At 30.3% G+C, this 57,671-nt stretch carries 50 protein-coding genes and 1 riboswitch (2 of these 51 only partly in view); of the genes, 27 read left to right on the top strand and 23 right to left on the bottom strand.

Features of this window, described 5'->3' with window-relative positions:
- On the bottom strand, window positions 1–652 hold the 5' portion of the coding sequence (gene hisG, locus H0I28_RS05760) for an ATP phosphoribosyltransferase (RefSeq protein ID WP_218760912.1). Its footprint begins 206 nt before the window's first position; 652 of the gene's 858 nt are visible here — the first part of the coding sequence; it begins with the start codon at window positions 650–652; its stop codon lies beyond the left edge, outside the window.
- Between the two features lie 557 nt (window positions 653–1,209).
- Here hisG and H0I28_RS05765 point away from each other — a divergent pair.
- Complete coding sequence (locus tag H0I28_RS05765) at window positions 1,210–2,319, top strand: MBL fold metallo-hydrolase (RefSeq protein WP_218760914.1); 1,110 nt, start codon at window positions 1,210–1,212, stop codon at window positions 2,317–2,319.
- Window positions 2,320–2,658: 339 nt separating this feature from the next.
- Here H0I28_RS05765 and H0I28_RS05770 read toward each other — a convergent pair whose 3' ends face one another.
- Window positions 2,659–4,971 carry a T9SS type A sorting domain-containing protein gene (locus H0I28_RS05770; protein ID WP_218760916.1) on the bottom strand — a complete coding sequence of 771 codons (2,313 nt, stop codon included), beginning with the start codon at window positions 4,969–4,971 and terminating at the stop codon, window positions 2,659–2,661.
- Between the two features lie 780 nt (window positions 4,972–5,751).
- Between H0I28_RS05770 and H0I28_RS05775 the strand changes: the two genes are divergently transcribed.
- From H0I28_RS05775 to ttcA, 5 genes are all read left to right on the top strand, one after another.
- Complete coding sequence (locus H0I28_RS05775) at window positions 5,752–7,350, top strand: T9SS type A sorting domain-containing protein (RefSeq protein ID WP_218760918.1); 1,599 nt, start codon at window positions 5,752–5,754, stop codon at window positions 7,348–7,350.
- 483 nt (window positions 7,351–7,833) lie between these two features.
- Window positions 7,834–8,559: a hypothetical protein gene (locus H0I28_RS05780; RefSeq protein ID WP_218760919.1), complete on the top strand. Its 726-nt coding sequence runs from the start codon at window positions 7,834–7,836 to the stop codon at window positions 8,557–8,559.
- A 171-nt stretch (window positions 8,560–8,730) separates the two neighbouring features.
- Entirely contained in the window at window positions 8,731–9,753 is a 1,023-nt protein-coding gene (locus H0I28_RS05785; RefSeq protein ID WP_218760921.1) for a serine hydrolase, read from the top strand.
- The gene (locus tag H0I28_RS05790; RefSeq protein WP_218760923.1) at window positions 9,725–10,141 is read left to right on the top strand and encodes an energy transducer TonB; all 417 of its coding nucleotides are present in this window, start codon (window positions 9,725–9,727) and stop codon (window positions 10,139–10,141) included. The genes H0I28_RS05785 and H0I28_RS05790 overlap by 29 nt, the downstream gene beginning before the upstream one ends.
- A 221-nt stretch (window positions 10,142–10,362) precedes the next feature.
- On the top strand, window positions 10,363–11,160 hold the full coding sequence (gene ttcA, locus H0I28_RS05795) for a tRNA 2-thiocytidine(32) synthetase TtcA (protein ID WP_218760925.1): 798 nt from the start codon (window positions 10,363–10,365) through the stop codon (window positions 11,158–11,160).
- Between the two features lie 55 nt (window positions 11,161–11,215).
- Here the strand turns inward: ttcA and H0I28_RS05800 are convergent, their stop codons facing one another.
- The 3 genes from H0I28_RS05800 to H0I28_RS05810 all read right to left on the bottom strand — a co-directional run bounded on the left by H0I28_RS05800 (window position 11,216) and on the right by H0I28_RS05810 (window position 15,959).
- Window positions 11,216–12,286, bottom strand: a complete 1,071-nt coding sequence (locus H0I28_RS05800; RefSeq protein ID WP_218760927.1) for a LacI family DNA-binding transcriptional regulator — start codon at window positions 12,284–12,286, stop codon at window positions 11,216–11,218.
- A gap of 135 nt (window positions 12,287–12,421) precedes the next feature.
- On the bottom strand, window positions 12,422–14,443 hold the full coding sequence (locus tag H0I28_RS05805; RefSeq protein WP_218760929.1) for a glycoside hydrolase family 97 protein: 2,022 nt from the start codon (window positions 14,441–14,443) through the stop codon (window positions 12,422–12,424).
- Between the two features lie 49 nt (window positions 14,444–14,492).
- The gene (locus tag H0I28_RS05810; protein WP_218760930.1) at window positions 14,493–15,959 is read right to left on the bottom strand and encodes a carbohydrate porin; all 1,467 of its coding nucleotides are present in this window, start codon (window positions 15,957–15,959) and stop codon (window positions 14,493–14,495) included.
- Window positions 15,960–16,229: 270 nt separating this feature from the next.
- On the opposite strand from H0I28_RS05810, the gene H0I28_RS05815 reads away from it, so the two are divergent.
- The 8 genes from H0I28_RS05815 to H0I28_RS05850 all read left to right on the top strand — a co-directional run bounded on the left by H0I28_RS05815 (window position 16,230) and on the right by H0I28_RS05850 (window position 21,725).
- A complete protein-coding gene (locus tag H0I28_RS05815; RefSeq protein WP_218730611.1) occupies window positions 16,230–16,793 on the top strand; it encodes a TetR/AcrR family transcriptional regulator in 564 nt (187 codons plus the stop codon).
- Window positions 16,794–16,870: 77 nt separating this feature from the next.
- Window positions 16,871–17,422, top strand: a complete 552-nt coding sequence (locus tag H0I28_RS05820; protein WP_218730612.1) for a carboxymuconolactone decarboxylase family protein — start codon at window positions 16,871–16,873, stop codon at window positions 17,420–17,422.
- Between the two features lie 86 nt (window positions 17,423–17,508).
- Window positions 17,509–17,823 (top strand): EthD family reductase, encoded by a 315-nt coding sequence (locus H0I28_RS05825; RefSeq protein WP_218730613.1) that lies wholly within the window; start codon window positions 17,509–17,511, stop codon window positions 17,821–17,823.
- Window positions 17,824–17,825: 2 nt separating this feature from the next.
- Window positions 17,826–18,521 carry a haloacid dehalogenase type II gene (locus H0I28_RS05830; protein WP_218760932.1) on the top strand — a complete coding sequence of 232 codons (696 nt, stop codon included), beginning with the start codon at window positions 17,826–17,828 and terminating at the stop codon, window positions 18,519–18,521.
- Between the two features lie 18 nt (window positions 18,522–18,539).
- Window positions 18,540–19,208 (top strand): hypothetical protein, encoded by a 669-nt coding sequence (locus H0I28_RS05835; RefSeq protein WP_218760933.1) that lies wholly within the window; start codon window positions 18,540–18,542, stop codon window positions 19,206–19,208.
- Window positions 19,209–19,258: 50 nt separating this feature from the next.
- Window positions 19,259–19,909, top strand: a complete 651-nt coding sequence (locus H0I28_RS05840) for a DsbA family protein (protein WP_218730616.1) — start codon at window positions 19,259–19,261, stop codon at window positions 19,907–19,909.
- 188 nt (window positions 19,910–20,097) lie between these two features.
- Window positions 20,098–20,763: a peroxiredoxin-like family protein gene (locus tag H0I28_RS05845; RefSeq protein WP_218760934.1), complete on the top strand. Its 666-nt coding sequence runs from the start codon at window positions 20,098–20,100 to the stop codon at window positions 20,761–20,763.
- Window positions 20,764–20,891: 128 nt separating this feature from the next.
- Entirely contained in the window at window positions 20,892–21,725 is an 834-nt protein-coding gene (locus H0I28_RS05850; protein WP_218760935.1) for a DUF6503 family protein, read from the top strand.
- Window positions 21,726–21,861: 136 nt separating this feature from the next.
- Here the strand turns inward: H0I28_RS05850 and H0I28_RS05855 are convergent, their stop codons facing one another.
- Window positions 21,862–22,308, bottom strand: a complete 447-nt coding sequence (locus tag H0I28_RS05855) for a peptidylprolyl isomerase (RefSeq protein ID WP_218730619.1) — start codon at window positions 22,306–22,308, stop codon at window positions 21,862–21,864.
- Window positions 22,309–22,895: 587 nt separating this feature from the next.
- On the opposite strand from H0I28_RS05855, the gene H0I28_RS05860 reads away from it, so the two are divergent.
- From H0I28_RS05860 to H0I28_RS05890, 7 genes are all read left to right on the top strand, one after another.
- Entirely contained in the window at window positions 22,896–23,240 is a 345-nt protein-coding gene (locus H0I28_RS05860; protein ID WP_218760936.1) for a DUF3024 domain-containing protein, read from the top strand.
- A gap of 167 nt (window positions 23,241–23,407) precedes the next feature.
- Entirely contained in the window at window positions 23,408–23,824 is a 417-nt protein-coding gene (locus H0I28_RS05865) for a UPF0158 family protein (protein ID WP_218760937.1), read from the top strand.
- Between the two features lie 499 nt (window positions 23,825–24,323).
- On the top strand, window positions 24,324–25,316 hold the full coding sequence (locus H0I28_RS05870; protein WP_218760938.1) for a YHYH protein: 993 nt from the start codon (window positions 24,324–24,326) through the stop codon (window positions 25,314–25,316).
- A 4-nt stretch (window positions 25,317–25,320) separates the two neighbouring features.
- A complete protein-coding gene (locus H0I28_RS05875; protein ID WP_218760939.1) occupies window positions 25,321–25,938 on the top strand; it encodes a hypothetical protein in 618 nt (205 codons plus the stop codon).
- 44 nt (window positions 25,939–25,982) lie between these two features.
- Complete coding sequence (locus H0I28_RS05880; RefSeq protein WP_254712844.1) at window positions 25,983–27,041, top strand: YHYH protein; 1,059 nt, start codon at window positions 25,983–25,985, stop codon at window positions 27,039–27,041.
- Window positions 27,042–27,319: 278 nt separating this feature from the next.
- Window positions 27,320–28,522 carry an exonuclease SbcCD subunit D C-terminal domain-containing protein gene (locus H0I28_RS05885; RefSeq protein WP_218760940.1) on the top strand — a complete coding sequence of 401 codons (1,203 nt, stop codon included), beginning with the start codon at window positions 27,320–27,322 and terminating at the stop codon, window positions 28,520–28,522.
- Between the two features lie 12 nt (window positions 28,523–28,534).
- Window positions 28,535–32,188: an AAA family ATPase gene (locus H0I28_RS05890; RefSeq protein ID WP_218760941.1), complete on the top strand. Its 3,654-nt coding sequence runs from the start codon at window positions 28,535–28,537 to the stop codon at window positions 32,186–32,188.
- Between the two features lie 135 nt (window positions 32,189–32,323).
- On the opposite strand, the gene H0I28_RS05895 is transcribed toward H0I28_RS05890, so the two are convergent.
- From H0I28_RS05895 to H0I28_RS05960, 14 genes are all read right to left on the bottom strand, one after another.
- On the bottom strand, window positions 32,324–33,115 hold the full coding sequence (locus H0I28_RS05895) for an SHOCT domain-containing protein (protein ID WP_218760942.1): 792 nt from the start codon (window positions 33,113–33,115) through the stop codon (window positions 32,324–32,326).
- A gap of 424 nt (window positions 33,116–33,539) precedes the next feature.
- Window positions 33,540–33,917, bottom strand: a complete 378-nt coding sequence (locus H0I28_RS05900; RefSeq protein ID WP_218753441.1) for a hypothetical protein — start codon at window positions 33,915–33,917, stop codon at window positions 33,540–33,542.
- A 38-nt stretch (window positions 33,918–33,955) separates the two neighbouring features.
- Window positions 33,956–34,732, bottom strand: a complete 777-nt coding sequence (locus H0I28_RS05905; RefSeq protein ID WP_218730630.1) for a zinc-dependent peptidase — start codon at window positions 34,730–34,732, stop codon at window positions 33,956–33,958.
- Window positions 34,733–34,912: 180 nt separating this feature from the next.
- A complete protein-coding gene (typA, locus tag H0I28_RS05910) occupies window positions 34,913–36,685 on the bottom strand; it encodes a translational GTPase TypA (RefSeq protein ID WP_218730631.1) in 1,773 nt (590 codons plus the stop codon).
- Between the two features lie 123 nt (window positions 36,686–36,808).
- The gene (moeB, locus tag H0I28_RS05915; protein WP_368384467.1) at window positions 36,809–37,858 is read right to left on the bottom strand and encodes a molybdopterin-synthase adenylyltransferase MoeB; all 1,050 of its coding nucleotides are present in this window, start codon (window positions 37,856–37,858) and stop codon (window positions 36,809–36,811) included.
- 43 nt (window positions 37,859–37,901) lie between these two features.
- A complete protein-coding gene (gene thiH / locus H0I28_RS05920; protein ID WP_218753447.1) occupies window positions 37,902–39,011 on the bottom strand; it encodes a 2-iminoacetate synthase ThiH in 1,110 nt (369 codons plus the stop codon).
- A 4-nt stretch (window positions 39,012–39,015) separates the two neighbouring features.
- Window positions 39,016–39,786: a thiazole synthase gene (locus H0I28_RS05925; RefSeq protein WP_218760943.1), complete on the bottom strand. Its 771-nt coding sequence runs from the start codon at window positions 39,784–39,786 to the stop codon at window positions 39,016–39,018.
- Between the two features lie 104 nt (window positions 39,787–39,890).
- Entirely contained in the window at window positions 39,891–40,496 is a 606-nt protein-coding gene (gene thiE, locus H0I28_RS05930; RefSeq protein ID WP_218760945.1) for a thiamine phosphate synthase, read from the bottom strand.
- Window positions 40,493–41,257, bottom strand: coding sequence for a hydroxymethylpyrimidine/phosphomethylpyrimidine kinase (locus H0I28_RS05935; protein ID WP_218760947.1), 765 nt, complete (start codon window positions 41,255–41,257; stop codon window positions 40,493–40,495). Before H0I28_RS05935 ends, thiE begins: the two co-directional genes overlap by 4 nt.
- Window positions 41,258–41,591: 334 nt before the next feature.
- Window positions 41,592–42,188: a thiamine phosphate synthase gene (locus H0I28_RS05940; protein ID WP_218760949.1), complete on the bottom strand. Its 597-nt coding sequence runs from the start codon at window positions 42,186–42,188 to the stop codon at window positions 41,592–41,594.
- A gap of 200 nt (window positions 42,189–42,388) precedes the next feature.
- The gene (gene thiC / locus H0I28_RS05945; protein WP_218760951.1) at window positions 42,389–44,248 is read right to left on the bottom strand and encodes a phosphomethylpyrimidine synthase ThiC; all 1,860 of its coding nucleotides are present in this window, start codon (window positions 44,246–44,248) and stop codon (window positions 42,389–42,391) included.
- Between the two features lie 49 nt (window positions 44,249–44,297).
- Window positions 44,298–44,501: a sulfur carrier protein ThiS gene (gene thiS / locus H0I28_RS05950; protein WP_100945111.1), complete on the bottom strand. Its 204-nt coding sequence runs from the start codon at window positions 44,499–44,501 to the stop codon at window positions 44,298–44,300.
- Between the two features lie 49 nt (window positions 44,502–44,550).
- A riboswitch (TPP riboswitch) is annotated at window positions 44,551–44,645 on the bottom strand.
- 78 nt (window positions 44,646–44,723) lie between these two features.
- Window positions 44,724–45,026: an LETM1 domain-containing protein gene (locus H0I28_RS05955; protein ID WP_218760953.1), complete on the bottom strand. Its 303-nt coding sequence runs from the start codon at window positions 45,024–45,026 to the stop codon at window positions 44,724–44,726.
- The gene (locus H0I28_RS05960; RefSeq protein ID WP_218760954.1) at window positions 45,026–46,189 is read right to left on the bottom strand and encodes a proline dehydrogenase family protein; all 1,164 of its coding nucleotides are present in this window, start codon (window positions 46,187–46,189) and stop codon (window positions 45,026–45,028) included. The genes H0I28_RS05955 and H0I28_RS05960 overlap by 1 nt, the downstream gene beginning before the upstream one ends.
- An 88-nt stretch (window positions 46,190–46,277) precedes the next feature.
- Between H0I28_RS05960 and aroB the strand changes: the two genes are divergently transcribed.
- Window positions 46,278–47,336: a 3-dehydroquinate synthase gene (gene aroB, locus H0I28_RS05965; RefSeq protein WP_218760955.1), complete on the top strand. Its 1,059-nt coding sequence runs from the start codon at window positions 46,278–46,280 to the stop codon at window positions 47,334–47,336.
- Between the two features lie 91 nt (window positions 47,337–47,427).
- On the opposite strand, the gene H0I28_RS05970 is transcribed toward aroB, so the two are convergent.
- The 3 genes from H0I28_RS05970 to H0I28_RS05980 all read right to left on the bottom strand — a co-directional run bounded on the left by H0I28_RS05970 (window position 47,428) and on the right by H0I28_RS05980 (window position 51,482).
- Window positions 47,428–49,941: an outer membrane beta-barrel protein gene (locus H0I28_RS05970; protein ID WP_218760956.1), complete on the bottom strand. Its 2,514-nt coding sequence runs from the start codon at window positions 49,939–49,941 to the stop codon at window positions 47,428–47,430.
- Window positions 49,942–50,125: 184 nt separating this feature from the next.
- Window positions 50,126–50,941, bottom strand: a complete 816-nt coding sequence (locus tag H0I28_RS05975) for a helix-turn-helix domain-containing protein (RefSeq protein WP_218753463.1) — start codon at window positions 50,939–50,941, stop codon at window positions 50,126–50,128.
- 88 nt (window positions 50,942–51,029) lie between these two features.
- Window positions 51,030–51,482 (bottom strand): cold-shock protein, encoded by a 453-nt coding sequence (locus H0I28_RS05980; RefSeq protein WP_068449806.1) that lies wholly within the window; start codon window positions 51,480–51,482, stop codon window positions 51,030–51,032.
- A gap of 276 nt (window positions 51,483–51,758) precedes the next feature.
- Between H0I28_RS05980 and H0I28_RS05985 the strand changes: the two genes are divergently transcribed.
- From H0I28_RS05985 to H0I28_RS06005, 5 genes are all read left to right on the top strand, one after another.
- Window positions 51,759–52,787 (top strand): hypothetical protein, encoded by a 1,029-nt coding sequence (locus H0I28_RS05985; protein WP_218753465.1) that lies wholly within the window; start codon window positions 51,759–51,761, stop codon window positions 52,785–52,787.
- Window positions 52,788–52,961: 174 nt separating this feature from the next.
- Window positions 52,962–53,633, top strand: coding sequence for a TetR/AcrR family transcriptional regulator (locus H0I28_RS05990; protein WP_218760957.1), 672 nt, complete (start codon window positions 52,962–52,964; stop codon window positions 53,631–53,633).
- Between the two features lie 2 nt (window positions 53,634–53,635).
- Complete coding sequence (locus H0I28_RS05995) at window positions 53,636–55,300, top strand: peptidase domain-containing ABC transporter (RefSeq protein WP_218730645.1); 1,665 nt, start codon at window positions 53,636–53,638, stop codon at window positions 55,298–55,300.
- 6 nt (window positions 55,301–55,306) lie between these two features.
- Complete coding sequence (locus H0I28_RS06000; protein ID WP_218760959.1) at window positions 55,307–56,659, top strand: HlyD family secretion protein; 1,353 nt, start codon at window positions 55,307–55,309, stop codon at window positions 56,657–56,659.
- A gap of 27 nt (window positions 56,660–56,686) precedes the next feature.
- Window positions 56,687–57,671, top strand: the 5' portion of a protein-coding gene (locus tag H0I28_RS06005) for a TolC family protein (protein ID WP_218760961.1). 416 nt of this gene lie beyond the right edge of the window; only the first 985 of its 1,401 coding nucleotides appear in the window; it begins with the start codon at window positions 56,687–56,689; the stop codon falls past the right edge of the window.

Below are 57,671 nucleotides of genomic sequence, written 5' to 3' on the forward strand. Positions count from 1 at the left end.
ACAACACATATTTAGAATTTTGTCCTTTTAAAACGGATTGAATTCTAAACTGAATTTTCTCTAAGATAGCTCTTCTTTCTGGTGATATTTTAGAAGAAACAGCTAAAACAGCTTCCGATTTCAATAAAACTTCAATCTCTTTTAAACCGTTCTTAAATAAAGTAGAACCACTAGAAACGATATCACAAATACCATCTGCTAAACCAATATTTGGTGCAATTTCTACAGAACCGTTAATAATGTGTATATCTGCTTTGATATTTTGTTCATCTAAAAACTTTTTAACAGTTTCTGGATAAGAAGTCGCAATTCTTTTTCCGTCTAAATCTTTTAACGAATTCGCCTCAGATTCTTTTGGCACTGCAATAGAAACTTTACACTTAGAAAAACCTAAGCGTTCTACAAACTCAATATCTGCTCCTTTTTCAATTAAAACATTCTCTCCAATAATGGCAGCATCTACTACACCATCTTTTAAATACTGAGGAATATCTCCGTTTCTTAAATAGAAAACTTCTACAGGAAAATCTCTCGCTGCTGCTTTTAATTGATCTTTTCCATTATCTATAGAAATACCAATATCCTTTAAGATTCTCATTGAATCTTCATTTAATCTTCCTGATTTCTGTACTGCAATTCTTAAATTACTCATTTTTGTTTTTGTTTGATGCCTGAGCAAATACGGTTTAAAATTAAAAAAACCCGTTTGATTCGCTCAAACGGGTTTATAAATATCTTGATTTTATTCAATACACTTTTAAATCGCTTGACTGCAATTGTAAAAATGATGATGATGGTTTTGAATAAAAGTCATGTCTTGTTTATTTCTATGCAAATATCAAAATTTTATTTTTAATATTACGAACTATTCACCTAAAAATTAGTTTTTATGATAATATTTATCATTTTTTGATTTTTTGTTTGATTTTACAACTTTCAGTTTTTGGTTTTTTAATAGATTTCAATAAAAATATTACATTCTGTAATTAAATTCCCCAATCAACAAACTCATATTTAAACATTACCTAGAATCCTATCAATTTTAAACAAGACGCTACTGCACAATCGCTTCAAAAACATCTTTTGAACTCAAAAATCTACCGCTAATAGTATTTATAATACGGATACATACTTTAGAAGCACTATTTTTGATAAAAATTGTAATGCATCCATTTAAATAAAATGATTAAAAAGATATTAAAACACATAATGATCACAACTCTTACTATCATAGGCATATTAGTAATCGCTTACTTCTTATTCACAAATTATTACCCAAGTTTTGGTGGAGATGTTTCTAAAGAGGAACAAGAAACCTACAAAACATCTCAACAATTTAAAAACGGTAAGTTTAACAACACCAATCCGGTGCCTATAGAATTAAGTTTTAACGAGAATTTAAAAATAGCTTATACATTTTTTACTAAAAAAGTACCAAACCCAAGACCTAAAGAAGATTTAAAACCCATTACTATAGATTCTTTAAATATTGCTAATTACAAAGGAAAAGCTAGATTGATTTGGTTTGGGCATTCGTCTTTTTTACTACAAATAGACGGGAAAACAATTTTACTAGATCCTATGTTTGGTAAAGTGCCTGCTCCTCATCCGCTGTTAGGCGCAAATCGTTTTAATGAACAGTTTCCGATAGAAATAGCCAAATTACCAAAAATTGATGCCGTCATTTTTTCTCACGATCATTACGATCATTTAGATTATGAATCTATTTTAAAGATTAAAGACAAAACCAATCATTTTTATGTTCCCTTAGGTGTGGGTGCGCATTTAAAAGCTTGGAACATTCCTTCTGATAAAATAACAGAACTAGATTGGTGGCAAAATGTACCGTTAGATAATTTGAACTTGGTGTGTACACCTGCGCAACATTTTTCTGGTAGAAAATTAAACAACGGACAAAGTACTTTATGGAGTTCTTGGGTTATTCAGTCTAAAAATGAAAACATTTATTTTAGTGGTGATAGTGGCTACGCAAATCACTTTAAAGAAATTGGTGAAAAATATGGCCCTTTCGATTTAGCTTTGATGGAATGTGGGCAATACAACGAAATGTGGACTGATATACACATGATGCCAGAAGAAACTGCCCAAGCAGGAATTGATGTGCAAGCAGAAAAAATAATTCCGATTCATTGGGGAGGTTTTAAATTGGCTATGCATGAATGGACAGATCCCATTGAGCGTGTAACTATAAAAGCGAAAGAACTAAACCTAAAAGTAATTACACCTAAAATTGGCGAAGAAATTATGGTGAAAGATTCTCTACAGACTTATACCAATAACTGGTGGAAAGATTTGTAAGTATCCTTTTACACTGAAAGAGTTATCAACTTTAAAAGTTGACAATAATTGTTAAGTTGATTGTAAATATATCATTTATATGATTTGAATACTCTAAATTTGAAACAGATTAATGAAAAAATAAAATTGCTAGACGTTTTCAAAATCTTTAAGTATTAATAATTCCTGATAGAACAACTAGATTTGGTTGTTTTATTTGGGATATAGTAAGTTTATATTACCTTATAATAAGTTGGCTTTAATGCGAGAGCTAGTTTAAGGAATTGAAGTTCTGAAAAGGAAAAAACTGAACTTAATCTAACTCAAAATTGATAAGCATTTGTGACAAGTCAGAAAAAATTAATCTTTAATAATTTTCTTTACATAAACACCTCTAACAAATAGAATTTTAAGAATATAAGTTCCTTTACTCAAACTATTTATGTCTATAGAGTTTATTTTTGTTGTAGTTAAAACAGCCCTTCCATTCATATCAAATAACTCTATTTTTTTTGGAATAATATCACCATAATTTAAATTAATATAGTCTTTAGTAGGATTAGGAAAAACATTTATATCTCTTTTTATATTTTCATTAATACTTAAAGTTTCACAGCTTGTTTTAACTTCTTCTTTATTATTACAACCATCTTTGTTATTACCTATACCAATGTTCTTGATATTATTTTCTAAAAAATCACAAACAATATTAATATTACATACTTTTAAATTTGAATTTCCATAAATTCGAATAATCCGTCCAACACTATTTATGTTATTTAAAGAATTAATGTTAGTTAAGCCATTATTAAAGTTTATATCTATATCTAATCCAACTGATGTTAATAAATCAAATCCTTTTAATTCTTTTAAGGTATTATTAAAGGTAAAACTCAAATTGAAAGCTATAGAAGATAATTTTTTAAAGCTCTCAAAACTACCAATATTAGTATCATAAATTTTAAAGTTCCCTTTAATTTGTTCTAAATTATTGAATCCATTAAAATTAGTTATACTGCTGGTGTTTATATTTAAAGAATTAAAATTCAACAACTTATTAAATCCACTTAAATTAGACACACTAAACTTATACATATTTAAATCTGAACCGATTGATTCAAGTTCATTAAAATTGTTTAATTCTACTATTCCACCATTTTCATTAAAACTTAAATAACCTCCAATAGTTTTTAAATTATTAAATCCACTGAAATCACTAATTGAGTTTTTACTAAAACGAACATTAGATTCAATAGTTTCTAATAAGTTGAACCCACTTATTTCATCTAAATTAGGATTACTTTCTATAGATAAACCATCATCTATCTGTTTTAGTTTGTTAAATCCTGTAATTTTTGTTAGTGAATTGTTATTTTCAATTCCAAGTCCTCCTGTTAATTCTTCAATTTGATTAAAACCTTCAATAGTTTCCAACTGATTACTATGTTGAATTGTAATATTGCTTACAGATCCGGTTAAAGAATTAAAACCGTTAATTGACTTTAATGAACTTTGCCATATAGTAAAGCTTCCTTTAATATTTTCTAAACTTGGAAATTCACTTAAGGTCGCTAATTTAGGATTAGAACTGAATCCTAAATCGCCTTCAATACTTATTAAATTATCAAAACCGACAACTGTAGTTAATTCATCATTTCGTAACACAGAAAAAAAGGAGCCTCCAATAGTTTCAAGGTCGTTAAAACCATTTATAGTAATTAAGCTATAATTTTCATAAAAATTCAAAATATCAGCTATAGTTTTAAGTTTATTAAAACCAGATATAGTCTCTGTTCTATTATACCTAAATTCTAAATCACCTCCTATATTAACTAACTCTTCAAACCCTTCAATAATGTTAGTGTAATTATACCAAAATTTAACATCACCAGTAACTATTTGTAAAGTATCAAAAGCATCTAAAGATGTGAAATCATTACTAAATCTAAAGGTTAAATTTCCATTAATTATATTCAGTTTTTCAAACCCACTAAATAGAATATCACTCTCATTACTTTCTATTAAAAAATCACCATTAATAGATTCTAGAAGATTAAATCCATTAATGTCTATAAGTGCATTATTACGTTCTAATAAAATTCCATTGCTAATAGATATTAGCTTTTTAAAGCCATTAATATGTAAACTTGTATTTTGTTCGAAAATCAAAGTACCTCCAATAGAGGTTAATTCTTTAAATCCTGCAATTGTTTGAGCACTATTATTAGAGAATTCTAAATTTCCGTTAATATTTTTTAGTGCTTCAAAATCATTTAGGCCAGTTAAATCATTATTATTATTTAATTTAAAATTACCACTAATTGAAGTCAGATTTTTTAAACTCTTTAAATTGTCAATAGAATTATTTGAAATGGTAAAAACTCCATCAATTGAAGTCAGACTTTCTAATCCATTAATATTTATTGATTGATTAAGTCCTGCAATTGAAAAATCGCCCTTAATTGAAGTAATATTTGATAATCCATCTAAATTTTGGATTTCATTTGAATAATTATTAATACTTATATTTACGCCTACATCTGTACAGTTAGGAAAATTAACTTTAAATGAATCTATGTCAGATTGAGTATAAAAATTTAAACTGTTTGAAGGACATTGGGAATAACCAATATAGATAATAAAAACGAGTAAAAAAGTAAAAGTATTTTTCATATTTTTATTGTAAAAATAAATAAATTTTATCAAGACTAAAATATTTCAACCTCTTTCTTTAATTCAAAAAACGGGAATTAATACTCGTTTTAAACAATTAATTCTAAACAAAAATGCACTAAAAGATAACACCGTGTATAATTTATTGCTGGTTTTAGCTTATTTGGGAAAATCCTACGGATTTTCTAAAATCTGTGTTCTATTTACTAACTTTACTGCTTAAACCACGCAACAAACCATACACACAAACGTTCTACGCAATTAAAAAAAATCTAAATTGTAACATATTAATATTTTAATCTACTAATACCCTGAACAATAACATACAAGAAATGAAAAAAAATATTGTAACGACCTTTATGGTAATAGGATTGATGTTTACAACTCTTGGTTTAACAATTTTGAACGAACACAAAATTTAACAATATAGCGCTCTAACTTTTGGAGTTGCATTAACAATATATAGTGTATTTGTATCTGACAAATGGAAGAAAAACCAAAAAAATGGAAAATTAAAATTTAGCAAATTAATAAAAGAAATAAATTAAAACGATTGAATAAAATACTCTGAGTCGGAACAAAATGCCGTATTTAATCTTGCGGAATTATTACTCAAACGAAATTTATAAATGTTGCATAAAAATGCACTAAGAAACTAAATTTACGCTTCCGAAATTTAACTAGTTTGTAAAATTGAAAGCTGAAAGAAAAATTAAGCGGAATAAAAAACAGCGTAGAACACCGTGTGTAATTACCTAAATAAAAATTAAAAGCAACCATATGAAAAAACCTTTACTTTTTTTAGTCTCATTATTAATTTGCTGTAACATAAATGCTCAAATACAGGTTTCTAATTTCACTTACAATAATCTTCAAAATTCGCATCCTATAGGATTACAGGAATTTAATGGAAAGATTTTTTTTTCAGCTGTAAATGATGGTTCTGGCAGAGAGTTATGGTCAAGTAATGGCACATCTTCAAAGACCAATTTAGTAATAGATATTAAACCTGGTGAAACTGACGGATTAACCAATTTAAACTCAACAACACTTAATAATGAATTGTACTTTGTTGCAAATGATGACTACAGCTATTCAGGTGGAGAAATTTGGAAAACAAGTGGAGAAACAATAGGTTCTTCTCTAGTAACAAAATACACTGGGAAATTATTTGGATTAACAACTGTTGGAAGTCTAATTTATATAACAATAAAAACTGATGATACTACTTTACAAATTTGGAAATCTGACGGGACTGATTTAGGAACAGTATTAGTAAAAGATAATATCGCCATATGGGGTGTGCCTACATTTCAAGGTAGTGTAAATAACATTTTCATTTACACCATCCAAGTACCATCAACTAATAACTCTAGAGTATGGAGGAGCGACGGAACTGATTCAGGAACTTATGAACTTACTGAAGAATTAGATGGTAATGGATCTACAGGCAGTACTTCTAATTTTAGTCAGTATATAAAATACAACAACAAATTATATTTTATTACTCGTTATTCTTTATATGAAACAGATGGTACTATTAATGGAACGAACAATATTACAAGTGTATGGAATGCTCAGAATGATATAGTGAGTTTTGGTGATGTAATTGAGTTAAATGGCAAAATGTTTTTTTCCTTTTTTTCTAAAAATTTGAATAAATTATCTATTTATAAATCTGATGGCACATTTAATGGCACTTCAGAAATTTACACAGTAACCAATAGCCAATATTTTTACCCTTCATATTTAAATACATCTGGCGATAATTTAATTTTTTCTTCTGTGAATACTAATAACGGTACTTCACTATTCTATTTAGACAGTAATACTAATTTAGTTACAGAAATCATTGAAATAGACCAAGCATCACAAGAACCAATTATCTTTAAACCTTCTCATTCAGCATTATCTTTAGATAATATAAATGGCAATCTTTATTTTGTTAGCTCACCTAAAAATTCTACAAGTAAAAAAGGGTGGATTTTAGATAAAAGTTCTACAACTTTAAGTCCTGTTGAAGAATTAGACAACCTATTTCATGGCATTGGGCAAAAAATCATCTATAAAAACGGTTTGTACTATTCTAAAGATTATCAACTATGGAAATTTAATACTAATAGCCTTAGTATAAATACATTTAAAAATAATCAAGAATTGCAAGTCTTTCCAAATCCTACATCAGATTTTATTTACTTTAATAGACCAGATGATATTTCTCAAATTAAAGTCTATGATTTAAATGGAAAGCTAATTTTTAAAGAAAATAATTTCACAAATAACAAAATACACCTGGGCAACATAAAATCAGGATCCTACATTATTAAAATTATTAATAAGAATCATAGTATTACGAACAGAAAACTATTAAAAAAATAACTTTTGTAAACACCCAGTGTAATTCACCCCTTAAACAACGCAACGTATCCTTTTCACATTGAAAGACTTATCAACATTAAAAAGTTGACAATAGTTGTTAAGTTGATTGTAAATATCTCATTTATATGATTTGAATACTCTAAATTTGAAACAGATTGATGAAAAAATAAAATTGCTAGACGTTTTCTAAATCTTTATGTATTAATAATTCCTGAAAGAATAATTAGATTTGGTTGTTTTCTTTGGGATATAGCAAGGTATTATTACCTTATAATAAGTTAGCTACAATTTACGCGCACACCTGAAAAAATGAATAGAATTTTAATAACATTACTTTTTTGCATTTATTTATCAAATATATTTGCTTCAAGTCCGCAAGTTCCTGACTACCTTATCTATAAAAATGACACAATCGCTACCTACAATTTACTAGTTGAAAAATATCTACAAACAATAAAGGACGACAAAGGCAGATTGTTTGATATGAGTTTCCGAAACTCAATCACCGGAATAGAAGGAACATCTTTGAATTGCTGGAGAGGTTATCAAGCAATTTACAAGATTGAAAATGACAGTTTGTTTGTGAATGCAATACTAGATTGCCATTCCCTCGAATACAAAGAAGAAATTCCAAAAAATTACATCGAAAAAGTATTTGGAGATAAGATTAAAAATGGAAAAGTATTTGTCGATTGGTATAGCGGAAATATCTCTTTTCCGACAAAAAGAAATGACAATAAAGAAATTCGTTGGGATGGAGTGTTTGAAAGAACTTTTATTTATGAAACAGCTATAAAAGTTGAGAACGGAATAATAACCCAAATCAGTAACGAAAAGAATTATATCGATTTAAAAAACGGAATCAATAGATTGAAAAGAGATTCAATAAGCGATATTCTATTCAACTCAATTAAAGATTACAAATGGGCTAAACTGGATAAATTCGACTGTGGAGAAAGATATACGGTCGAAATTGGAAGAAACGGAAAAGTAACTGATGTAATAATGACTGATTATCAAACTGCAGATGAAATTGAATATTATTGGGACACGAAAAAAGAATATAATTATTGCTTAAAATCTATTAAAAAAGCGCTTTCTAAATTACAATTTGACATTCTGAAACGGAAAGGAGAGCCGATTTACGAAAAAGTATATATCGAAATTTGGTTCAACGAAGATGGAACGATTGAAAATTGGACTGATTAAAAACTGTAGCTAACACCGTGTATAATTAATTGCTTTGTTCTAGCCTACTTGCGAAAATTCCTGCGGAATTTTCACGGGTTCGTAAAAGTTTGCTAAATTAGTTGCTTAACCACGCAACTAACCATAACACAACAACGTTAGACACAAGCTGAAAAAACCATTCCGAATACAATGAACAAACGAAAAATAGTTTTAGGAATAATTATAATTCTACTTTCCTATTTGTTCTATTGGGCTTTTGAGCCTTATAGTTTAATTCCATTTTCAGACAAGCCAATTTCACTATCAGAAAGTCAAAATCATCTGAATTGCGACAACTTAAATAGTTTTAGCTTCAAAGCTGATAGTATTATTAATTCCGGAATAAATAAAAATGAGTTTTTAGCAACTTCAACAGCTGTTTATTCAGAAAAATGTGGAAATTGGTTATCTACAGCAGGATTTTTAAATAAAGGAAATCAAGAAAAACCGTCTAAAAATAGTCAGTTCAGAATTGCATCTGTGAGCAAACCAATGACAGCTATTGCTATTCTTCAACTTTACGAAAAAGGAAAAATAAATTTAGATTTACCAATCCAAAACTATTTACCTGAATTTCCAAAAAAGAAAAAAGGAGAAATTACAATTCGTCAATTATTAAATCATACATCTGGAATTCCTCATTACAAATCTGATTTAGGAATTTTCAACTTTACTCACTATGACAATTGCGAAAAAGCTCTTGAAAAATTTGAGAATAGAGAACTAGTTTTTAAACCAGATACTGAATTTTTATATTCATCATTTGGTTACACACTACTTGGTGCAATTTTAGAGAAAGTTTCAGGAAAATCATATCAAACTTATATGCACGAAAATATTTGGAAACCAGCAAATATGACTAACACTAATTTAGAACAGACTAAAACAAATGTTTACATAAAACTCGGAAATCATTTTTACAGAAGTCCAAAAAATGATTTGAGTTACACATATTCTGGTGGAGGAATACAGTCAACAGCAGAAGACCTTCTAAAATTTGGAAAAGGTGTCTTAAATTATAAGTTTTTAAATCCTTCGACAACAAAACTAATGATTCAGTTGACTAATAACAGTAAGGAAATGGAATATACTTTCGGATGGGATAATTGGAAAAGTCCTAAATTTGGAAAAGTCATTGAACATAATGGAACACAAGTTGGGTCAAGTAGTTAGCTATTGGAAAAACGGGGAATTAAAGAGAAAAGAATTATTTAAAAAAGGTAAACTTAAAAGCGGAAAGTGTTTTGACAAAAGTGGAAAAGAAATAGAATACTATAATTTTGAAATTCAGCCGGAATTTCCTGGTGGCAAAATAGCTTTTAAGAGTTTTATTAAAAAACATCTGACTTCTAACAGCTCTAACACAAGAGGAAAGTTAATTTTTAAATTCACAATTGAATCAAATGGAAAAACTTCTAATGTAAAAATACTCAAAGACACGAATCCAAGTTTAAAAAATGAAGTTAATAATATGTTCAATTTTATGCCAATTTGGAAACCAGCAAAACAAGATGGAAACCCAGTAAAAGTAAAGAGAACGATACCTATTAATTTTGGATAAAAACTAACCCAAACAAAGAACCGAGCTAAAAACAACTCTTTTCTTCATTAAATTTACACACTATTACTCTAGGCTCATAATGCTATCAATTAGTATTATGAGCTTTTATTTTTTATATAATTATTATTTATTTAATAATAACAGCTATAAAACTGAATGAAATTGAATGAAACGCAAAAAACTCATTGAATAGCAATGATTTTAGTACTATTTTTGCGCCCATGGAAAATCTAAAACAAGTAACAAAGAAATTACAGCGTGGCGTTGCAGAAGCTATTCAGCAATTTACAATGATAGCCGAAGGAGATAAAATTATGGTTTGTCTCTCTGGCGGAAAAGACAGTTACGCAATGTTAAACATGTTATTGTATTTCCAAAAAGTAGCGCCTATTTCTTTTGATCTTGTAGCTGTAAATTTAGATCAAAAACAACCTGGTTTTCCGGTAGAAGTATTACCTACTTATTTAAGCAACTTAAAAGTTGATTATAAAATTATAGAGAAAAACACCTATAAGATTGTGATGGACAAAACGCCTGAAGGTAAAACAACCTGTAGCTTATGTTCACGTCTGCGTAGAGGAACTTTATATGAAGCAGCCAAAGATTTAGGTTGTAATAAATTGGCTTTAGGACATCATAAAAACGACATTATAGAAACCTTTTTCTTAAACTTATTCTTTGCAGGGAAAATAGAAACAATGCCACCAAAATTTAAAAATGATGCTGGTGATATTATTGTTTTAAGACCTTTGGCTTTCTGTAATGAAAGTGATATTGAAACGTATGCCAATTTTATGGACTTCCCTATTATACCATGTAACTTATGTGGTTCTCAAGAAAACTTACAACGTAAAAAGGTAAAACAAATGATTACCGATTGGGAAACCGAGTTCCCGAATAGAAATGCCATTATGATGAACGCTTTACAAAACGTATTTCCTTCTCATTTATTAGATAAAAATTTATATGATTTTGATAATCTAGAATCTAAAATATCAGAACCTATAGCTACCATTTAGAGAAGTTAGAATTATTTTAAATGAATAAGATTTTAAAACAAAAAGCCATATAAACTTAACTATTCGGTAAAAGTGTTTGTATTTTTTGAAGTAAATCTTTAATTTCTTTTACAGAATTTAAATTTTCTTTTACAGGCATCGTACTTTGTCTCTCGATTAACTGAACAGGAATCACCATTTTAGAAATATTATTTTCATTTTTTAACTGTATTAATATTTGCTTTACAGCTTGTTTCCCTATTTCTAAAAAATTTTGATGAACGGTTGTTAATGGCGGATTGTAATATGCACTATTTACAGTATCATCAAAACCCGTTACCGCAATTTGATCTGGTACGGCATATTTTTGCTCTGCACAAGCTCTTAAAGCTCCCAGTGCCATTTGATCATTCCCTACTAATAAAGTATCTATATTTTGTGGTTGCAAGAGTAGTTTTGTGGTTTCATAATACCCACTTTTAGCACTCCAATCTCCTGTTTCTACCGTTACAATTTCGGCATCAGAGGGTTTTAAAACATCTAACCAAGCTTGTTTTCTCAAATTTGCAGCGTGCGAATGTGCAGGTCCATTTAAAAGCGCAAACCTTTTTCTACCATGCTTCAACATTAACTCGGCAATTAACACAGCTCCTTTATAATGGTCTGCAGCAACCTGACTCACATTTGCTTCAGGAGAAACATCAATAAATAAAAAAGGTAAATGCTTATGTTTTGCTACTAAATTTTCTGCCAACTCTTTTTGTACGGGTAAATTTATAAACACAACATCTACTTGCTGTGACTTTAACTCCCGTATCGCATTTTCTAAGTTTTCCTCTTCAGAATTTGAAACAGCAATAGATATAGCATACCCTGCTTTTTCACTTTCTAAGCGAATTCCATTGACAATACTAGAAGCACCTTCCATGGTCATCTCTAATGTTATGACACCAAAAACCTTTGCTTTTTTACGTACTAAAAGCTGAGCTCCTTTATTTGGCACATACCCTAATTGATCAATTGCCTCCTGAACTTTTTTTAAGGTATTCGCATTTACTCCTCCCCCTCCATTAGTTACTCTAGAAACCGTCTGTGTAGAAACCCCTGCTAATTCTGCAACTTCCTTAAATGTTACCTTTTTATTCATAAACAAACCTTAATTACAACAAATATAATTGTTTAAAAATTACAATGTCTTATTCATAGAAAAATCTATACCTGTATGGAATTACAACAAGTATAGATTTTACAACTATCGTGGGATTAAAAAAATTAAAACTTATTATATCTTCACTACAAAACCTCCACCTGGAGCCATACGTACTGTAAACGTATCTTTTATGTTTTCTGTTTTTTTCACAAAATCAACCCCATTCATATCTGCATTCGGCCCATCTTTAAACACAGTAGCACTTCCAGATTTCCCTGTAATCTCTTTTACATTGATGGTAATTTCACGAGCATCCCAGTTATTTAAACCACCAATATACCAGTCATCTCCTTTTCTACGAGCTGTAATAATGTACTCCCCTATTTTTCCATCTACAGTAATGGTTTCATCCCAAGTAGTAGGAATAGAAGCAATAAATTCTGTACTAACCGGATTCTTCTCATAATTAGTAGGGGTATCACAAAGCATATTTAAAGGAGAAAAGAAAATTACATATTCCGCAAATTGATGCGTACGAGTACCTTGACTCATCGGTTTTGAGAAGTTGGGAGCATATTGGGTTTCTACTTCATTGGTAATAGTATTTAAAGCCTTTACCGCATTATTCATAGCACCTTGCGTATAATCTACAGGTCCAGAAATCATTCTAATAAACGGAAACGTAACATCATACGTAACTTGATCACATTCTTTCGGCTGCCATTTCATTTGCTCTAAACCATGCACACCTTCAAAATTTAAAATATTTGGATATGTACGCTGTAAACCTGCCGGTTTATAAGTTCCATGAAGATCTACAATTAATTTATATTTTGCACACATTTGTGCAGAACGCTCATTAAAATATACCAATTCTTGATCATCGCCATTCATAAAATCGACCTTAAAACCTTTCACGCCCATTTCACTATAATGCTTACAAACCTCTTCCATATCTTTGTCAAAAGCATAATAACCCGCCCACAGAATAATATCTACATTGCGTTCTTTTGCATACTCAACCAGTTCTTTGATATCAATTTCAGGAACAACCTGCATTAAATCATATACCTTATTAACAGACCAACCTTCATCTAAAATTACATATTCAATGCCATTTTTTGAAGCAAAATCAATATAATATTTATACGTTCTATTATCAATACCTGCTTTAAAATCAACCCCCTCTAAATTCCAGTTATTCCACCAATCCCAAGCAACTTTTCCTGGTTTAATCCAACTTGTATCTCCAATAACATTTTTAGCAGCTAATTTGTAAGACATGGTTGTATTTGCCAACTCCACATCATTTCTTGTTACAATTGCCGCTCTCCAAGGAAAACTACGCGGTCCATTTACTTTGGCTATAAAAGGATATCTACTCTTTACAATCACCTGTAAATTATTGTACCCAGTATGTTCTTCTACCTCATCTCTTAAAGGAGCAAAAAAAGCATTCATTGTATTTTTACCAATACTTGTGGTTAAATACATTCCTGGATAATTTCTTAAATCACTTTCTGTAATGGTAATACGTTTTTGGTTTTTAGACTCGATGCTTAAAGGCAAAAACATTAACCTATTTTTATCTAAATCAGAAATTTTAGAACGTGTGTATTGATTTTCGAAAGATTGAAAAAGTTGATGCTCCATAGTTCCTGGAGAATACACATACGGTACTGTAGTTTCTACATCGTGCGCAAACTTGTATTGTGCTTGCTCACTCACTACTTCATAATTTCCTTTTTTTGTTGAAGCAAAACGATACGCAACGCCATCATTATAAGCTCTAAACTCTAAGCTCCAATAATCATTAAATGTTACCTTTACAGTATTATACTCATCTTTTACCGTTTTAGATTTGTAAAAATGAGCATTGATTATCGTATTTACTTTCGCTGTTTTAATGTTCTTTATTTTAGAGCCTAGTCCCCAGATAGTTCCATCAGACAAGGTCATAGAAAGTTTAGAAGGCTCTAATACTTGCACTCCGTCTTGTGAAATAGTGTAATATATAGATTTACCTACAGTTACTTCTGCCTGTGTTTTACCATCAGGAGATTTTACGATTATTTTTTTATCCGCTGCAGACATTGTTGTCGCTCCAAAAAGAATTAATAATGCTGCTGCCATTATTGAAAATGTATTTTTCATGATTATAAATTTTAAGTTAATTGTTGTTTATTCTATTTTTTAAATTGATTTACCACCAGATTTCAAATTGTAATCCATAGGTAAATCCGGAAGTATTATTACCAAAAGGAGCTCCATTAGGCGTATTACCAATCAGTCCTTTTAAATCATCGCTCCAAAAAGCGTAGGTAACAAACGGACGCAATACTGGGCGCGCGTAAAAACCTTTTTCTAAGGAAAGTTCTGGAGTAAACGTTATTTTATCAAGATTACCAGAAACATTTAATTGTTCGTTATTAATATATTCGTGCGTCAACTCTAAGTGTAATTTAAAATGATCACTCAAATAATACATTCCTCTTGCTCCTGCAGTTAACCAATACAGCATTTTGTCTCTCCCTTGCAAATAAGTTCTGTTAGTAGGGTTTGCACTATTGTATTCATAAGGCTTTGTTCCGTAATCTCTCATTACAGCAGACAGAATACCATTTACAGCAAAAGTTTCTTTATCATCATATAAAAAATTATTGTTGATTTCCAAGAAGTAAGAACTTGCAATATCATTTAAAACAATGTTATCATTTCCTGGATTTTCTTTTTCTGACATTCCAGACCAGTGATGTATTGGAATAGAAGCACCTTGTCTAAATATAAGAGCTGTTGTATTGGTGATGTACTTCTTCTCATAATCTAACCAAGAAATAACCGCAAAACCGTGTTTCGCATCATATTCCATGATTTCATTTTCTGCCCGATAACTATAATTTAAAGAGACATTCATTTTAAGCGTTTCACTAATCGGTAAATGCACATAACGCACATCTGCCGTGTATGCTCTTAAGTGATCTTTTGCACCATTTATAAAAGAAATATCCTTTCCTCTCTCTTGAAAAGCCCAAATACCAAATTTAATATCTTCATCAGTTCCTTTCTGAATCAGTTTCTCCATACCAACCCCCCAACCTCTTTGTCCAGGATTTACCCATTGTCTGTCTAACATATGTTCCGCTCTACGATCATAAAATCGTTTACCTGCCCAAATAACCTCTCCGTTTCCTAAAAAATTATTTGCACGCACATATAATTGTTCCGTTTTATTAAAACTCATTTGAGTATCCGTTCCAAAATCTTCATAAATAGAACTCATCCAAATAACATCTAGAGATTTTGATTTCTCTTTATCAAAATAATAAGAATAGTCAAATTCTAATTCACCATAAGTATCCGCTTGATTTCCCAAACTATATTTATTTTGAGCACCTGGCATTTGAAAATGAGCTTGCGTTTCTCCGCCTTCACTTTGCCCAACACCTGTCCTTAAATAACCAGAAGTTTTAAACGTATGATTTACTTTTTCAAAAATTGTTTGTGCTTTTACATTAAATGTTGTCGAAAACATAAATAACACAAAAAAAGATAACAAACCTCTTTCACCTATACGCCAAACAGATCCATTAAACTGCTCAACACATAATAAATCTATATTAAATAATAGAACTTTATTCTTTTTAAAGATATTTAAATTATAATTTTTCATTGCTGCTAGTTAATTGTTTTCGCAAACACACATATAATTGTATGATTTTCAATGTTTAGAATAAATTATTTCTAAAAAAATAACTCCTAAATTATTTCCATAACAATATTAAATTAAAATACAAACCATTTAAAACACCTCTTAATCCTCTTATTTTATTGGCTTCTCTCTATTTTAAATTGTTAAAACCGTCATAAAATTTAAAAGAAAGCATTTAAATATTTTTTTATTACTAACCGATTGTTTAGTTTTGTCCCGTACTTAGAAATAATGGCAAGAAAAAAAGAATATAATGAAGATGTAGTCATAGAAAAAGCAATGAAGCTTTTTTGGCTGAATGGTTACAAAACCACTTCTATGCAAATGCTAGAGAAAGAGATGGGAATTAACAAGTTCTCTATATATGCTAGTTTTGGAAATAAGCATAGTCTTTTTCTTGAAAGCTTAAAATGCTATAAGGTAAAAGTAAATGTGGTTTTAAATAAATTAAAAAATGCTTCCAACGGAGTTGAAGATATCAAACAATTTTTCTACGATTCTGTAAGTTCTAATTTTAAAGACGACAACATAAAAGGATGTTTAGTAACAAACACCTATAATGAGTTTTCAGATTCTGAGGATGCATTGATTAAAGAAGAAATGAGTACTTTTATGAATAACTTAAAAGAGTTAATTATAGAAAAGCTTAAATTAGATGAATCAAAAGATTTAGAAACCATAGAAAAACAAGCTAATTTTTTACTATTGGCAAAACATGGTTTAGCAGCAGCAGCAAGAGTAAATAGTAAAAAAGAAATTGAAGATTACATAGAAATGACCTTTATAAATATATAAACATTTTTTTTACCTAATAACTAAACGACAGTTTAGTTAAAATTAACATAAATAATAATAAATTAAAAATAGAAATTATGACAACATTAAAAGTTCAAAACATAGAAACAGCTCCAGAAGAAAGCAAAGGATTATTAGAAAAATCTCAAAAAGCTTACGGAATGATTCCTGGTTTACACGGAGTATTAGCTACCTCTCCTCAAGCTTTAGAAGCTTACCAAATATTACACGATTTATTTACAAAAACAGCTTTTAACGCAGATGAATTAACAGTAGTTTGGCAAACAATCAACGTAGAGCACGCATGTCATTATTGTGTACCTGCACATACAGGAATTGCAAAAATGATGAAAGTAGATGATGCTATTATAGAAGCATTACGTAACGAAACTCCGTTAGCAGATGAAAAACTAGAAGCTTTACGTACATTTACATTAATAATTACACGTAATAGAGGTCATGTGTCTCCAGAAGAATTAAGCACATTTTATGCAGCGGGTTATACAGAAAGAAGTGTTTTAGACATTATTTTAGGATTGTCTCAAAAAGTAATTAGTAATTACACAAATCATATTGCAAATACACCTGTAGATGCTGCTTTTCAACCATTTGCTTGGGAGAAAAAATAATTTATAAATAACAATATTATACCTACAAATCTTCCGTAATAAAGTGGGAAATTTGTAGGTATTTATATTTTTAAAAAAAACTTATTATGATAAAAGTATCTGTAATGTACCCAAACAGTAATAATGTACAGTTTGATGTAGATTATTATAAAAACAATCATTTACCTATGATTGTAAATGCATTGGGTTCTGCCTTAAAAGGTTTAGAGTTAGATTTAGGAATTGCAAGTAGAGTTCCTGGAGAACCCGCTCCCTTTATAGCTATTGCTCATTTATTATTTGATGATGTTGCTTCTTTTCAGGCTTCATTTGGTCCGCATGCAAAAGTATTTGCAGATGACGTAAAAAATTACAGTAATGTGCAAGGAGAACTTCAAATTAGTGAATTGATAAATTTATAAAGATGAAAAATAACCGTAACATAAAACCGAAAGTGCTTTTTTTTGATGTAAACGAAACTCTATTAGATCTTACCAAAATGAAAAAACAGGTAGGTGACGCTTTGGGTGGAAAAGACGAATTACTTCCCTTATGGTTTACAACAATGTTACAGTATTCATTAGTAACATCCGCAAGCGGAGATTATAAACCTTTTGGACAAATTGGTGCTGCAGCTTTGCAAATGGTGGCTGCTAATAATGGCATTACCATCTCAGAAGAAAATGCAAGAGAGGTAATTGTAAATGCCATGCAAAACTTACCTCCTCACCCAGAAGTAAAAAAAGCATTGCTTCAATTAAAACAAGCGGGTTACAAATTAGTGGCGTTTACAAACTCATCCACCGAAGGTTTAAAAAATCAATTTGAGAATGCTGGTTTAACCGATTTTTTTGATGAACAATTAAGTGTTGAAGAAACTGGGAAGTTTAAACCCTTTACAGAGACTTACCTTTGGGGAGCATCAAAAATGGATGTAAATCCAGAAGAGTGTATGTTAATTGCAGCACATGGATGGGATGTATATGGAGCAATGAGCGCCGGTTTAAGAGCTGCTTTTGTAGCGAGACCTGGTCAACAATTATTTCCATTAGCGCCTAAAACAGAAATTATAGAAAACGATTTAAAAAAAGTAGCAGATATTCTTGTAACTTATCAATAAAAAGGGGTTTAAGGTAACATGGAGGTAAAAGAAGTCAATATAAAAAAGATAGCAAAATATTGCCTAGAAAATGTCTTTAGAACAAATACGGATTTACCAGGCTTTGTGTACCTTGACTTTGGAGAAAATAGAACCTCACCCGAACTTAGAGCTATTATGGTTGCGCTAAAAAATGAATTATCCACTTTTACATTAAAGAAATTCAATAAAGAATTAAGTTATCATTGGTTGGTTCGTTTCGATCAACAAGTTAGCACACCTTTTCATCTAGATAATGCCGAAAATCAATCTTTTTTAATGCTAGGTTACCAACCAAGTGAAGTAGAAAGTGAATTGTATATAGCCGATTATCATAAGTATGCAAATGAGAATAAGGAGGCTTCAGAAGACTATCTTAAAAATTTTACGCCTGTATTTAAGGAAGATGAAACGATACTTAAACCCTATATTACCAAGCTAGCATCATTTGATAAACCTACTTATAAAATTGTTATAATTAATAATAGCAATCCAAAACAAAGCAGAGAAACCTTAGGTGTATTTCACAAAGCAAAAATTGTGAAACCCGATCTAAATAAAAGTAGAATAGTAAATTCAATGATTTTTAATATGTTATCAAAAGATAATAATATTGAAGACCAGAAAAAAGAACATGCTTTTTTAAATACTGATATTATAAGCAAATAGTAATTATAACTTTAAATATTGAATTTAAATAAGCCTGAAAAAAACATAAAATGACACAAAAATTAAAAATAGACATCGTTTCTGATGTTGTTTGTCCGTGGTGTACAATTGGATATAAACGTTTAGAAAAAGCAATTATAGAACTTGGTATTCAAGATAAAGTAGACATAGAATGGCAACCTTTTGAGTTGAACCCAAATATGCCCGCTGAAGGTCAGAATGTAAACGAACATATTACAGAAAAATATGGTTCTACAACCGAGCAACAAAACGAATCGAAGCAAATGATGACCGAAGCTGGTGCAGAATTAGGTTTTAAATTTGATTATTTTGACGAAATGCGCATGGTAAATACCTTTGATGCACATGTTTTATTAGAATACGCTAAGATTTTTAACAAACAAACTGAATTAAAAATGCGTTTAACAGCATCTTTTTTCGGCGAACGTAAAGACGTTTCTAAAAGAGATGTTTTAAAACAGGCTTTATTAGAAGTTGGTTTAAATGCAGAAGAAGGACTTGCTAAATTAGATATTGAATCTGCAAGAAGCGAAGTAAGAGCCAAACAAGATTATTGGAAAAATTTAGGAGTTAATTCTGTACCAACTATTGTTTTTAATAGAAAAAGTGCAGTAACAGGTGCACAGCCTGTAGACACTTTTAAACAAGTACTTACAGAATTAATGAAAGAACAAGAATAGTTTATAAAATTAACTATTGTCGTTCGAGCGCAGTAGAGAACTATTTAATTATTAAACAGTTCTCTACTTATGCTTGTCTTACGCAGAGTCTAAAGACCAAACAAGATATATTGCTTCTATTTAAACTAAAATAATCGATGCAATTAAGTATAATTTATTAGACAAAATAATATCTTAAAAATATACCTATGGAATCAAAAAAAAATAAAGGAGAATTAGATGCATTATTAGCGGCAAAACGTAAAGAAGGTGCAGCTAAATTCACCAAAGAAAAGAATAAAATTTATGCAGACGGAATTACAAGTGTAGCAAATTCTGGCATACTTGAAAAAGCTTTAAATGTAGGAGATAAAGCTCCTGATTTTAACCTGAGAAATGCTTTAAACGAATCTGTATCTCTATATGATGAATTAAAAAAAGGACCGGTAGTTTTAACATGGTACAGAGGTGGCTGGTGTCCGTATTGTAACATCACACTACATTCTTTACAAGAAAAGTTACCAAAATTTCAACAAGCAGGTGCAACACTTATAGCTTTAACGCCTGAGTTGCCAGATAATTCTTTAAGCACATCCGAAAAAAACAATTTAGAATTTAATGTTTTAAGTGATGTTGGTAATACCGTCGGAAAAGAATATGGTGTTGTTTTTAAACTAACTGATGAAGTTGCCGAAATTTATGAAGCTGGTTTTGGTTTAAGTGATTTTAATGGAGATAAAAATAACGAGTTGCCATTAGCTGCTACCTATGTTATTGATACCAACGGCGTAATTCAGTATGCATTTCTAGATGCTGACTATAGAGAAAGAGCAGAATCATCTGACATATTAAACGCGTTAAACCAATTAAAATAAGACCAAAAGTCTTATTTTTTTTATCAGTAAAAAAAGCTATTTCTTTTAAAATCTTAACAAAACTGTAGTACCGTTTACAATCGTATTTTATTAATTTTGAGGTTTATCAACAACCAAATAAAACATTTATGCATACAACCAAAATCATCTTAATTGCTTTTAGTTTCTTATTCTTTTCTTGTGGAAATAAAAAAACAAATTCAGAAGTAAAATCAGAAATAAGTACAGAAAAAGAAACTCCAATTACCTTTAAAAACAAAGGACACGAATTGGTCTATAACACCGTACAAAAAACGGGGAATTACCAAACACTTGCAGCTAAAAAAGATGTGGTTTACACCTACTCTTACCAAACTCCAGATGGGAAAACAGATATTTCTACAGAAAAATATATTTTTGATGGAGAACTTTCTTACGGAGCATATACAAAGCATGAAAGAACTTTAACAGACTTAAAAGGTAAAGTAGAACAAGGCTATGACGGAAATGAATATTGGTTAAAAAATAATGGAGAAATCATAACAGATTCGGCAGCCTTAAAAAAAGTTGCGTTTAACAGACCTACTAATTTTTACTGGTTCTGTATGATTCAAAAATTATTAGATCCTAGTGTACAATATCAATATATAAACGAGCAAACAATTGAAGGAACAGTTTATGATGTTGTTAAAATTACCTTTGATGGTAGTAATAACAAGCCAAAAGATATTTACCAAGTATACATCAATAAGGAAACTATAATGATAGATCAGTTTCTATTTACTGTGATGGATTTTGCAAAGTCAGATCCTCTTTTAATGCAACTGAAATATGAAAATATAGAAGGTATTTTAATCCCTACACAACGTAAATACAAAGCGTCTAATTGGGATGCAGAAGTTACAGATGCTCCTTGGATTCAAGTAAACTGGACCAATATTAAATTTAATAACGGTTTACAAAAAGAACTGTTTAAAAAATAAACCAACACACGAAAATCAATTTTACAAATAACCCCTTCAGATTTAAAAATTTGAAGGGGTTTTTCTTACGCTAAAAAAAAAGTCTTTGCTAAATTAGATTTAACAAAGACTCTTTAAAATATTGAAAAAAATTACGTTATGCTGTAATTTCAGTATCTTTAATTTCTACTACTTCAAGATCAAAAACAAGATCTCTACCTGCTAAAGGGTGATTACCATCAATAACAACGCTATTATCTTTAACTTCAACAATCATTAAATTCATTTCTTGTCCTTCTGGAGACTTAGAAACCAATCCCATACCAACTTTTGGCTCCATATCTTGTGGAAGATTAGCTCTATCAATTTCTTGAATCAATTGATCATTTACCTCACCATACGCTTCTTCTTTAGCGATAGTAATAGTTTTCTTTTCATTCACTTTCATATCAATTAAACCTTGTTCAAAACCAGGAATTAATTGTCCTTGTCCTAAAACAAATTCTATTGGTTCTTTTCCTTCAGACGTATCAAAAACTTGTCCATCAGATAATTTACCTGTATAATGTACTTTTACTGTGTTATTCGCTTTTACTTGACTCATACTATAATTAATTTGAAAAAATAGGCGTTGCATAATTCTTACACAAAAACTATTTTAATTTAAACTTACAAACCTTTCGCTGCCATAACCAAGCCAAAACCCAGAATTTTAATGCCATTTTCTTTAATTCGCTACATTTACAAACAAAAAATAAAGTGCTATCTCTCTTATAGTAGTAATCTACAAGCTTTCTGTTTTTTTATAAATAAAAAGGTTGTGTAATATTGAAACCGCAACTTTGTCAGTTTTTACTTAAAATTAAGATTATTTTATGACAGTTTTGTTATTGACAGGAAGCTTTAATTTTCAATAAAAAGGAGAAATCTCATAAATATTTTCAAGTTTATAGTATCATCCTGTTGGTTTTCTCCTTACGTCGGATGACAAATTGGAATGGTTATTTTTTAGGTTGATAAATAATCAACTACTTTTAATAAGTAAAAACCTTAAAACCTCATATCATTTTTGATTATTCACAAAAGTACTCTCAGAATTTTGTGGTTGGTAACAATTTACTAAATTAGTTACTTAAAACATGCAACAAACCATATACTAAACAAATTTAAAAGCCTAAACCACTAACCAAAATGCCAACAAAAATTATAGACATTAACGAAGCTACGATAAAAAGTTATGTAGAATCATTAAGGCCAGAAGATTTAGAGATTAGAAAACAAATAGATATTGGCTATGCTTATGATGGTAAATCGGTAATTCTGTTTCAAATAAGACCAAAATGGGACAACCCAAAAGAGAAATTACAAATTGATTTCGCTAAAATTACGCGTATAAAGTCAAAAAAAATATGGAAACTATATTGGATGCGTGCCAGTGGAAAATGGGAACTCTATGAACCTTTCTCTGAATCTACACATTTAAATGAAATTGTAGCAATTATTAAAAAAGATAAACACGGTTGCTTTTTTGGATAATAGAAGCTTTTTCTAAATTGTATATATTTAATTTTAGAATAAATAATATGTCCTATTAAGCTCAATCGAAACTTACTATAGTAATCAGTTAGTTATCTACTGAGCTAGAACAGACAACCAAGAATGTTTCAATTACTATAAAAAAATTATTTAAATTCGAACCACCATTGAATACTACAAAACAACAAATAATTAGAGAAATTGCACAAGAATTAGATTGTGGTAGTGATTGCTACTATAATTTAAAAACAAATGAAATTATTGCAATTCCAGATTTTTCACAAGCATTTAATGAAGAAGAATTTAAAGAGGCTTTTGGTGAAGCTCTAGAAAAGTTAGAGCAGTATAAAACAGATTTCATAAAAATTGAATCCTTAGAAAGCTTTGAGTCCTTTAAAATAATGGAAGACTTTGCAGCACAATTAAACGACCTAAATTTTAAGATAGAATTACAAGCTATTTTACAAAGGCAAAAACCCTTTCAGAATTTTAAACATCAAATAGATCAATCTAATTTTAGACAAAACTGGTTCGATTTTAAACAGCATGAGCTTGAGAAAATAGTTGCAAAAAGATTACATTAATCAAATGATGACTAAAGATTTTATAGAAACCTTAAATATAATTGGTTAAGATTATTCGGGGGTAATACTCAAAAGGGAAATATTCGCTTTAACAAAAGAATATATAGAAACACTTGTTTCTCTGATTATCAAGCTATAAAAAAAAAAAAAAAAATGAAGATCCTAAATTGGATGCCGTTTCCATCTTAGATTGGAAAACTATAGGTAAAAAAACTTCCGAAGAAAAAAAGAGAGATTTATATTACACAAATATAAACAACTGGGATTTGGCAGATAGCGTTACTCTATAGAAAAATTTTACATCGAAACCATAAAACATTTCTTAAACTTAAAATAAGGAAAAATTTATAGCAAAATCCTATAGACCTATCTAACCTTAAATTTTTAGATTATTGTTAATTCAAAAATTATAGCGAGTTCATCGCAAGTTTTTTAAATAGAAAGCATCTTAATACATAGTCCTTTTAATTAAAAAAGGATTTTCAATCAATGTTATTATATGAAATCCAACCAATTCAAAGCACTTGTTTTAAGCTCATTTTTTATCGTTTTAACTTCTTGTAGTGAAGATACTAATTCCGATTTAACCACTAGCGACGCGGTAACAATATCTGTAGAAAGTAGTAATTTTATAACAGAAGGATTAGCAACACCCATAATCATTGAAAGCAGAACATTATCTGATGGTTCTACAGCAGATTGTTATAAAATAGTAGTTACGGGTACACCTACAGATCATGAAATGGGACCTTGGTGTCCGAGTAATATTTCTGATGATGCTACTGCAGGTGGAATTTGGCTTGAAAACGGAGAAGTTTATGATGTAGATGGCGCTTTTGTTCAGAATTTAGCTACTTTTTACAATGATGATACTTGGATGTTATATAACGCTACCACAGGAGAAATTACAAAAACAAGCACAGAAACAGAATGTGAAGAAGCTGCAAACCCAAATGTTGGCGCAGAATATAAAAATTATTGCGTAGAGTGTTTACCTTCTTATGTAGAAGACCTAACGCACACTTATTATATACCTGTTACTCCTAAAATAGCAGACACTCCTTATGTATTTTCTACCGGACCTGATGGAGGCCCAGGAACAGCTATAAGTACCGTACCTTCTAATAGAGGCTTGGCATTTAATGGTGTTGTTTTTGATGCTCCGGCACCAACAGATAATATTTTAAGTGCCTATACTTTAGCTCCTTTTGATGATGCTGGCGGACATATTAATTTAGCTGCTGGTTATCATTATCATGCTGCAACCGGTCTTTCTACAAAAATAACACAAACAGATAATCATGCAGCTATGATTGGCTATGCTTTAGATGGATATGGTATCTTTGAAAACACGGATGAAAACGGAAATGAAGTTACAGACTTAGATGATTCTAGAGGACATTATGATGACACTAGAGGATATCATTATCATGTAGACAAAGCTGGTAATAATAATTTTATCAATGGTTTAAGAGGGGAATATGCACTATAAAAAAATGATTAAAAACTTTTCTATATTAATGATATTTCTGTTAATGAGCAATACTTTATTTGCACATCAACCAGATTTATCTAATATCGTAATTTCTAAAACCGATAATGGGCAAGTTATTTTACAAGTAAATAGTTCCTTAACTGCTTTTCAGCAGGAAGTCAACTTTGTAAATGGCGAAGGTTTTTATAAATCTCCAGAAGAATTTAGAAACTTAGTTATCAAACATTTTAACAGTCGTTTTTCTATGATTATTAACAAGAAGGACACCATCCAATTTAAGAATCCAAAGGTGTTTTTAGGTCATGAAACAAAACTAGTTGTAGAAATTATCGGTCTTCCAGAAACCATAAATTCCATTCAATTAAAAAATACCTTATTTAAAGATATTTATCATAGTCAATCTATAGTGATCTTTTTATTAGAACAATTTCCAACACAAAAATTCTCTTTAGATGTTGATAATAAATATCAAATAAATTTAGCGTTTAAAAAAGGTAATTGGGAAAATATCTTAGAAGAAAAAATGACTTCTAATTTTAAATATGTGGGCTATTTTACAATTTTATTAGTAATTTTAGCAGTATTTCTAGTTCTTAAAAGAAAAAAAACTGTAAAATAAAAAATATAATAACACTTACTATAAAAGATAAAATCATTACTAATATGAAAAAGTATAATTTAAAACTCTTAACACTTATTCTATTTCTTGTGGGACTTTATGCTTGTAAAAGTAATAGTGAAAGTAAGAAGAATATTACTCAAGACAAAGTAACCATAGCTGTGAATAGTAATTATTTCTTACCTGGTGGATTGGCAGAACCTATTACAATAGTAACAAGAACATTGTCTGACGGTTCTACCGCAGATTGTTATAAAATTATAGCAACAAGTACACCTACAGATCACACAATGGGACCTTGGTGTCCTACAAATATTTCTGATGATGCAAGCGCTGGTGGAATTTGGATGCAAGATGGAGAAATCTATGATGTAGATGGAGAGTTTGTAAAAAACTTAGCCACTTTTTATAAAGATGATACCTGGATGCTTTACAATAGCGAAACAGGAGAAATTACAAAAACAACTACTAAGGAAGAATGTGAAGAAGCTGCAAACCCAAATGTAGGAGAAGAATATAAAAACTATTGTGTAGAGTGTTTGCCTTCTTATGTTTCAGATGTAACTCATACCTATTACATTCCTGTTACTCCTAAAAAAGCAGCGACTCCTTATACTTTTTCTAGAGGTGGTAGAGGCGCTGGTGGTCCTCCTCCAGGAGGAAAAAGACCAGAAGGAAGTGAAAGACCTCCAAGACCAGAAAGACGTCCTGAAAATAGTTCTACAATGCCTTCTAGTAGAGGATTGGCTTTTAATAGTGTTGTTTTTGATGCTCCTGCCCCAACTGATAACATTTTAAGTGCTTATACTTTAGCTCCGTTTGATGATGCAGGCGGACATATTAATTTAGCGGCCGGATATCATTACCATGCTGCAACAGGTGTTTCTAAAAAAATTATACAAGCAGATAATCATGCCCCAATGATTGGCTATGCTTTTGACGGATACGGAATCTTTGCAAACACAGATGTTAACGGAAAAGAAGCTACGGACTTAGATGAATCCAGAGGTCATTATGATGAAACAAGAGGCTATCATTACCATGTAGATAAAGCAGGTAATAATAATTTTATCAATGGTTTACGAGGAGAATATGCTTTATAAAAATCTGATATAAAATATTTTATTCTTAATACTAAATTTTCAACAAGCCCAAGCCAACAACTTGGGCTTGTTTATTTTTAAAACAGACCTCCCTCCTATTATTCTAATAAGTCTTCTTAATAATTACAAAAAGGTCTTTTTGATTTCTACTTTTTCACTCAAAAAAGTTAATTTAGCTTTTAGGCGATTCATTTGTTATATCAAGAATAATTTTCGGTTTTAAAAGCGGATTTAATATTGATAAAACAGAATTTCTTAATTACAAATTGAAAAAGGAAATGAAAATACTACATACTGCCGATTGGCATTTAGGACATAGATTACACGAACAATCTCAGTTTGAAGAACAATCATTATTTTTAAGTTGGATTGAAACCTATATCATAGACCAAAAGATTGATGTGCTTTTAATTTCTGGTGATGTTTTTGACACTGGTTCTCCATCTAACCAAAGTTTAGAAATGTATTACAGTTTTTTAGTAAAACTAAACGGAACCACTTGTAAATCGATTATTATTACTGGCGGAAATCATGATTCTCCAGGGACTTTAAATGCACCAAAACATATCTTAGGTGCTTTGTCTATAAAAGTTGTTGGTAAAGCAACCGAAGACATTAAAGATGAAGTTTTCGAAATTGAAATAAACAACGAAAAAGTAATTATTGCTTCGGTTCCTTATTTGCGTGATGGTGATATTAGACGTGCAGTTGCAGGTGAAACTTTTGATGAATTAACAGATAAATATAAAACAGCATTAATTAACCATTATGTCTCTGCTGCAGACCAATGCAAACTTATAAACACCAACAATGCGCCTGTAATTGCCATGGGACATTTGTTTGCAACAGGCGGAACCATTTCTGATAGTGAACAGAATATTTATGTAGGAACTTTAGGACATATTGGTGCAGAAGATTTTCCTACCTATTTTGATTATATAGCCTTAGGGCATTTACACAGACCACAAATAATTGGCGGAAATGACAAAGTCCGTTATTCTGGATCTCCAAATATTTTAAGTTTTAGCGAAATTAATTATGACAAAAAAGTAATTATTTTATCGGTAGAAAACAATAAGATTACTGAAATAAAAGATGATGTAATTCCTAATTTTAGAGAGTTTTACAAACTCACAGGTAGTTTAGAAGAATGCATGTCTAAATTTTCTAGTTTGACTTCTAATTCTTATAAATTAACGCCTTGGGTAGAGATTGCTTTAAAGGAAGATCATACAGTTAACACAGACGATTTAAAGTCTGAAGCAGCACAATATCCATTCGAAATATTAAAAATAGGATTGAAAAATCAGCGGAAAGTTAAAGGTATTGAAGAGTTATTGGAGAACACAAAATCAATTAAAGAGTTATTACCCACAGAAGTTTTTAAATTAAAATGTGAAGAAATGGACTATGATTTAGAAAAAAGACCTGAAGTTTGGGATGCTTTTAATGAAATATTACAATCCGTTAAAAACCAATAAGGCAGCTTCTCTATGAAAATTTTAAAGATAGAATTACAAAACATAAATTCCTTAAAATCGGATACTCCTATTGTTATAGATTTTGAAAACGAACAATTTAGAGATGTCGGTTTGTATGCAATTACAGGATCTACAGGTGCAGGAAAAACTACTATTTTAGATGCTATTACCATTGCTTTGTATCATAACGTTCCTAGATTTAGCGGATCAAAAGGTACTTTGTTAGATGTTGTAAGTCATGGTGCACATGATGCTTTTAGTAGAATTACTTTTAAAAATAACAACCTTATTTACGAAGCAAGTTGGAGTATTCGTTTAGATTCTAGTACAGGAAAAAAGCTTTTAAATCCACAAGAAAAAGTAAGTTTAAAAAACTTGTCATCAGGTAAAATTTTAGCAGATCAGAAAAGAAATTTACTTGTTGAAGTTATTAAGGTTACACAATTAAATTACAATCAGTTTTTACGATCTGTAATGTTGGCGCAAGGTGAATTTGCTTCTTTTTTAACTGCCAAAGGACCAGAAAAAGGACGTTTATTAGAACAGATTACGGGCGAGCAGATTTATAAAAAAATTGGTCAAGGTATTTTAGATCGGAAATCTGAAGAAGAAAAAAAACTAAGAGAAATTGAAGCCAAAATTAATGCGGATGATATTTTAAATGAGGACGCTAAGGCGAATTTAATTACTGAAGATAAGAGGCTTGATGCTGATATTAAACTTACTGAAACAGCGATAAAATCTTCTCAAAAAGTTGTGGATTGGTATGTTAGCTTTCTAAAATTAACAAAAGAAGGGGAAGAACATGAAGAGAAATCTAAAAGTGTTCAGTCTTTTGTTGAGAAACACAAACTAGCATTAGATCAATTGGCTTTACATGAAAAAGCATTGCCTTTTAAAGAGTTGATAACAGATTTGAATAAAACAGCTAAAGAAACTGTTTTAAAAGAAAATCAACTTAAAGAAATTGAAAAAACACTAACAGAATTAAAACCTCAAATACTTCTTTTAGAAAAACAAACCAAAGCAGACACTAAAAATGTAGAAGTCGCAGAAAAAGATTTTGCGGAATGGTTGCCAAAGTTTGATACCATTACAAATTTAGACGCTGCTTTAAAAAACGAACTTACTGTAAAAGAAAAAGCTTCTGAGAGCCTAGCTAAACTTGAGTTAGAAATCAAAAAAGCATCCGAAGACAAGAGTAAATTAGTCAACAGTTTTAATGAGACTACAAATCAAATTAAAACAAAAGAAAGTTTTATAAAACAAAACGATTTTTTAAGATCTGTTGCCTTAGAAATAACCGATTGGAGATCTGATTTATCAACTTTAAAAACGCACAAAGAAGCCATTGTTAAAAGCAATTTATTAGTTGATCATAAGAAAAAAGAGATTACTAAAACTACTGAAAACTTAAAAGAAAACAAGAGTTCTCTTCAAGAAAAATCAGGTGCTATAAAAGTTATTGAAGAAAAAATTGCAGCACTAAACAAAGAGTTAGAGAAAAATACATTAAGTGATTTATTAGCGTTAAAAGAAAAATACAATCAGTCTGAAAATAACTGGAAACAGTTTAAAGTTTTTGCGGAACAACATCAAAAAATAGCAAAAAATAAAACTGATTTAGAAACGGATGAGAAAAAATACGTAACCGATTTAAAAGAAATTACTTATAAAATAATAGCTCTGCAAAAAGTCCTTGAAAATCAGGATAAATTAGTTATTGATGCTACTAAAATATTAGATTTAGAGCGAAGTGTTGCCAAATATAAAGAGGATAGAAATCGCCTTATAAAAGGAGAACCTTGTAGTTTATGTGGTTCAAAAGAACATCCATACACAGAGCATTTACCAACAATAAACGTATCGGAATCTGAAATAGAATTAATCAAAAGAAAGGAAGATTTAAAAAAGTTAAACGAAGAAAAATCACTTTTTAATACTAAAAAAACAACAATACAAACTCGTATAGAAAATTTTCAAGAACAGATTAAAGGAAAATCAACCGAATTATCTTCAATAAATTCTAAAGTAAATGAGTTATCAATTGTTTGTGAATTAACTGATTTTGCAAAAGTTGAAATTGAATTACTTTCCCTTAAAAATAAGTTAGCTGAAATTAACACTAGTTTAAAAAACGCTCAACAATTACAGATAGATAAAGACCTATTGTCTAAAGAGATTCAAAAACAGCAAGAAGCAATCAATCAATTAAAAACAACAATTGCAACATTAGAAGAAAAAAATAAAAATGCAAAAGAAGTAATTCTTCAAGAAGAAAAATCAATTCTAGAATTAAATGCAAATTGTACAATATTAGAGAATAGCTTAACAATAAAACTCTCTAAATATAAATATCAACTTCCTATTCTTTCGGAAATCAATCTATTTTTAAAAGAAATAGATGAAAATATTGCACTTTTTAACAAAGCTGAAAGAATTTTAGACGCATTAAAATCTGAAAGTAAGATTCTAAACACAAAAATAGAAAACCTTAAAGATCTGTTAGAAAATCATGCTAAAAACAAAGTGTTTTTTGCTGAAACAATTAAAGATGCAACAACAAAACAGCAGAAATTAACAACAGAAAGAATTGCTATTTTACCAATTGATATTTCGGTAGAAAGCAAAAGAAATCAGCTACAAAAAGCAAAAAGCACCTTTGTAGAAAAAGCAAAATTGAGTAATGAATCCTTACAAAACTTACTCAATACTAAAACAAAACAAGAAACTTTACAGGTAAATATTACAACTGATTTAAAATGTTTATCAATTAAAAAATCTGACTTTATTAAAATACTCAATGCTAAATTAAAAGACAGTGAATTTACATCAAAAGAAAACATTGAAACAGCATTACTAACCGAAGAAATCGCGAATGAGTATAAAAAGAATAAAGAACGCATTAAGGAAAATCAACTTAAAATAAAGACCTTAAAAGAAGAACATGCTAAGGATCTAAAGTTATTACAAGAAACCAAAAATTTTGAAACTTCTGAATCTGAAAGCAAACAAATTTTAGTCGATTTAAAGACTAAAAAAGATTCGTTGTTAACTGCTAAAGGTAAAATTGTAGAAGCTTTTAGAAAAGACAAAGAAATAAAAGATAGAAACCAAGAAACGTATAAAAAGATAGATGCTCAAGATAAAATTTGTAAAGTTTGGAAAGAACTTTTTAAAATTATAGGAAACTCTAAAGATGCATTTAACGTCTATGTACAGCGTTTAACGTTAAAACATTTATTAGATCTTGCCAATGTGCATTTGTATCAATTAAATAAGCGTTATTCTTTAAAAATGGAAGATTCTTACAAGCCAAAAGAAGAGCTTAATTTTAATTTGATAGATCATTATCAAACAGATCAAGGAAGATTGGTAGATACTTCTAGTGGTGGAGAAAAGTTTATTATTAGTTTGGCCTTGGCCTTAGGATTGTCTGATTTAGCCAGCAAAAATGTAAAAATAGATTCTCTTTTTATTGATGAAGGATTCGGAACTTTAGATAGCAATACCTTAGAAACCGTAATTTCTACTTTAGAAACCTTGCAATCTCAAGGAAAAATGATTGGAATTATATCTCACGTAGAAAACTTAAAAGAACGTATTCCTACTCAGATTCAAATTAGAAAGAAAAGTAACGGAGTTAGTAAAGTTGAAATAATATAGTTAAGCTTCTTTACTTGTAAAACTTTCTAATAATACAAAAGTATTCTAATTATGTAAAAAAGCTCACGTATATACGTGAGCTTTTATATATATTCAATAAAATTTATCCTCTCGAAGAAATAAAACAGAACTTTTTTATAATCTGTTTAATAAATCAGATTTCTTATTTTCAAATTCTTCAACAGAAAGAATTCCTTTGTCTTTTAAACCTGCTAATTTTTCAATTTTTACAAAAATATCTTCTTCAAAAGCACTATTGTTATTTACAGCTTCTATTGGAGCATTAACTGGTGCAACAATGTTTTCTACAACATTTTTTTGAGCTTCGTTATTCTGAATCGGTTGTGATTTCTGTACGCCATCACTACCAGAAACAATTGGCAAAGAACCTAAATTTACATTACCATATTGACTTGTAAAGGTTACAGAATAATTACCTCCTTGTTGTTGTCCAACACCACCAATATTATTATCTAAAGTATCAAATACGGTTACTTTTCCATTCTCTTGAATTGCCAAACGGTGAATGTCATTAAAAATAGCATAACTAGTTCCGTTTTGACTACCTGTAGAATTCGGAAATCCTAAATCTCCCCACCAGTTAGCAGAAAAACCACCTTGCCCATTTTCTGTCTTAGGTAAAGGTTTGTATTGGATAGCTCCTTGGTGAATTAAATTAGATAAATCTACACAAAGACCATCTACTAAATATTTAAGATTATTATTAAACATATCTCCAACCATTGTCATACCTCCTTGCATCCACTGGCCTCCTCCGCCTAACTCAGGAATATTGAATTGTGCCATAGAGCCATTGCTACTCATAAGTCTTTGCGTTAAATCTGTAACGGCATTAGTACTTACTCCGTATTTGTTGGCTACGTTTATCATGTTCTGAAAACTAGCATCTGTGAATATTGCATTCATAATTTTTTGTGTATTTCTTTATTTAATTAAAAATAACTGTAAAACAATTTTATTACAAAGGTAGTCTATAGCAATATCAATAGACGTTTTTTAATGTGAATTCTTCGTGATTTAAAAACACTATTTACATGAAAACAAATACATTAGCTCTTTGTTTTATGTTTGTTATAATGACAAAAAAGTATTGTTAAAAACAACAATTTACCAATATTAACCTTAATTTTTGATAAAATAACATACAAATTAAATTATAGTAATAAATCTAGCTTGTTAAAAAAATAAAAATAAAATTACAAATTTTAAACTTTTTTACTCTAGCTTAAATTTGATTACTTATTTCCTTCTTTTAATCACCCAAAAAGCAATAATAATTTTAATTACAAAGGGAGGTTGATTGCAAATAGAGGTAAAAAAATCTTATAAATTAAGATTGCATTGGAATTTCTGGAAGTTTATTTTTAAAACTTGGTGCGTTGTCTCTATAAGAAACTAATTTCTTTTTAGAAACAAGCACGATTAAATCTTCACTTAACGTAAATAAACAGGCTGTTCTAAAAGTTTCTAAGAGTAATTTTTCTAATTCAACAGTAAGTGTCTCAAAAGAAAATTGTTTAAATTCATTCTCTTCTGCAAAACGGTATTTTAATTCAAAAATATCTTTACCATCCACCTTAAATAAACGGGCATAGACATTTAATAAACCTTCACTTTTTCGCATGGGTTTACTTAAAGTCAGTTTTACAAACTCATCTCTTGTTAAACTTTCTTGTAATGTTTCAAAAAAAACTTTAAAATCGCTCATGCTGCAAAAATATAAATAAGAAATTGTTAATTGTAGAATTACTTGCTAAAACATAGTGCTAACATTTTATATAATTCTGGATGTTTTCTCTGAAACAACTTTGGTCTTTCAAAAAAATATTCTCCAGCAACTGCTAGAAATTCAATTTCAGACGTTCCTCCATAACTTCTAATATCAGAAGCATTATTATTAATCGCTTCCATTTCTTTATGCACTAATTGCAACCAAGGTATAATATACTGCTTGTTTAACAAAACTGACGGAATACCATCCACAACACCATCTGCCTTGTCTAAAAGATGAATAAATTCATGTATGGCTGTATTGCCTTTATCTGTTTTATTGCTAAAACCAAGATGTAATGCTTTTCTAGATAAAATCATTTGCTTCTCGAATCTTCCCGTACCAACCAAACCACCAATAGTTCTCCCTTCTACTTGAGAATCAAACTGTAAATCATCATCAAAGTAATCAGGATAAATTAATACCGTAGATAAGTTCGTATACTTCCAATTTGGAAATCTAAAAACCGGAATTACAGCACTCGCAGCAATTAACAAAGTATCTAATTCTTCTAACTCAAAATGAACTGCTTCAATATTTGTTTCCTTTAAAAAGGAAACCATTTTAGCGCGAAACAATTCTTGTTCATCATCATTTAATTTTTTATAAAATAGAATATGTTTTAATAATAATGGATGCCAATGTTCTGGAACAACAAGTTTTTCTAAAGAAACTGTATTCTTTTTTCGCTTAGACTGTATGCTTACAAAAAAAACGATAAGAAGTATCGCAATGGCAATTATATATAACATTATATTTTTTTAAAGAATGGAAAACTACGAAAATTTAAAAGGTTTAGAACTTATTTTTTTGCTACTTTATTTTTCTGATTTTATTTTAATAGTAACTAAAATTCATAAAAAAAGCCCAAGTTTAAAACTTGAGCTTTTAATTTTATATAAATTCATCCTTTATCAGAATGAAAAAGATAATTATCCTTTAAAGTTAATCTTACGCATACGTAAGCTTTCTGGAGTTACTTCTAAGTACTCATCTGCTTTAATGTATTCCATGTTTTCTTCTAAAGAGAAATCAATTTTCGGTGCAATTTTCATAGCATCATCTGTACCAGATTTACGCATGTTTGTTAATTGCTTTCCTTTAATTAAGTTCACAGCCATTTCATCAGATTTACTATTCTCTCCAATTACTTGACCAACATAGATTTCTTGATTTACATCGATAAAGAAAACTCCTCTATCTTGTAAACGGTTTAATGCATATGCAGTTGCTTTACCAGCAGCAGAAGAAACAATTGCTCCTTTAACTTCTTCAGTAAAGTCTCCTTTATAAGGACCATATTCACTAAATCTGTGGTTAATAATTGCAGTACCACCAGTTGCAGTTAAAATTTTGTTTCTTAAACCAATTAATCCTCTAGAAGGAATAGAAAATTCTAAGTGTTGTAAATCTCCTTTTGGTTCCATCACTAACATATCTCCTTTTCTAAGAGATACTAAGTTAATTGCTTTAGAAGCCATTTCTTCTGGTACATCGATAGACAATGTTTCCATTGGCTCATGTTTCTTACCATCAATTTCTTTAAGAATTACTTGTGGTCTTCCCACTTGTAATTCATATCCTTCTCTACGCATTGTTTCAATCAATACAGATAAGTGTAAAACTCCACGTCCAAAAACGTTAAATTTATCTTCACTATCAGTTGTTTCAACTTTTAATGCAAGGTTTTTTTCTAATTCTTTAAATAAACGATCTCTTAAGTGACGAGATGTTACATATTTACCTTCTTTACCAAAGAAAGGAGAATTGTTAATTGTAAACAACATACTCATTGTAGGTTGGTCAATCTCTGTTCTTGGTAATGCTTCTGGGTTTTCTAAATCTGCAATTGTATCACCAATTTCAAATCCTTCAATACCAGTAATTGCACAGATATCTCCACAAGGTACTTTTTCTACTTGAATTTTACCCATTCCCTCGAAAATGTGTAATTCTTTAATTCTTACTTTTTTAGTAGAACCATCAGCTTTACATAAACTATATTCTTTACCAACTTCTAAGTCACCTCTAAAAACACGTCCAATAGCAATTCTTCCTGTAAATTTAGAAAAATCTAAAGAAGTAATTTGCATTTGTGGCGTACCTTCATTGTACTTAGTTGCAGGAATAGATTCTAATACAGCATCTAATAAAGGAACGATATCTTCAGTCTGGTTTTTCCAATCTGTACTCATCCAGTTGTTCTTTGCAGAACCATAAATTGTAGTAAAGTCTAATTGCTCTTCTGTAGCTTCTAAAGCAAACATTAAGTCAAAAACTTTTTCATGAACGATATCAGGAGTACAGTTTTCTTTATCTACTTTGTTAACAACTACAATAGGAGTTAATCCTAATTCTAAGGCTTTACCTAATACAAAACGAGTTTGTGGCATTGGTCCTTCAAATGCATCCACTAATAATAAAACACCATCAGCCATTTTTAATACACGCTCTACTTCTCCACCAAAATCGGCGTGACCAGGAGTATCAATTACGTTAATTTTTGTGTCTTTGTAGTGCACAGAAACGTTTTTAGAAAGAATTGTAATTCCTCTTTCACGTTCTAAGTCATTATTATCTAACAATAAATCTGTACGTTCTTTACGATCGTCTAAGATTTTAGCTTGATCTATAATTTTATCTACTAACGTTGTCTTTCCGTGATCGACATGGGCTATAATAGCGATATTTCTAATTGGTTGCATTTATGTATTCTTAAATTTCGTGCAAAAGTAGTGTTTTTAGTTTAAAGATTTCATTCAATCTAAAAAACTTTAACTATCTAAGTGTTAAAAAGGTAAAAGACAATCCTATTTTAATATATTTTATTAGACGCAACCTCCTTTTAAATTTAATAGTTTTGCCTTAAAATGATGATTCGATAAAACTTCAATTGCTTTAGCACTTCTCACACCTGATTGACAATACACGACTAAATCTTTATTTTGATACACCTCATCTAAACGCTCTAATAACTCACCTAAAGGAATATGATGCCCTTTGATATGATATTTTTCTCTTTCCCAAATTTCTCGAACATCTAATAAATTATATTTTTCTTTATTTTTTTGAAGTTCTTCTAAAGAGATTTCTTCTTTGGATGAAATTCCACAGAAAAAATCATAATCTGTTTCTAAAGCAGTAACGTTGGTTTTACTATCCTTTTCATACTTCAATAGCATTTGATTCATTTGTAGAGAATCATAAATCAATAATTTATTGGCTAAAACGGCTCCTATTCCACAAATAATTTTAATAGTTTCATTAGCTTGTAAACTTCCTATAATTCCGGGTAAAACACCTAAAACTCCTATTTCTGAACAATTAGGAGATTCGTTCGGTTTTGGTGGTGTTGGATACAAGCATCTATACGTACCGCTTCCTTTATAATTAAACACACTCACCTGACCTTCGAATTTAAATATAGATCCATAAACCAATGGTTTGTTTGTAATTATAGCCGCATCATTTACCAAATAACGTGTCGAAAAATTATCGCTTCCGTCTACAATAATATCATAATTTGTGAATACTAAAATGGCATTTTCTTTGGTTAATTTCTCATTATAAACATCAAAATTTACAAACGGATTCAATCTTGACAATCGTTTTGCAGCAGTTTTAGACTTAGACAAACCAATATCATCCATTGTATATAAAATCTGACGTTGTAAATTACTTTGATCTACCACATCGTCATCAATAATACCAATTGTACCAACACCAGCAGCAGTTAAATATTGTAAAACAGGGCAACCTAATCCGCCAGCTCCAATAACCAAAACTTTGGCTTGCTTTAGTTTTAATTGCCCTTCCGCTCCTATTTCATTTAAAATTAAATGTCGATTGTATTGCTTTTTTTCTTCTGATGTAAGCATGATAATTATTCTTTATAATTCGTAATTTGAAAGTCGTAATTGATTACTTAAAATGTTCCCAATCTTTCCAAACTACTTCTAAATCTTGATTTTTCAACATTTGTACAACGTCCTCAGTACTTCTTTCATCAGAAATTTCAAATTGTTCTAAAGATTGGGGTTCTACCGTATAACCTCCAGGATTTGTTTTAGATTCGGCACTGATAGAAGTAATTCCTAAATTAACAATGTGATTTCTAAAAACCTCACTTTCTCTAGTGGACATTGATAATTCTATGTCTTCATCAAACAGACGAAATGCACAAATAAGTTGTACTAAATCCGAATCTGTCATTTCTACTTTTGGCTCTAATCCACCAGAATGCGGACGTAATCTTGGGAAAGAAATCGAATACTTTGTTTTCCAATACGTTTTTTGCAAATATTTTAAATGCAAAGCTGTAAAAAAACTATCGGCACGCCAATCTTCTAACCCAAATAAAGAACCCAAACCAATTTTATGAACTCCTGCTTTTCCTAAACGATCTGGAGTATCTAAACGGTAATCAAAATTAGATTTTTTGCCCTTCGGATGGTGTTTTTTATACTCGTCTCTGTGATACGTTTCTTGATACACCAAAACTGCATACAATCCGTTTTCTACCAACAACTCATATTCGTCTTGGTCTAAAGGTTGTACTTCTATGGTAATATTCGAAAATTGAGAACGAATTAATTGAATAGCATTTTTAAAATACTCAACTCCTACCGTTTTATTTGCTTCTCCTGTAACCAATAATATATGATCATATCCTTTCGCTTTTAAAAAAGCGACTTCTTTTAAAATTTCGGCATCTGTTAGCGTTCGTCTTGGTATTTTATTAGTCATACTAAAACCACAATAGGTACAAATATTCTGGCATTCGTTACTCAAATACATTGGCACATACATTTGCATCGTATTACCAAAACGCTTCTTAGTTAGCAACTGACTTTTATGCGCCATTTCTTCTAAAAATGGTTTTGCAGCAGGAGAAATTAAGGCTTTAAAATCTTCTAAATCGAGTTTATCTTTTGCCAACGCTTGTTTTACCTCAACAGTTGTTTTATCAAAAATACTTTTTAGACTGAAATCCCAATTATAAGTATCGAAAAGTTCTTTAAAATGACTCATATTTTTAATTTAAAAAACTCGTTAACGGACTGCTTGCTATCGCCATTTCACTTCTCGGAGCCAATTTTGCTTCAAACGCCATTCTACCTGCTTCTACTGCCATTTTAAAGGCTTTTGCCATCCCAATAGGATTTTGAGAAACAGCAATTGCCGTATTTACTAAAACAGCATCTGCACCTAATTCCATTGCATACGCAGCATGAGATGGCGCACCAATACCAGCATCTACAATTACAGGTACGTTAGATTGTTCTATAATAATTTCTAAAAAATCGACTGTTTTCAATCCTTTATTACTTCCAATTGGCGCTCCCAAAGGCATTACACATTGTACACCAACTTCTTCTAAACGCTTACATAAAACAGGATCTGCATGAATATAAGGCATTACTACAAAACCTAATTTAACTAATTCTTCTGCTGCTTTTAGCGTTTCTATAGGATCTGGCAATAAGTATCTTGGATCTGGATGAATTTCTAATTTTACCCAATTGGTTTCTAAAGCTTCTCTAGATAATTCGGCAGCAAAAACGGCTTCTTTTGCAGTTCTAACTCCAGATGTATTCGGTAATAAATTAATGTGCTTATGATTTAAATGTGATAAAATATCATCTTCCTCGTTTTGAACATCTACCCTTTTTAAAGCAACTGTTATCAACTCACTTTCGGAAGCTAATAAGGCTTCTTTCATTAATTTTGATGAACTAAACTTTCCTGTTCCTGTAAATAAACGTGACGTAAATTCTTTATCTGCTATTTTTAATTTTTGACTCATTTTATATGTTTTTTAGATTCGACATCAGGTTGAACGAAATTTAATCTTAGTGGATTCCCCTATCACTAATACTTAAACTCCGCTCTAGTTGACATCTCTCTTTTTCAATTTAAAATTTCTTGAAATTTAGCAATACTAGTTACATCTTTTGTGATGGCTCCAGAAATTGCAATTCCGTAAATACCTGTATTTGTAATTTTTGCAACGTCTTCTAAAACAATTCCGCCAATAGCAATAATTGGGGTTGCTGATTGTAACTCATCTAATAGATTTTGATATCCTTCGACACCTAAAACCGGACTTAAATGCTGTTTTGTTTTTGTAAACTGATAAGGGCCTAAACCAATATAATCTACTTTTTTATCTAGTAGGTTTCTGCAATCTTCTAATGTATTTGCTGTTCCTCCAATGATGTAAGACATTCCTAAAAAAACACGAACTTTTGAAGGACATTCATCTGTTTTTCCTAAATGAACTCCGTCTGCTTTTATTTCTTTGGCAACCTTGTAATGATCGTTTATAATTAACTTGGCTTTAAAGCGCGTTGTTATTTCTCTTGCTTCTTTTGCTGTTTCTAAAATAGTTTTAGCATCGCTATTTTTTAAACGTAATTGTACCCAATCTGCACCAGCAACACACGCTTTTTGTATGTTTTCTAAATGCTCTTCGGGCGTTTCACCTTGCGATATATAGTGTAATTTATGAATCATTCGTTTTGATAATTATGAGTTCCTAATAAAGATTCGTTAGAGCCTAAAAACTGTTCTGTATACAATTTTGTGTTTCTACAAGCGTCTTCTAAAGGAATCTCTTTTGATAAATTTGCCGCTAAGGCTGCAGATAAAACACAACCACTGCCATGTTTTTCAAAAATGAGTTTTGTGGTTATTGGCGCAATATTCAGTTTTACTATTTTACTGTAATAGACCTCATCCCATCCTTTTTTATCGGTTCTATGTCCGCCTTTTAGGTAGATATTTGTTTTTTCTGATATAAATTCGATCGTTTCTTCAATGTTTTTATCTGGAAACAATGCTTTTATTTCATCGTAATTTGGTGTGATAAAAGAACAATTCAGTAATACTTTTTCGAAAGTGTCTAAATCTTGAATAGTATGAAATGTAAAACCTGCACTTGCTTTTAAAATAGGATCTAAGACTATTTTTATATCCGAATTTAACTTTTTTAAGGTTTGAATCACTTCTAATAGAATTTCCCAAGATTGGATGATTCCTATTTTTACGACAGGAATTGAAAAGCGTTTAAAAAGCATTTCTATTTGCTGTAAAATAATATCTTTCTCTATCCAAACACAGTTTGTAAATTCCACATCATTTTGAACCGTAACTGCCGTACAAACGGATAACCCATATAAATCATGCGCCTCAAATGTTTTGATATCTGATGTGATTCCTGCTCCGCTTGATGGATCTAAACCTGCAATGGTTAGTATGTAGTTTTTAGTTTTCAAACTTCTTATTTTATTTTTTACTTCTTTAAATAATGGCGTTCCCTTTTAGGTCAGGCTTTCACTACTCGCTTTTTTTAGGTTTGTTCTCGATACAAATTTGTTCATTCTTCACAAATTCACTCGAACTGACACCTAAAAAAGAGCTCAAACAAACCGTTCAATCCTTAACGCAAATCAGTAACTGTTTTTTAAAATGACTTAGTGTTTCTAAATATGTTCTCGATACATTTTTATTTCGTTCTCACTTCATAAAAACACTCGAACTGACAGACAATTATTAGTATACACAACAAACAGATTCCTTCTTTCGTTCCTCAATCGGAATGACACATCATTAAACTAACGAGTAAAACTTCTCTTTTATACTTTTAAAACTTTCTACGGGGTTTTCTGCATTCCAAACACCACCTAAAACACCAACTCCTTTAAAACCTAGTTGTAAAGTTTCTTGTATGGTTTCAGAATTAATTCCGCCCATACCAACAATGGTTTTGTTGATATCATTTACATCAAAACCTTTGCCTTCGTATCCTTCTTTAGAAATCGATGAAAAAACCGGACTTAATAAATGGTAATCGAACTCGAAATAACAATCTTTTAAAACTTTTGGTTCATGAAAAGAAGAACTAATTGTTTTTCCATACATGTTTAGCGTTTTAAAATACTCACTCGGATTATCTATATAATCTATCCGTTTTTGTTCCTGAAAATGGATGCCTTTTAAATTGAATTCATTTATTAACTCATGATGATAATGCACTACAATTCTGTTATGGTATTCTTTATCTATTTGATTTAAATACGCAACGTGCTCTTCGTAGTTTTTTTCTGGTTTTCTAAAATGATAAAAACGCAAACCATGTTCGAACAACTGGTTTAGTATGTCAATTTCATTCGGAATATCTTCTTCTGGTGCAATAAGAACTATCATAGTGTTTTTAGTTTTGATTTTAAAAGATAAGATTACTTCGTCGTACCTCCTCGTAATGACGACAATTTTTAACTTCTTGTAATGACGTATCTGTTGGTTGAGTTAGGGATTGCAGTGGCATCCTTTTGCTTTTTCAGCAAAAGATATAACGGAAAGCCCGACCACGCTTTTTTTCTAAGCGTGGGAACTTCCTAATTATATTATAAATACACTTCTGATCCTTTTTCTTTAAATTCTTTCGATTTTTCTTCGAAACCTTTAGCAATTACTTCATTATCTACAATGTCGTTCTCAGCAGCAAAATCACGCACTTCTTGCGATATTTTCATAGAACAGAATTTCGGTCCGCACATAGAACAGAAATGAGCAACCTTTGCGCCATCGGCAGGTAACGTCTCATCGTGGTATTCTAAAGCACGTTCTGGATCTAGTCCTAAATTGAACTGATCGTGCCAACGGAACTCAAAACGCGCCATACTTAATGCGTTATCTCTATGCTGAGAACCAGGATGTCCTTTTGCCAAATCTGCTGCATGTGCCGCCAATTTATAGGTAACAACCCCCACACGAACGTCTTCTTTATTAGGTAAACCTAAATGTTCTTTTGGCGTTACGTAACACAACATTGCGCAACCAAACCAACCAATCATAGCGGCTCCAATTCCCGATGTAATATGATCGTACCCTGGTGCAATATCTGTTGTTAAAGGACCTAAGGTGTAAAAAGGAGCTTCATCGCAAACCTCAATTTGCTTTTCCATATTTTCTTTAATCATGTGCATTGGCACGTGACCTGGACCTTCTATAAAACACTGTACTTCGTGCTTACGAGCAATCTGAGTTAACTCGCCTAAAGTCTCTAATTCGGCAAACTGTGCTTCGTCATTGGCGTCTGCTACAGAACCCGGACGCAAACCATCTCCTAAAGAAAAAGCAACATCGTATTGTTTTAAAATTTCGCAAATATCTTCGAAATGTGTGTACAAAAAGCTTTCTTTATGATGTGCCAAACACCATTTTGCCATGATAGAACCGCCACGAGAAACAATACCTGTAACACGTTTTGCAGTCATTGGTACGTAACGTAACAACACACCTGCGTGAATGGTAAAATAATCTACACCTTGTTCTGCTTGTTCTATTAAAGTATCTTTAAAAATTTCCCACGTTAAGTCTTCTGCAACGCCGTTTACTTTTTCTAAAGCTTGGTAAATTGGCACAGTACCAATTGGTACTGGAGAATTACGAACAATCCACTCTCTGGTTTCATGAATATTTTCTCCTGTTGATAAATCCATAATATTATCTGCGCCCCAACGACACGCCCAAACTGCTTTTTCTACTTCTTCTTCTATAGAAGATGTTACAGCAGAATTACCAATGTTTGCGTTAATTTTCACCAAGAAGTTTCTACCTAAAATCATAGGTTCTGCTTCTGGATGATTGATATTTGATGGAATTACAGCACGCCCTCTTGCAACTTCGCTTCGTACAAATTCGGCCGTAATTTTATCTGGAATAGAAGCGCCAAAGTGCTCGCCTTTGTGCTGCTTTCTAATCTCTGTCATTTCATCGATTCGTTGGTTTTCTCGAATGGCAATGTATTCCATTTCTGGAGTAATCATACCTTGTTTTGCATAATGCAATTGCGTAACGTTTTGTCCTTTTTTTGCTCTTAAAGGTTTCTTTAATAAGGCAAAACGCATGTGATCTAAACTTTTATCGTTTAAACGCTCGTTGCAATATTCCGAAGAAAAGCCATCTAATTGTTCTACGTTTCTTCTGTCTAGAATCCATTGTTCACGGATTCTTTCTATCCCAGCATGAATATTAATTTCTTTGTTTGGATCTGTATAAGGCCCAGAAGTATCATAAACAGTAACAGGTTCGTTTGGCGTTTTCTTTTTCGTCATAGAATCTGTCGTATCACTCAATGCAATTTCTCGCATTGCGACTTTAATCTGTGGATGAATTTTTCCTGCTACATATACTTTTGTAGAATTAGGAAACGGATGTCTTGTAATTCCGTCTTGCTTTGGTGCGGTGTCTTTGCTCTTCATAAATTTTAGTTAGATCAATTAAATAGTTTGTTTTTTAATAGTCTAATTACTAACCTCCTTGTGTGGATTTAATAATTAAAACTTCATCACTATTTTGAAGTAACCGTAAAGACCAATCGCTTTTTTTAACTACACTGCCATTTATAGCAACAGCAATTCCGTTCGTTTTTATTTCTAAAAAACGAATTAATTCTGCTAACGCTAAAGTTTCTGAAAATTGATGATTTTCTTGGTTTACTTTTATAGTAATCATATTTTTTAAATATTTACTGTAAACCGTAGAGAGGTAGTTTTTGTATAACTAAATCTAAGCAACTTTTTCCTACGTTGGTATTAACCAAATCAGGTTCTAAGGATTTTTCTCAAACTAATTTAATAGCTACTCCTAAAGTTTACTTTACAAATGTATTGTATTATTTAAATATAAAAGAAGTTTTAAGCTTTAATTCTAAAAAAAATTATAAACCCAATATAATTAAGCCTGTTTTTTATCATTTGGCAAATCGTCTTGAAATGCAGATGGTAGAATATCTGGAATTAATTTTATTAAAAGCGGTAATAGCAAGGCACCTCCAGGAAGTAAAAACACAGCCAAAGCAGGTATTGCTTTACAAATATCTAATAACTGTATTTTAATTTTTTCCTTTTCTATAGGTGTTAAATTAGAATGTGTAGCTTTTTTAATTAAGAAAACAGCTTCTTTACTTTGCTTTAATTCTTGAGCAAGCCTTAACTTATTTCTATAAATTAATAATTTTATTTCTTCAATGCTTGTCATTATAATTTTCTTCTCTTTCTTTCTGTTTTTAATAGATTTAACTCTCTACTTGTTTGTCCGGCTACAGAGGTATTTTCTTCTGCTCTTCTTATCAAGTAAGGCATAACGTCTCTAACAGGTCCAAAAGGCAAGTATTTTGCCACATTATAACCTTGGTTGGCTAAGTTATAGCTAATATGATCACTCATACCAAATAATTGCCCAAACCATAAACGCTTATCGTTTTCTTTAATGTTATGTTTTTTTGCTAAATCCATTAATAAATAAGAACTATCTTCATTATGAGTACCTGCAAACAAAGCCATTTTAGGCTGCTCCATCATGTAATTAATAGCAGCATCATAATTAATGTCTGTAGCTTGTTTGTCTGCACATATTGGAGAAGCATAGCCTTTTTCTTCTGCTCTTTCTCGCTCTTTTTCCATATAAGCACCTCTAACAACTTTCATTCCTATATAAAAACCTTTTTCTTTTGCTTTTGCATGTAATGTTTTTAGATAATCCATTCTGTCGTGTTTATACATTTGTAATGTATTAAAAACGATGGCTTTTTCTTTATTATAAGTCTCCATTAATTCTTCTATTAATTCATCTGCAGCTTTTTGCATCCAGCTTTCTTCTGCATCAATTAATAAAGGAACATCTTTTTGAATGGCTACTTTACATACTTTATGAAAACGTGCTACCACTCTATTCCATTCTTCTTCCTCTTTTGGAGTTAGGCTTTTTTCTTCGGAAAGTTTTTGATACAATTCAAAACGACCAAACCCAGATGGTTTAAAAACCGCATACGGAATGGATTGTTTTTCTTCGCAGAAATTAATGATTTTTAATATTTTTTCTAAAGCTCCATCAAAACTAACTTCTTGATCTTGCCCTTCTACAGAATAATCTAACACACTATGCACATTTCCGTTATTGTACATATTGTCTATAATAGGCATACAATCTTCTTCTGTTACGCCTCCACAAAAATGATCGAAAACAGTAGAACGTATTAAGCCTTCTACAGGCAAATGTACCTTTAATGCAAAATTTGTTACAGCACTACCAATTCTAACCATTGGTTCGTTCTGTATCATTCTAAACAAAAAATAAGCACGTTCTAATTGAGAATCTGTTTTTAAAGAAAAGGCAATTTCTGTATTGTCAAAAATATTCATACTATAACGATTTAGTAAAACAAATATAGTATTTGAATGGCAATAATTGAATAATTTATTTTTAATTTGCACACTTAATAATTTACCTATGAAATCCATTAAAGCAGTAACATATCCTGTTCATTTTCAAGACAAAGCCTACAAAGAGCTTTCTAATTTAATCGCTACAAATAACTATTCTACGCTCTTTATTTTGGTTGATGAGAATACAATGGAACATTGTTATCCTAAATTTATACCTAATTTAGAAACAGATAAACGTATTGAGGTAATAGAAATTGAGTCTGGAGAAATCAACAAAAACCTAGAAACTTGTGTTGGAGTTTGGAATGTAATTACAGAGTTAGGTGGAGATAGAAAAAGTTTAATTATTACTTTAGGCGGTGGCGTAATTACAGATCTTGGTGGTTTTGTAGCTTCGTGTTTTAAACGCGGAATTGACTTTGTAAATATTCCTACTACCTTATTATCTATGGTTGATGCTTCGGTTGGTGGAAAAACAGGTGTTGATTTAGGCGTATTAAAAAACCAAATTGGATTGTTTGCAAATCCTGAAATGGTAATTGTAGATACTGATTATTTAACGACTGTAACAGACAGAGAAATTAAATCTGGAACAGCAGAAATACTTAAATACGGTATTACTTACGACCTTAAACTTTTTAATGAAATAAAAGATAATAAAGAATTAGTTATTAGTGATTTAATACATCGATCTATAGAGATAAAAAACGAAGTTGTTTTACAAGATCCGAAGGAACAAAGCTTACGTAAAATTTTAAATTTTGGTCATACTTTAGGTCACGCTATTGAGTCTTTTTACTTAGAATCTGAAGACAAAGAAAACCTAACACACGGAGAAGCAATTGCTATTGGAATGGTTTGCGAGTGTTTTATGTCTTCTAAATTAATAGGCTTCCCTACCGAAAAAGTAAACGAAGTAAAAGACGTTGTTTTATCTATTTATAATAAAACGAATCTTTTAAAAGAAGACTTTGCTGCTATTATGGAAATGCTAAAACACGATAAGAAAAACGTAAACGGACAAGTAAATTTTGTTTTATTAAACGATTATCAAGATTACAAAATAGACTGCAAAGTTCCTGAAGAATTGATTGTGGAAAGTATGGAGTTCTATAATTTATAATTCTTTTATCAATTAGATACTAAAATATATATTATAAAAAATCCCCTTACAAAAACTGTAAGGGGATTTTTTATGTTTTAAAATTAATTGATTAAAATTCTTTCTTTCCGAATTCACTATCAATAAATTTAGATTTATTTTTAGCTGCATTAAAGGTATAAGATAAATTTAAAGAAACCATATCTACTTCATACTTGTAGTTTGTAGTTGTATAAAAATTAACTCCTGAGGTAGTTATACGCTGTTCATTGGTATTCAATAAGCCCATATCCATATTTTGCCATTGTAAAGTAGCTGTTAATTTATCATCCATAAACATTTTTCTGAACGTTAAATTTGGAGAGTAAAAACGAGAATCTTCTCCCATTGCAGTATTTCTGTCAGACAAATAATTAAAAGTGAATTGTACAGATGCGTTTTCCCAGAAACTATACGTAGAGTTTAAGTTAAAAGAATAAATAGTTGATTTAGAATCTATATTATAACTTCTATCAATTCCATCTCTATGGTTAAAGTTTAACACGCCATCAATAGCATAATTATACACATTGGCTCCAATAGAGTTGGTCCAGTTTACATTTGGTTTTATTGTTGCACCAATCTCTAAACCAATAGCATTACTTTTCCCTACATTAGAATATACTCTATTAATTACACTATCTATAATTGCACCACTTTGCTCATAAGCTAACGTATTTACACGATTTATAACATTATCTACATGTCTAAAATACGTTGTTGCATACACAGAGTTCCCTCCTTTTAATTTTTTAGTAATTCCTAATTCTACTAAATCTATAAATTCTGGTTCTAAAGTATTATCACCTTGCTCAAAAACTTCTGAATGCTCACGTTCTGCAAAACTGTTCATTTTAAAGGTAGTTGTTCTTTCTACTCTTTTGCTATAAGCTGTTTTAATATTTGTTTTATCATTAATTTTATACTGTAAAGATGCAGAAGGAAACAACTTTACAAAATCGTAGTTATATACATTTTCTGTTACCTCACTTTGTAAAGCTTCTTTATACTCTCTATCCATAGATTCTAAACGAACTCCAGCTGCATATTCCCATTTGCTTTTTGCTCCTGTAACTTGTGCGTACCCAGAATGAATAGTTCTCTTTAAACTTACATCACTAGAAAATTCAGGTACCTGAAATCCATCTCTTTCATACACAAATTTACCCGTATGATCTAAGTCTCTAAATTGATATCCTGTTTCTAAGGTACCAAAAGAAAAAGGTTTCCACTGGTAATCTAAATTAAAACGTGCTCCGTATAAAGGATTATCATTTGTATTGTATTCTTTTTGATACACAATACTATTATCAGGGCTCCCTAAATTATCATTTTCTGTAGGACCTCCTAAAAAAGTATATTCATAAAGTATTGAAGTAGTTATTTTTGAATCATTATCAAATTTATGTGAATAATCAAAACTACCTAAAGCAAAATCTCCTTTTCTAATTCTTAAATTATGATTATAATATGAAAACGTATAATCACGCGTGTTTCCACCAATAGGAGAAATAGCATGATTGTCATAATATACAATATCTGCTAAACGTTCTTTGGTACGTTTTCCTGCAAAAAGTCCAACGGAATAAGTGTCATTTTTATTTGGTGTATAATCTATATTAAAACGACCATTATAGGTAATTTCATCAAAACTACGCTCTCCATCAGAAGGTAAAAAAGTAGTTTTATTTTCTGGAGTATTTATAATAAACATATCTCCTTCTCTTCTACCCGTTTTATCATTTCGTTGATAACTCGCACCCACAGAAATATTCCAATTGTCTGTTCTTTTATTTACGGTTGCATCTATACCATATCTCTCAGCAAGAACTTTTGTATCATATTCTTCTATTGAAGGAAATCCACCTCGAACATTAATCTGTGCAAAGGTTCCGTTGATAGCGCCTTTTTTAGTGATAATATTTAAGATTCCACCTTTTCCTTCAGGATCATATTTTGCTGAAGGCGCAGTAATTAATTCTACAGTTTCTAAAGCATTCGCTGGCAATTGCGCTAAAATAGTGCTTGCATCTCCTTGTGTTGGTTTTCCGTTGATTAAAACTGTAAAACCTTTGCTTCCTCTTACACTGATATCTCCTAAACCATCTACGGTAATAGAAGGTAGGTTTTTAACAACATCTACGGCATTTCCACCTACAGTACTTTGGTATTTCTTAGTATCAAAAACCTGTCTGTCTATTTTATGAACAACCGCACTTCTCTCAGATTTAATCACAACTTCATTCAGCTCATTTCCAGAACCTAAAATTAGTTTTATTATTCCTAAATCCTTCTTTTCTCCTTTCTTATTGATAACAATTGCATTGGATGTACTTACTTGATATCCTATAAAAGAAGTTTTTAAATAATAGCTCCCCGGTTTTACACCTGCAAAAGAAAATATTCCATCAAAATTTGTTACAACTCCAGTAACAAGTTCTTTATTACCTGATTTGTATAGCGCTACTGTAGCATATTCTAGCGGATAGTTTTCATCTGCTTCAATAACTTTTCCTCTTAATTGAGCTGTTGTTAACTGGCTTAAAATAAGAGTTAGCAATAAAAATACGGATTTTTTAAAATTCATTTAAATAGTTTTTTTTTAGTTAATAGTTTAGTAAATTATAATTTAGTGATTGGATAAATAAATTTAAAGCGTTTAATTTTTAGTAGGTAGATTTAAACTACCTAAAAAAAATATCCTTAATAATTTATAGCAAAAGTATTCTAGTTCAGTACCTTTAAAATGGTCTGTTTGAAAATTTCAAGGTCTAATTGGACTTATTTTGTAACCTATATGTTTTTGGAGTTTTTTTTGTATACCGCTTAAAATATTTTGAAAAATGAGATGCGTCTTTAAAACCTAAACCATAAGCAATATCACTAATTGCCTCATTTGTATACATTAAACGCCTTTTAACTTCTTTAATAATATAATCTGCAATAATATCTGATGCAGATTTATCATACTCCTTTCTGCAAATTGCATTTAAGTTTTGAGGCGTTGTATTTAAACGTTCTGCATAAAAATTAACATTATTTTTTAACGTACGAGATAAAACATCTGTAAACAAAACCACTAGATCTGTACTTTCTACTTTTTCTATCTGCGCATATTTTACCAACTTAGAAAATAATGCTCTTAAGCCACCTTCTACAGCTTCTCTATTTACTGCTTCTTGTTTTTTCTCCCAAGTTAGAGACCTAAACAACGCTTTTAGAGAAATATCTTTTTGAGATAGTTTTATTTTTGAGACCTGTTGCAATTTTAAAAGCTGATTATTGATAAATTTATCTAAAGTTTTTTGTAAAAAATCTTCTTTAATAATGATTACATATCCTTTGGGTTTGGTTGTTATTTCCCAATGATGAACCTCATCTCTTTTAATTACAAAAATAGTAGATGGTTTAATTTTATAACTCTTTAAATCTACATGATGAAAACCTGTTCCCTTAATAAAATAGACAATTTCTAAATATTTATTATGTTTATGCGGTTTTGTATAGCGCTTAGTAACGTCAAACTCTTCAATTTTAATATCATTGTATTCAGATATTTTATTATAGGTATCAATTTTGTCCCTCATCAACATATTTTTTAATCGATCGTAAAAATACTACAAAAAAAAATCCTTCTTTTCAGAAGGATTCATTTTTTATAAAGTTAGTAAAGTATTAAACTTTCTTTACCTTAACTGCATTCATACCACGCATTCCTCTCTCTAATTCGAAAGAAACTTTATCGTTTTCTGCAATTTCATCTATTAAACCACTTACGTGCGTAAAATATTTTTCGTTATTTTCTAAATCGATAATAAAACCAAAACCTTTAGAAGAATCAAAGAAAGAAACTTTTCCTTTTCTTACTGGATCTTCTTCTGGTAAATCTTCTTTTTTGGTTACAGAAATCTGAATATCTTCCAATTCATATTCTACTTTCAATTCTGGATCTGGTGGAGTATCTGTTAAGTTTCCATTATGATCCACATAAGCAAATTGGATACCTGTTGATCCATTTTCATCTTTCTCCGCTTTTCTAGCGTCCATTTTCTTTTGCTTATCTAAACGTTTTTTTAAACGTTTTTTTTCTTTTTCACTTTTACTAAAGGTTTGCTGCGATTTTGCCATTAAAAATATAAGAGTTTTTTAAATTAATATTTCTGAAAAGATAAAATACCTAACTGGAAATTCGAAATCAAACTAACGCTAACTAGTGTATTTAGAGGAGTGTATTTTTTCTTATGCCTGCAAAGGTACGATAAATTTAAAAGTTTTCAAAATAGTTATAGGTTTATGAACATTTATTTTATTAATCCTTAAAATATTATAAAAAAATGCATTAAAAAAAAACCGACTGTAAAACTATTACGTATATATTTTTGATAACTAAAAAAACATTAAATTATGAAGACAATTAAAATTTTTACATTATTGTGTGCAACAGCTCTAGGTTTAACGTCTTGCTCTGATAGCGAGAATAATATTACAGCTCAAGTGCAAACTAAATTATTATTTACTTCTAACAATTCTGACGGGAATGTAAATATTTACAACGTAAACAGTACAGACAATGTAACCAAATCTACCTTAACAACTTCTTCCAATGCCGCAGATGGTATCTATTATAGCAGTGAAGACGACTTAGTAGTACAAGCTTCTAGAAGCACTTTTGGCTTAGAAGGTTATACAGACGTATCGGTAGCAACCTCTGTTATTTCTGCTAATGTAACCGCTAGTGTTGTTGGTAGCTTAGATATGCAAAGTCCTAGAGAATTGGCTGTAAATGGTGACTTTTATGTAGTTGCAGATAATGCGGATGCAGATGGAAATACAGCAACAAATGATGGTAAATTGTATATCTACACTAAAAGTGGAAATCAATTTAATTTAAGAAATACTATTACAACAAATATTAAGCTTTGGGGAATTACCTTTATTGGTAACGATTTGTACGCTATTGCAGACACAACAAACGAGTTAGCTGTTTTTACTAATTTTTTAAACAACACATCTACGACCTCATTAGATGCAACAAAACAAATAGCAATTGAAGGTATTGTAAGAACTCATGGTTTAACTTATGATATAGCTACCGATACAATGATTTTAACAGATATCGGAGAAGCGTCTAACGGACAAGATGATGGTGGTTTCCAAGTCATAGAAAACTTTACAAGTAAATTTAGTGCAACGGCTAATGGTAATACTTTAGCCTTAACAGAACAAACAAGAGTTGCAGGTTCTAATACCTTAATGGGAAACCCAGTAGATGTTGCTTATGACGGTGATACTAAAACTGTTTTTATTGCGGAAGCAGGAAATGGTGGTGGAAGAATTTTAGCCTATAATAACATTTCTAATGGAGGAAACTTAACTCCTGTATACAACAACACTTTAGCTTCAGCTTCTGCAGTATACTTATATAAGAAATAAAAAATATTCAACTAAAAAGTTGAATATTGCATGTTGATGTTAGCCTTCCGTTTTTACGGAAGGTTTTTTTATGAAATATATTTAAGTTCTTATATGTTAAAAAAACGCAAACAAATAGTAAAATACACTTTAATAATAGTATTACTATTATATTTGTTTTGTAAAATACAAATTATGGAAAACTTATTATCTGCTTTAAAAATTTCTGTACCAGATAAAATATTTATCAAAGATCCTGAAACCTCTGTTTTGGGAAAAAAAATCATAGAACAGGGTATTCAATTGATAGATGAAATTGGTTTTGAAGCTTTTACATTTAAAAAATTAGGTGCAAAAATAAGCTCTAACGAAAGTTCTATTTACAGATATTTTGAGAGCAAACATAAATTACTTTTATACCTATCCTCTTGGTACTGGGCATGGATAGAGTATCAATTGGTTATTGAAACTTTTAGTATTTCTAACGCTGATGAAAAATTAGAAAAAGCGATAGACGTGGTAACTAGAAACGTAAAAGAAGATGATAATTTTTTACACATAAACAAACCTCTTTTGTATAATATAATCATCAATGAAAGTTCAAAATCTTTTTTAACAAAAGAAGTAGATTTAGATAATAAAAAAGGGTATTTTGAGGTCTATAAAAGAGTAATAACTAGAATAAGTAATATAATTTTGGAGGTAAATAAAAAATATCCGTTTGCTTTAAGTTTGGCAAGCACCATTGTAATAGGCAGCTTACATCAACATTATCTTAAATCTCATTTCCCACTAATTACAAACTATAAAACATCAGAAACACCTACTAATTTTTTTATTCACTTAGTTAAAGCTACAATTAAATAAATATGGAAAGCAAACAATTAACCCCGTGGCAAAGATTTGTTGGTCTTTTAAAATTAGAGAAAAAAGATATCTTTCAAATATTTTACTACGCTGTCTTTGGTGGTCTTGTAGCACTTTCTCTCCCTTTAGGAATACAAGCAATTATAAACTTAATTCAAGGTGCACAAATCTCAACTTCTTGGATTGTTTTAGTTATTCTAGTAACTATAGGTGTCATTTTTTCTGGTGCATTGCAATTAATGCAATTAAGAATTATAGAAACCATTCAGCAAAGAATTTTTACAAGAGCTTCTTTTGAGTTGAGTTACCGTTTTCCTAAAATAAAAATGAATGAGCTACGAAATGATTATCCACCAGAATTAGCCAATCGTTTTTTTGATACCTTAACCATTCAGAAAGGATTGTCTAAAATATTAATAGATGTACCCACCGCACTATTGCAAATTATATTTGCGTTGATTTTACTCTCTTTTTACCACGCATTTTTTATCGTTTTTGGTATTCTCTTATTGCTTTTAATTTATATAGTATTTAAGTTTACTGCTCAAAAAGGATTAGAAACTAGTCTTATAGAATCTAAAAAGAAATACAAAGTAGCCCATTGGATACAAGAAGTTGCAAGAGCTTTAGTTAGTTTTAAATTATCAGGTAACACTAATTTAGCACTTCAAAAAAATGATAATTTAGTTAGTAATTATTTAGAGGCAAGAGAAAATCATTTTAAAATATTGATGCTACAATTTATTCAAATGATAGGCTTTAAAGTAATTGTAACTGCAAGTTTACTGTTAATTGGTGGTGCTTTAGTTTTAAATCAAGAAATGAATATTGGGCAATTTGTAGCCGCAGAAATTATTATTCTTTTAGTGATACAATCTGTAGAAAAACTAATAATAGGTTTAGAGTCTTTTTACGATGTGCTTACATCCATAGAAAAAATAGGACAAGTTGTAGATAAAGAATTAGAAGCTCAAGAAGGAGATAAACCGATATTTAAAGACGGTTTAACCGTAGAGCTAGAAGGCGTTTCTTTTGGTGTAGAAAATAGAGAGAAACACATTATAAAAAATGTTTCTTTTACCCTAAAACCTAAAAGTAGAATTTTAATTATGGGAGAAAGTGGTGCCGGAAAATCTACATTATTACATTTAATAGCAGGTATTATGGAACCAACTTCTGGAAACATATACATCAACAATCTATCTTTAAGTAGTTTACATTTAAATCATTATCGATCTCAACTTGGTTTATCATTATCAGATGAAACTCCTTTTGAAGGTAGCATCAAAAACAATTTAGTTTTTGGTAATAAAGAAATTAAAGATGAAGCTATATATGAAGCTTTAGAAATTGTTGGTTTAACACAATTTTTAAAAGAACAACCTAAAGGATTAGAAACTGTTTTATATCCAGAAGGAAAGCAAATGTCTTATACAATTGCAAAAAAATTGATTTTAGCTAGAGCAATCATCAAGAAACCTAAAATAATGATTTTAGAAGATCCTTTAGATCAATTTAATTTAGAAGAAACTGTACGCATTATTAATTATTTAACAGACGCTAAAAGGCCATGGGCTTTAATTGTAGCTAGCAGTAAAAAGAGTTGGAGAACTCAATCTAAGGAAACAATTATATTAGAAAAAGGTGAAATTAAATCAATAAATTAAGGAGCAATGTTAAACATATCTAACAACCAAGTACACAAAAATCTTGATTTAAAAGATTTTAAATCGGGCAAAATTATCTTCAAAAAAGAGTACTACAAAGCTTTTAACAAATTTCTTTTGGTTTTTGCTTGTATCGGTCTTGTAGCTCTCTTTTTACCTTGGACACAAAATATATCTGGTCAAGGATTAGTAACCACACTAACTCCTAACCAAAGACCACAAACCATTCAATCTCAAATTCCGGGAAGAATTGAAGAGTGGTTTGTAACTGAAGGTGATTTTGTAAAAAAAGGAGATACTATTTTAAGAATTTCTGAAGTAAAAAGTGATTATTTTGATAATCGATTAATAGAAAGAACTAGCGATCAAATTAATGCAAAATCCTCTTCAGTAGATGCATATCAAGGAAAAGTAGCTGCTTTACAAAGACAAGTTAATGCTTTAAGAAAAGAACAAGGATTAAAAATAGAACAAACAAAAAACAAACTTTTACAAGCTAAATTAAAAGTAAAAAGTGATAGTATTGATTTTGAAGCTGCTAAAACAAATTCTTTAATAGCAGAAAAACAATACAACCGTACACGAACCTTACAAAGTGAAGGCCTAAAAGCAGTAAAAGATGTAGAAGAGAAAAGATTAAAATTACAAGCTACACAAGCAAAATTAATATCTCAAGAAAATAAATTACTAGCAAGTAGAAATAATATTTTGAATGCACAACTAGAGCTTTCTCGAATAAACGCGACTTATACTGATAAAATTTCTAAATCACAAAGTGATATGTATACAGCACAATCTAGTGGTTTTGATGCAAAAGCACAAGTTTCTAAATTAGAAAATAGTAGAAGTAACTACAGCGTTAGAAATAGTTTATTATACATTACTGCTCCACAAAATGGATATATAAACAAGGCTATTAAAGGCGGAATTGGAGGAACCTTTAAAGAAGGCGAAGACCTAGTAGGTATAATGCCAGAAAAATATGATTTAGCTGTAGAAACTTTTGTGAGACCAATTGATTTACCTCTACTGCACATTGGAGATAAAATGCGTGTTCAGTTTGATGGTTGGCCTGCAATTGTTTTTAGTGGTTGGCCTAATGCTTCCTACGGAACCTATGGAGCAACAGTTATTGCTATCGAAAACTTTATAAGTACTAATGGTAAATACAGAGTTTTAATTGCACCAGATACTAAAGATTATAATTGGCCAGAAGGTATTAGAGTCGGTTCTGGCGCAAAAACCATTGCACTTTTAGAAGACGTACCTATTTATTTTGAAATGTGGAGACAACTTAACAGCTTCCCTCCTAACTACTATCAGCCAAAAGGAACAAAAACTGATGCAAAGAAAAAATAATTTCAATTTATTTATTGAGACATTTATATGAAAAAATATATTTTAATATTACTTCTACTATTTACATCTGGATATTTTGCTCAGGAAAAAATAACGTCTGTAATGACACTTTCCGAATATTTAAGCTATGTAAAAAACTATCATCCTATTGTAAAACAAGCAAATCTTGTTATTAATGAAAGTGAAGCCAAATTACTAAAAGCTAGAGGTGCTTTTGACCCTAAAATTGAAGTAGATTTTAATAAAAAACAGTTTAAAGAAAAAGAATATTATAATAAACTAAATGCTGCTTTTAAAATTCCTACTTATTACGGAATTGAATTTAAAGCAAATTTTGAAGATAATGATGGTTATTATTTAAACCCAGAAAATTCGGTTCCAGAGGACGGTTTATATAGTGCCGGAGTTTCTGTATCTTTATTAAAAGGTCTTTTAATAAATACAAGAATGGCTTCTTTAAAACAAGCTAAATTCTTTTTAAACCAAGCCAAAGAAGACCAGCAAATTTTAGTGAATGAGATTTTATATAATGCATCTATTTCCTACTTTAATTGGTTAAAAATGTATCATCAAAATAGTGTTTATAAAGAATTTTTAACAAATGCAGAAATTCGCTTTAAAGCTACAAAAAGAGCATTTTTAGAAGGTGAAAAACCTGCCATAGATACTACAGAAGCAGGAATTACTTTAAAAAGCAGAAAATTAAACCTAGAAAAATCTAGAATTAAATTAATAAAAGCTTCTTTAGAATTGTCTAATTATTTGTGGTTAAATGATAACACTCCTGTAGAGCTGCAAGACAATATCATTCCAGATATACATACTGTTGATAATGTAGATACTACTTTTAATATTGCATTGTTTAATAATGCTGATTTTAATATTGATAATCACCCTAAAATTAAATCTTTAGAATATAAAATAAAGAGTTTAAATATTGATAAAAATTTAAAATTGAACAATTTATTACCCAAATTAGATGTTCAGTATAACTTTCTTACAGAAAACGGAA

Source organism: Polaribacter sp. AHE13PA (assembly GCF_019278505.1).
Classification (GTDB): Bacteria; Bacteroidota; Bacteroidia; order Flavobacteriales; family Flavobacteriaceae; genus Polaribacter.

Bases quoted from the DNA above. Each gene is read 5' to 3' on its own strand.
- H0I28_RS05850 (WP_218760935.1), top strand. From the start codon at position 20,892: ATGCATACAACCAAAATCATCTTAATTGCTTTTAGTTTCTTATTCTTT.
- H0I28_RS05860 (WP_218760936.1), top strand. From the start codon at position 22,896: ATGCCAACAAAAATTATAGACATTAACGAAGCTACGATAAAAAGTTAT.
- H0I28_RS05990 (WP_218760957.1), top strand. From the start codon at position 52,962: ATGGAAAACTTATTATCTGCTTTAAAAATTTCTGTACCAGATAAAATA.
- H0I28_RS05815 (WP_218730611.1), top strand. From the start codon at position 16,230: ATGGCAAGAAAAAAAGAATATAATGAAGATGTAGTCATAGAAAAAGCA.
- H0I28_RS05925 (WP_218760943.1), bottom strand. From the start codon at position 39,786: ATGAGTCAAAAATTAAAAATAGCAGATAAAGAATTTACGTCACGTTTA.
- H0I28_RS05800 (WP_218760927.1), bottom strand. From the start codon at position 12,286: ATGAATAAAAAGGTAACATTTAAGGAAGTTGCAGAATTAGCAGGGGTT.
- H0I28_RS05765 (WP_218760914.1), top strand. From the start codon at position 1,210: ATGATCACAACTCTTACTATCATAGGCATATTAGTAATCGCTTACTTC.
- H0I28_RS05980 (WP_068449806.1), bottom strand. From the start codon at position 51,482: ATGGCAAAATCGCAGCAAACCTTTAGTAAAAGTGAAAAAGAAAAAAAA.
- H0I28_RS05905 (WP_218730630.1), bottom strand. From the start codon at position 34,732: ATGTTATATATAATTGCCATTGCGATACTTCTTATCGTTTTTTTTGTA.
- H0I28_RS05805 (WP_218760929.1), bottom strand. From the start codon at position 14,443: ATGAAAAATACATTTTCAATAATGGCAGCAGCATTATTAATTCTTTTT.
- H0I28_RS05810 (WP_218760930.1), bottom strand. From the start codon at position 15,959: ATGAAAAATTATAATTTAAATATCTTTAAAAAGAATAAAGTTCTATTA.
- H0I28_RS05895 (WP_218760942.1), bottom strand. From the start codon at position 33,115: ATGAATGCAATATTCACAGATGCTAGTTTTCAGAACATGATAAACGTA.
- H0I28_RS05885 (WP_218760940.1), top strand. From the start codon at position 27,320: ATGAAAATACTACATACTGCCGATTGGCATTTAGGACATAGATTACAC.
- H0I28_RS05940 (WP_218760949.1), bottom strand. From the start codon at position 42,188: ATGATAGTTCTTATTGCACCAGAAGAAGATATTCCGAATGAAATTGAC.
- H0I28_RS05780 (WP_218760919.1), top strand. From the start codon at position 7,834: ATGAGTTTCCGAAACTCAATCACCGGAATAGAAGGAACATCTTTGAAT.
- H0I28_RS05825 (WP_218730613.1), top strand. From the start codon at position 17,509: ATGATAAAAGTATCTGTAATGTACCCAAACAGTAATAATGTACAGTTT.
- H0I28_RS05840 (WP_218730616.1), top strand. From the start codon at position 19,259: ATGACACAAAAATTAAAAATAGACATCGTTTCTGATGTTGTTTGTCCG.
- H0I28_RS05975 (WP_218753463.1), bottom strand. From the start codon at position 50,941: ATGAGGGACAAAATTGATACCTATAATAAAATATCTGAATACAATGAT.
- ttcA (WP_218760925.1), top strand. From the start codon at position 10,363: ATGGAAAATCTAAAACAAGTAACAAAGAAATTACAGCGTGGCGTTGCA.
- thiH (WP_218753447.1), bottom strand. From the start codon at position 39,011: ATGAGTCATTTTAAAGAACTTTTCGATACTTATAATTGGGATTTCAGT.
- H0I28_RS05820 (WP_218730612.1), top strand. From the start codon at position 16,871: ATGACAACATTAAAAGTTCAAAACATAGAAACAGCTCCAGAAGAAAGC.
- typA (WP_218730631.1), bottom strand. From the start codon at position 36,685: ATGCAACCAATTAGAAATATCGCTATTATAGCCCATGTCGATCACGGA.
- H0I28_RS05955 (WP_218760953.1), bottom strand. From the start codon at position 45,026: ATGACAAGCATTGAAGAAATAAAATTATTAATTTATAGAAATAAGTTA.
- H0I28_RS05855 (WP_218730619.1), bottom strand. From the start codon at position 22,308: ATGAGTCAAGTAAAAGCGAATAACACAGTAAAAGTACATTATACAGGT.
- H0I28_RS05790 (WP_218760923.1), top strand. From the start codon at position 9,725: ATGGAACACAAGTTGGGTCAAGTAGTTAGCTATTGGAAAAACGGGGAA.
- H0I28_RS05845 (WP_218760934.1), top strand. From the start codon at position 20,098: ATGGAATCAAAAAAAAATAAAGGAGAATTAGATGCATTATTAGCGGCA.
- moeB (WP_368384467.1), bottom strand. From the start codon at position 37,858: ATGCTTACATCAGAAGAAAAAAAGCAATACAATCGACATTTAATTTTA.
- H0I28_RS05985 (WP_218753465.1), top strand. From the start codon at position 51,759: ATGAAGACAATTAAAATTTTTACATTATTGTGTGCAACAGCTCTAGGT.
- H0I28_RS05890 (WP_218760941.1), top strand. From the start codon at position 28,535: ATGAAAATTTTAAAGATAGAATTACAAAACATAAATTCCTTAAAATCG.
- thiC (WP_218760951.1), bottom strand. From the start codon at position 44,248: ATGAAGAGCAAAGACACCGCACCAAAGCAAGACGGAATTACAAGACAT.
- H0I28_RS05880 (WP_254712844.1), top strand. From the start codon at position 25,983: ATGAAAAAGTATAATTTAAAACTCTTAACACTTATTCTATTTCTTGTG.
- H0I28_RS05835 (WP_218760933.1), top strand. From the start codon at position 18,540: ATGGAGGTAAAAGAAGTCAATATAAAAAAGATAGCAAAATATTGCCTA.
- H0I28_RS05995 (WP_218730645.1), top strand. From the start codon at position 53,636: ATGGAAAGCAAACAATTAACCCCGTGGCAAAGATTTGTTGGTCTTTTA.
- thiS (WP_100945111.1), bottom strand. From the start codon at position 44,501: ATGATTACTATAAAAGTAAACCAAGAAAATCATCAATTTTCAGAAACT.
- H0I28_RS05770 (WP_218760916.1), bottom strand. From the start codon at position 4,971: ATGAAAAATACTTTTACTTTTTTACTCGTTTTTATTATCTATATTGGT.
- H0I28_RS05875 (WP_218760939.1), top strand. From the start codon at position 25,321: ATGATTAAAAACTTTTCTATATTAATGATATTTCTGTTAATGAGCAAT.
- H0I28_RS05970 (WP_218760956.1), bottom strand. From the start codon at position 49,941: ATGAATTTTAAAAAATCCGTATTTTTATTGCTAACTCTTATTTTAAGC.
- H0I28_RS05870 (WP_218760938.1), top strand. From the start codon at position 24,324: ATGAAATCCAACCAATTCAAAGCACTTGTTTTAAGCTCATTTTTTATC.
- H0I28_RS06000 (WP_218760959.1), top strand. From the start codon at position 55,307: ATGTTAAACATATCTAACAACCAAGTACACAAAAATCTTGATTTAAAA.
- aroB (WP_218760955.1), top strand. From the start codon at position 46,278: ATGAAATCCATTAAAGCAGTAACATATCCTGTTCATTTTCAAGACAAA.
- thiE (WP_218760945.1), bottom strand. From the start codon at position 40,496: ATGATTCATAAATTACACTATATATCGCAAGGTGAAACGCCCGAAGAG.
- H0I28_RS05960 (WP_218760954.1), bottom strand. From the start codon at position 46,189: ATGAATATTTTTGACAATACAGAAATTGCCTTTTCTTTAAAAACAGAT.
- H0I28_RS05775 (WP_218760918.1), top strand. From the start codon at position 5,752: ATGAAAAAACCTTTACTTTTTTTAGTCTCATTATTAATTTGCTGTAAC.
- H0I28_RS05900 (WP_218753441.1), bottom strand. From the start codon at position 33,917: ATGAGCGATTTTAAAGTTTTTTTTGAAACATTACAAGAAAGTTTAACA.
- H0I28_RS05830 (WP_218760932.1), top strand. From the start codon at position 17,826: ATGAAAAATAACCGTAACATAAAACCGAAAGTGCTTTTTTTTGATGTA.
- H0I28_RS05785 (WP_218760921.1), top strand. From the start codon at position 8,731: ATGAACAAACGAAAAATAGTTTTAGGAATAATTATAATTCTACTTTCC.